The 56,301-nt window shown below is 68.4% G+C and carries 55 protein-coding genes (1 of these 55 cut by a window edge); 28 read left to right on the top strand and 27 right to left on the bottom strand.

The window, feature by feature from the left end:
* Positions 1–597, bottom strand: partial view of an RNA-guided endonuclease InsQ/TnpB family protein gene (locus tag NLF94_RS19565; protein ID WP_254839320.1) — the 5' end (the start) only. The gene continues 654 nt to the left of window position 1, outside the view; 597 of the gene's 1,251 nt are visible here — the first part of the coding sequence; it begins with the start codon at positions 595–597; the stop codon falls past the left edge of the window.
* Between the two features lie 309 nt (positions 598–906).
* Between NLF94_RS19565 and NLF94_RS19560 the strand changes: the two genes are divergently transcribed.
* On the top strand, positions 907–2,469 hold the full coding sequence (locus NLF94_RS19560; protein WP_254839319.1) for a COG1361 S-layer family protein: 1,563 nt from the start codon (positions 907–909) through the stop codon (positions 2,467–2,469).
* Positions 2,466–4,946 carry an efflux RND transporter permease subunit gene (locus NLF94_RS19555; RefSeq protein WP_254839318.1) on the top strand — a complete coding sequence of 827 codons (2,481 nt, stop codon included), beginning with the start codon at positions 2,466–2,468 and terminating at the stop codon, positions 4,944–4,946. Before NLF94_RS19560 ends, NLF94_RS19555 begins: the two co-directional genes overlap by 4 nt.
* 27 nt (positions 4,947–4,973) lie before the next feature.
* Here the strand turns inward: NLF94_RS19555 and NLF94_RS19550 are convergent, their stop codons facing one another.
* Together NLF94_RS19550 and NLF94_RS19545 are read right to left on the bottom strand one after the other, a co-directional pair.
* The gene (locus NLF94_RS19550) at positions 4,974–5,873 is read right to left on the bottom strand and encodes an alpha/beta hydrolase (protein WP_254839317.1); all 900 of its coding nucleotides are present in this window, start codon (positions 5,871–5,873) and stop codon (positions 4,974–4,976) included.
* 39 nt (positions 5,874–5,912) lie between these two features.
* Positions 5,913–6,965 (bottom strand): S1C family serine protease, encoded by a 1,053-nt coding sequence (locus tag NLF94_RS19545; protein ID WP_254839316.1) that lies wholly within the window; start codon positions 6,963–6,965, stop codon positions 5,913–5,915.
* Positions 6,966–7,087: 122 nt separating this feature from the next.
* On the opposite strand from NLF94_RS19545, the gene NLF94_RS19540 reads away from it, so the two are divergent.
* The 3 genes from NLF94_RS19540 to NLF94_RS19530 all read left to right on the top strand — a co-directional run bounded on the left by NLF94_RS19540 (position 7,088) and on the right by NLF94_RS19530 (position 9,669).
* Positions 7,088–7,471 (top strand): hypothetical protein, encoded by a 384-nt coding sequence (locus tag NLF94_RS19540; protein WP_254839315.1) that lies wholly within the window; start codon positions 7,088–7,090, stop codon positions 7,469–7,471.
* Between the two features lie 70 nt (positions 7,472–7,541).
* Positions 7,542–8,492: an AAA family ATPase gene (locus NLF94_RS19535; protein WP_254841458.1), complete on the top strand. Its 951-nt coding sequence runs from the start codon at positions 7,542–7,544 to the stop codon at positions 8,490–8,492.
* A gap of 289 nt (positions 8,493–8,781) precedes the next feature.
* Positions 8,782–9,669, top strand: a complete 888-nt coding sequence (locus NLF94_RS19530) for a DUF4097 family beta strand repeat-containing protein (RefSeq protein WP_254839314.1) — start codon at positions 8,782–8,784, stop codon at positions 9,667–9,669.
* A 539-nt stretch (positions 9,670–10,208) separates the two neighbouring features.
* Here the strand turns inward: NLF94_RS19530 and NLF94_RS19525 are convergent.
* The 4 genes from NLF94_RS19525 to NLF94_RS19510 all read right to left on the bottom strand — a co-directional run bounded on the left by NLF94_RS19525 (position 10,209) and on the right by NLF94_RS19510 (position 11,952).
* The gene (locus tag NLF94_RS19525; RefSeq protein WP_254839313.1) at positions 10,209–10,838 is read right to left on the bottom strand and encodes a sensor domain-containing protein; all 630 of its coding nucleotides are present in this window, start codon (positions 10,836–10,838) and stop codon (positions 10,209–10,211) included.
* Between the two features lie 103 nt (positions 10,839–10,941).
* Positions 10,942–11,226, bottom strand: coding sequence for a DUF7521 family protein (locus NLF94_RS19520; RefSeq protein ID WP_254839312.1), 285 nt, complete (start codon positions 11,224–11,226; stop codon positions 10,942–10,944).
* Complete coding sequence (locus NLF94_RS19515; RefSeq protein WP_254839311.1) at positions 11,213–11,605, bottom strand: hypothetical protein; 393 nt, start codon at positions 11,603–11,605, stop codon at positions 11,213–11,215. The genes NLF94_RS19520 and NLF94_RS19515 overlap by 14 nt, the downstream gene beginning before the upstream one ends.
* A complete protein-coding gene (locus tag NLF94_RS19510) occupies positions 11,602–11,952 on the bottom strand; it encodes an ArsR/SmtB family transcription factor (RefSeq protein WP_254839310.1) in 351 nt (116 codons plus the stop codon). Before NLF94_RS19510 ends, NLF94_RS19515 begins: the two co-directional genes overlap by 4 nt.
* Positions 11,953–12,120: 168 nt before the next feature.
* On the opposite strand from NLF94_RS19510, the gene NLF94_RS19505 reads away from it, so the two are divergent.
* Positions 12,121–12,939: a sensor domain-containing protein gene (locus NLF94_RS19505; protein WP_254839309.1), complete on the top strand. Its 819-nt coding sequence runs from the start codon at positions 12,121–12,123 to the stop codon at positions 12,937–12,939.
* A 114-nt stretch (positions 12,940–13,053) separates the two neighbouring features.
* Here NLF94_RS19505 and NLF94_RS19500 read toward each other — a convergent pair whose 3' ends face one another.
* From NLF94_RS19500 to NLF94_RS19485, 4 genes are read right to left on the bottom strand one after another with little or no spacing between them, the layout of a single operon-like run.
* Positions 13,054–13,650 carry a DUF7519 family protein gene (locus NLF94_RS19500; protein ID WP_254839308.1) on the bottom strand — a complete coding sequence of 199 codons (597 nt, stop codon included), beginning with the start codon at positions 13,648–13,650 and terminating at the stop codon, positions 13,054–13,056.
* Entirely contained in the window at positions 13,647–14,912 is a 1,266-nt protein-coding gene (locus NLF94_RS19495) for a DUF58 domain-containing protein (RefSeq protein WP_254839307.1), read from the bottom strand. Before NLF94_RS19495 ends, NLF94_RS19500 begins: the two co-directional genes overlap by 4 nt.
* The gene (locus tag NLF94_RS19490; RefSeq protein WP_254839306.1) at positions 14,909–15,445 is read right to left on the bottom strand and encodes a DUF7269 family protein; all 537 of its coding nucleotides are present in this window, start codon (positions 15,443–15,445) and stop codon (positions 14,909–14,911) included. Before NLF94_RS19490 ends, NLF94_RS19495 begins: the two co-directional genes overlap by 4 nt.
* Complete coding sequence (locus NLF94_RS19485; protein WP_254839305.1) at positions 15,445–16,401, bottom strand: DUF4129 domain-containing protein; 957 nt, start codon at positions 16,399–16,401, stop codon at positions 15,445–15,447. The genes NLF94_RS19490 and NLF94_RS19485 overlap by 1 nt, the downstream gene beginning before the upstream one ends.
* Before the next feature lie 107 nt (positions 16,402–16,508).
* Between NLF94_RS19485 and NLF94_RS19480 the strand changes: the two genes are divergently transcribed.
* Positions 16,509–17,954 carry an MATE family efflux transporter gene (locus NLF94_RS19480; RefSeq protein ID WP_350355834.1) on the top strand — a complete coding sequence of 482 codons (1,446 nt, stop codon included), beginning with the start codon at positions 16,509–16,511 and terminating at the stop codon, positions 17,952–17,954.
* 96 nt (positions 17,955–18,050) lie between these two features.
* Positions 18,051–18,941 carry a hypothetical protein gene (locus NLF94_RS19475; protein ID WP_254839304.1) on the top strand — a complete coding sequence of 297 codons (891 nt, stop codon included), beginning with the start codon at positions 18,051–18,053 and terminating at the stop codon, positions 18,939–18,941.
* A gap of 21 nt (positions 18,942–18,962) precedes the next feature.
* On the opposite strand, the gene NLF94_RS19470 is transcribed toward NLF94_RS19475, so the two are convergent.
* From NLF94_RS19470 to NLF94_RS19455, 4 genes are all read right to left on the bottom strand, one after another.
* Positions 18,963–19,475, bottom strand: coding sequence for a response regulator (locus tag NLF94_RS19470; protein WP_254839303.1), 513 nt, complete (start codon positions 19,473–19,475; stop codon positions 18,963–18,965).
* Positions 19,476–19,547: 72 nt separating this feature from the next.
* On the bottom strand, positions 19,548–19,685 hold the full coding sequence (locus NLF94_RS19465) for a hypothetical protein (RefSeq protein ID WP_254839302.1): 138 nt from the start codon (positions 19,683–19,685) through the stop codon (positions 19,548–19,550).
* Positions 19,686–19,821: 136 nt separating this feature from the next.
* Positions 19,822–20,316, bottom strand: a complete 495-nt coding sequence (locus tag NLF94_RS19460) for a metal-dependent hydrolase (protein ID WP_254839301.1) — start codon at positions 20,314–20,316, stop codon at positions 19,822–19,824.
* 64 nt (positions 20,317–20,380) lie between these two features.
* Positions 20,381–20,875: a CinA family protein gene (locus tag NLF94_RS19455; RefSeq protein WP_254839300.1), complete on the bottom strand. Its 495-nt coding sequence runs from the start codon at positions 20,873–20,875 to the stop codon at positions 20,381–20,383.
* A gap of 126 nt (positions 20,876–21,001) precedes the next feature.
* Here NLF94_RS19455 and NLF94_RS19450 point away from each other — a divergent pair, with 126 nt between their 5' ends.
* The 4 genes from NLF94_RS19450 (at position 21,002) to phaC (ending at position 25,668) form a co-directional block, all read left to right on the top strand.
* Positions 21,002–22,108 (top strand): pyridoxal phosphate-dependent aminotransferase, encoded by a 1,107-nt coding sequence (locus NLF94_RS19450; RefSeq protein WP_254839299.1) that lies wholly within the window; start codon positions 21,002–21,004, stop codon positions 22,106–22,108.
* Between the two features lie 73 nt (positions 22,109–22,181).
* Positions 22,182–23,609, top strand: coding sequence for a cytochrome P450 (locus NLF94_RS19445; protein WP_254839298.1), 1,428 nt, complete (start codon positions 22,182–22,184; stop codon positions 23,607–23,609).
* Between the two features lie 68 nt (positions 23,610–23,677).
* Positions 23,678–24,220 carry a poly(R)-hydroxyalkanoic acid synthase subunit PhaE gene (locus tag NLF94_RS19440; protein WP_254839297.1) on the top strand — a complete coding sequence of 181 codons (543 nt, stop codon included), beginning with the start codon at positions 23,678–23,680 and terminating at the stop codon, positions 24,218–24,220.
* On the top strand, positions 24,217–25,668 hold the full coding sequence (phaC, locus tag NLF94_RS19435; protein ID WP_254839296.1) for a class III poly(R)-hydroxyalkanoic acid synthase subunit PhaC: 1,452 nt from the start codon (positions 24,217–24,219) through the stop codon (positions 25,666–25,668). Before NLF94_RS19440 ends, phaC begins: the two co-directional genes overlap by 4 nt.
* A 50-nt stretch (positions 25,669–25,718) precedes the next feature.
* Here the strand turns inward: phaC and NLF94_RS19430 are convergent, their stop codons facing one another.
* The gene (locus tag NLF94_RS19430; RefSeq protein WP_254839295.1) at positions 25,719–26,585 is read right to left on the bottom strand and encodes a S26 family signal peptidase; all 867 of its coding nucleotides are present in this window, start codon (positions 26,583–26,585) and stop codon (positions 25,719–25,721) included.
* 77 nt (positions 26,586–26,662) lie between these two features.
* Here NLF94_RS19430 and NLF94_RS19425 point away from each other — a divergent pair, with 77 nt between their 5' ends.
* Positions 26,663–28,399, top strand: a complete 1,737-nt coding sequence (locus tag NLF94_RS19425) for a DNA-directed DNA polymerase II small subunit (protein WP_254839294.1) — start codon at positions 26,663–26,665, stop codon at positions 28,397–28,399.
* Between the two features lie 41 nt (positions 28,400–28,440).
* Here NLF94_RS19425 and NLF94_RS19420 read toward each other — a convergent pair whose 3' ends face one another.
* Together NLF94_RS19420 and NLF94_RS19415 are read right to left on the bottom strand one after the other, a co-directional pair.
* Positions 28,441–29,331 (bottom strand): ATP-grasp domain-containing protein, encoded by an 891-nt coding sequence (locus NLF94_RS19420; protein WP_254839293.1) that lies wholly within the window; start codon positions 29,329–29,331, stop codon positions 28,441–28,443.
* Between the two features lie 44 nt (positions 29,332–29,375).
* Positions 29,376–29,588: a DUF8107 family protein gene (locus NLF94_RS19415; RefSeq protein WP_254839292.1), complete on the bottom strand. Its 213-nt coding sequence runs from the start codon at positions 29,586–29,588 to the stop codon at positions 29,376–29,378.
* Positions 29,589–29,646: 58 nt separating this feature from the next.
* Between NLF94_RS19415 and NLF94_RS19410 the strand changes: the two genes are divergently transcribed.
* The 3 genes from NLF94_RS19410 (at position 29,647) to NLF94_RS19400 (ending at position 30,704) form a co-directional block, all read left to right on the top strand.
* Complete coding sequence (locus NLF94_RS19410; RefSeq protein WP_254839291.1) at positions 29,647–29,958, top strand: hypothetical protein; 312 nt, start codon at positions 29,647–29,649, stop codon at positions 29,956–29,958.
* Between the two features lie 23 nt (positions 29,959–29,981).
* Positions 29,982–30,389 (top strand): SRPBCC family protein, encoded by a 408-nt coding sequence (locus tag NLF94_RS19405; protein ID WP_254839290.1) that lies wholly within the window; start codon positions 29,982–29,984, stop codon positions 30,387–30,389.
* A gap of 108 nt (positions 30,390–30,497) precedes the next feature.
* Positions 30,498–30,704: a hypothetical protein gene (locus tag NLF94_RS19400; RefSeq protein ID WP_254839289.1), complete on the top strand. Its 207-nt coding sequence runs from the start codon at positions 30,498–30,500 to the stop codon at positions 30,702–30,704.
* Here the strand turns inward: NLF94_RS19400 and NLF94_RS19395 are convergent.
* Positions 30,701–31,939: a CobW family GTP-binding protein gene (locus NLF94_RS19395; protein WP_254839288.1), complete on the bottom strand. Its 1,239-nt coding sequence runs from the start codon at positions 31,937–31,939 to the stop codon at positions 30,701–30,703. The genes NLF94_RS19400 and NLF94_RS19395 overlap by 4 nt on opposite strands.
* A gap of 123 nt (positions 31,940–32,062) precedes the next feature.
* Here NLF94_RS19395 and NLF94_RS19390 point away from each other — a divergent pair, with 123 nt between their 5' ends.
* The 3 genes from NLF94_RS19390 (at position 32,063) to NLF94_RS19380 (ending at position 35,378) form a co-directional block, all read left to right on the top strand.
* Positions 32,063–32,359 carry a DUF7990 family protein gene (locus NLF94_RS19390; RefSeq protein ID WP_254839287.1) on the top strand — a complete coding sequence of 99 codons (297 nt, stop codon included), beginning with the start codon at positions 32,063–32,065 and terminating at the stop codon, positions 32,357–32,359.
* A complete protein-coding gene (locus NLF94_RS19385) occupies positions 32,359–33,333 on the top strand; it encodes an ArsA family ATPase (protein ID WP_254839286.1) in 975 nt (324 codons plus the stop codon). Before NLF94_RS19390 ends, NLF94_RS19385 begins: the two co-directional genes overlap by 1 nt.
* A 164-nt stretch (positions 33,334–33,497) precedes the next feature.
* Positions 33,498–35,378, top strand: coding sequence for a carbon starvation CstA family protein (locus NLF94_RS19380; protein ID WP_254839285.1), 1,881 nt, complete (start codon positions 33,498–33,500; stop codon positions 35,376–35,378).
* 44 nt (positions 35,379–35,422) lie between these two features.
* Here the strand turns inward: NLF94_RS19380 and NLF94_RS19375 are convergent, their stop codons facing one another.
* From NLF94_RS19375 to NLF94_RS19365, 3 genes are all read right to left on the bottom strand, one after another.
* Entirely contained in the window at positions 35,423–35,698 is a 276-nt protein-coding gene (locus NLF94_RS19375; RefSeq protein WP_254839284.1) for a hypothetical protein, read from the bottom strand.
* 69 nt (positions 35,699–35,767) lie between these two features.
* Positions 35,768–36,025, bottom strand: a complete 258-nt coding sequence (locus NLF94_RS19370) for a hypothetical protein (RefSeq protein WP_254839283.1) — start codon at positions 36,023–36,025, stop codon at positions 35,768–35,770.
* Entirely contained in the window at positions 36,022–36,702 is a 681-nt protein-coding gene (locus tag NLF94_RS19365) for a DUF8052 family protein (protein WP_254839282.1), read from the bottom strand. The genes NLF94_RS19370 and NLF94_RS19365 overlap by 4 nt, the downstream gene beginning before the upstream one ends.
* Before the next feature lie 171 nt (positions 36,703–36,873).
* Between NLF94_RS19365 and NLF94_RS19360 the strand changes: the two genes are divergently transcribed.
* From NLF94_RS19360 to NLF94_RS19335, 6 genes are all read left to right on the top strand, one after another.
* Complete coding sequence (locus tag NLF94_RS19360; RefSeq protein ID WP_254839281.1) at positions 36,874–37,086, top strand: DUF8007 family protein; 213 nt, start codon at positions 36,874–36,876, stop codon at positions 37,084–37,086.
* Positions 37,087–37,254: 168 nt separating this feature from the next.
* A complete protein-coding gene (locus tag NLF94_RS19355) occupies positions 37,255–37,419 on the top strand; it encodes a DUF7556 family protein (protein WP_254839280.1) in 165 nt (54 codons plus the stop codon).
* Positions 37,420–37,561: 142 nt separating this feature from the next.
* Positions 37,562–37,984 carry a PPC domain-containing DNA-binding protein gene (locus NLF94_RS19350; protein WP_254839279.1) on the top strand — a complete coding sequence of 141 codons (423 nt, stop codon included), beginning with the start codon at positions 37,562–37,564 and terminating at the stop codon, positions 37,982–37,984.
* Positions 37,985–43,132, top strand: coding sequence for a DNA polymerase II large subunit (polC, locus tag NLF94_RS19345; RefSeq protein WP_254839278.1), 5,148 nt, complete (start codon positions 37,985–37,987; stop codon positions 43,130–43,132).
* A gap of 215 nt (positions 43,133–43,347) precedes the next feature.
* A complete protein-coding gene (locus NLF94_RS19340; RefSeq protein ID WP_254839277.1) occupies positions 43,348–44,040 on the top strand; it encodes a hypothetical protein in 693 nt (230 codons plus the stop codon).
* A 256-nt stretch (positions 44,041–44,296) separates the two neighbouring features.
* Complete coding sequence (locus NLF94_RS19335) at positions 44,297–46,285, top strand: helix-hairpin-helix domain-containing protein (RefSeq protein ID WP_254839276.1); 1,989 nt, start codon at positions 44,297–44,299, stop codon at positions 46,283–46,285.
* 163 nt (positions 46,286–46,448) lie between these two features.
* On the opposite strand, the gene NLF94_RS19330 is transcribed toward NLF94_RS19335, so the two are convergent.
* On the bottom strand, positions 46,449–47,696 hold the full coding sequence (locus tag NLF94_RS19330; protein WP_254839275.1) for an RNA-guided endonuclease InsQ/TnpB family protein: 1,248 nt from the start codon (positions 47,694–47,696) through the stop codon (positions 46,449–46,451).
* Positions 47,697–48,026: 330 nt separating this feature from the next.
* Between NLF94_RS19330 and NLF94_RS19325 the strand changes: the two genes are divergently transcribed.
* Positions 48,027–48,446, top strand: coding sequence for a DUF8059 family membrane protein (locus tag NLF94_RS19325; RefSeq protein WP_254839274.1), 420 nt, complete (start codon positions 48,027–48,029; stop codon positions 48,444–48,446).
* A 67-nt stretch (positions 48,447–48,513) separates the two neighbouring features.
* Entirely contained in the window at positions 48,514–49,638 is a 1,125-nt protein-coding gene (locus NLF94_RS19320; protein WP_254839273.1) for an ORC1-type DNA replication protein, read from the top strand.
* A gap of 335 nt (positions 49,639–49,973) precedes the next feature.
* Here NLF94_RS19320 and NLF94_RS19315 read toward each other — a convergent pair whose 3' ends face one another.
* The 3 genes from NLF94_RS19315 to NLF94_RS19305 are packed head-to-tail and all read right to left on the bottom strand — an operon-like array spanning position 49,974 to position 51,819.
* Positions 49,974–50,762 (bottom strand): OapC/ArvC family zinc-ribbon domain-containing protein, encoded by a 789-nt coding sequence (locus NLF94_RS19315; RefSeq protein WP_254839272.1) that lies wholly within the window; start codon positions 50,760–50,762, stop codon positions 49,974–49,976.
* 9 nt (positions 50,763–50,771) lie between these two features.
* Complete coding sequence (locus NLF94_RS19310) at positions 50,772–51,173, bottom strand: DUF2073 domain-containing protein (protein WP_254839271.1); 402 nt, start codon at positions 51,171–51,173, stop codon at positions 50,772–50,774.
* Between the two features lie 4 nt (positions 51,174–51,177).
* Complete coding sequence (locus NLF94_RS19305; RefSeq protein WP_254839270.1) at positions 51,178–51,819, bottom strand: Era-like GTP-binding protein; 642 nt, start codon at positions 51,817–51,819, stop codon at positions 51,178–51,180.
* A gap of 1,190 nt (positions 51,820–53,009) precedes the next feature.
* Here NLF94_RS19305 and NLF94_RS19300 point away from each other — a divergent pair.
* The gene (locus NLF94_RS19300; protein ID WP_254839269.1) at positions 53,010–54,761 is read left to right on the top strand and encodes a Cdc6/Cdc18 family protein; all 1,752 of its coding nucleotides are present in this window, start codon (positions 53,010–53,012) and stop codon (positions 54,759–54,761) included.
* A 150-nt stretch (positions 54,762–54,911) separates the two neighbouring features.
* Here the strand turns inward: NLF94_RS19300 and gdhB are convergent, their stop codons facing one another.
* A complete protein-coding gene (gene gdhB / locus NLF94_RS19295) occupies positions 54,912–56,207 on the bottom strand; it encodes a glutamate dehydrogenase GdhB (RefSeq protein WP_254839268.1) in 1,296 nt (431 codons plus the stop codon).
* Positions 56,208–56,301: the final 94 nt, after the last annotated feature.

The following is a 56,301-nucleotide window of genomic DNA, read 5'->3' as shown; positions in this document are numbered from 1 at the left end:
TGCCACTCCATCGCCTGCCGAGTCGTTCGTTTTGAGACTGACTTTGCAGACGAAGTGCAGTTCCCACTCATCACCGTTCCAGACGGCGCGAACGTTCTGCACTCGGGTGACGTCTGCAAGGTCAACGTCGGGGCGCGTCTGGTACTCGCAGAGCAGGAAGTCCGACCAATACTCTTTGAGGTTCGAGCCTTTCGAGAGGCGGACGCGGTTGTTCTCGGGGTCGTGTTTGAACCCGTCTGCTTTGAACGTGACCGTACTCTTGGGGCGTGTGTCGCCGTGTTTGCGGTAGCCGGGTGGATTCGCTTCTGGGTGTTTCTGTCGCAGGTCGAACCACGACTGGAAAGCGTCAGAAAGTTCTTCGATGACTTTCTGACTGGATTGTGCGTTCAAGTCTTTCCAGCACGACTGGTTCTTCATGTACGATTTCAGCACGGCTTCGTCCGGGATTTCGCCGGTTGCGTCCCAGATGCGGTCGGCTGTCCAGCGTGCGACGTTCCAGATTTTTGAAGCGGAGTCTCCGAGCGAGTCGAGGCCATCGCAGACCTGTCGGTGGTTCTGGATGGAACCAACGTAGGTGCGCGTGACCTCAATCGCCATACATAGCCTATATAGAGTAACCAACTTAATCGTGTGGATGAACGTGGAATATCCGGCCTCTCATCGGCGGTGGTCGGCGTCCGCGTTGTCGGATTCACTCCCACCGTAAACGGCGGGATTCCCTCCTCGTTAAAAGATAGCCGAACGCGATACGTAGTTTTTTAACCGTCCCGGAACACTCCATCCACATCCGATGAGTTGTGAGACTTCCCTCCAGGGGTGGGCGACGAGCGCCGCTCTTCCGGTTCCCGCCCCCTTCGCTTGCGATTCCCGTACCACCCCCGAACGCGCCCCGCCGACGGAGGCGCCGTGAGACCGCTCGCGGTCCTCGTCGGCTGTCTGCTCGTCGCGGCGGCGATCCCCGGCGCCGTCGTCGGCCAGGACGTGGTGAGCGGGTCGCCCGACATCTCCGTCCACGTCGCCGACGACGAACTCGCCGTGGGGCAGTCGACGGTCGAACTCCAGCTCGTCAACCGCGGCGAACTGCAGGCCGGCAGCAGTGACGACCGGCCGACCGTCGCCACCGGCGTCACCGTCTCCGCCAGCGGCGAGGGACCGATAACCGTCGAGACCGACACGGTGGCGACCGGCGCCGTCACCACCCGAGCGCCCGCGACGGCGCCGATCCGGGTCACCGTCCCCGAGGACGTCGAACCCGGCACCTACGACCTCGACGTCGAAGTGAGCTACGCCTACACCGGGACGATCATCCGGCCGAACGGCGGCACCGTCGAGAAGCGGGCAACCGAACGGTTCGACGTGACGCTCCGGGTTCCCGACGAACCGCGCTTTGCGGTCACCGACGTCGAGACCGACGCACAGGTCGGCGGCGACGGCTCGCTGTTCGTCACCCTCCGCAACGAGGGGACCGAGTCGGCGACCGACGCCCGCGTCGGCGTCCGGTCGACCTCCAGCGGGGCCGCCGTCGGCAGCGGCCAGGGCGAGGCCCCGACGCGGGCCTTCGCCGGCACGCTCGACCCCGGCGAATCGACGACGCTGGAGTACGACGCCAGCGTCTCGGCTCCCGAGCGGTTCAGCGCCGAGGCCACCGTCACCTACGAGAACGCCGACGGCCTGACCCGACAGTCCGACACTATCGCCTTCGGCGTCGAGCCGCGGGCCGAACAGACGTTCAGCGTCGACGACGTCGAGACGACGCTGTCGGTCGGGAGCCGCGGGAACCTGACCGGCGTCGTCACGAACGAGGGACCGACTACCGTCGACGACGCGGTGCTGGTCGCGACGACCGGCAGCAACCGGATCGACCTCGGGGAGGGCCAGTACGCGCTGCCCGACCTGGAGCCCGGCGAGTCCGCGACCTTCAGCTACGACGCCGAGGTGAGCGGGCAGGCCGACCCCGGTCCCCGCCAGTTCGGTTTCGTCGTCGAGTACACCAGCGGCGGGGCCGACGCCCGCAGCGACCGCCAGACCGCCCGCGTCGACGTCGCGCCCCCGCAGCCGGACTTCGAGATCGACGCCGCCGAGACCCTCGAGGCCGGCAGTTCGACGACGCTGACCGTCGAGGTGACGAACAACCGCGAGGAGACGCTGTCGGACATCACGGCGAACCTCTACGCCGACAGCCCGCTGCGGACGGGCACCGACGAGTCGTTCGTCGACGAACTCGGGCCGGGCGAGAGCACGACCGTCGAGTTCGAACTCTCGGTGGCCGGCAGCGCCATGCCGAACACCTACGCCGTCGAGATGGACTTCCAGTACACCGATTCGCGGGGCGACGACCAGATCTCGGAGGTGTACCAGGAACCCATCGAGGTGACCGAATCCAGCAGTGACGGCGACGGCTCGCTGTCGCCGCTGCTCGTCGTGGTGGCCGTCGGGCTGGTACTGCTCGTCGGGCGTCGGCGGCGATGAGCGACGACACGGACCAGCCAATCGTCGAGCGGGTCGACCGCTTCGTCGTCGACCGGCCGCTGCTCGTCGTCGCCGCGTTCCTCGTCGTGAGCGCGGCCCTGGCACCCGGTCTCACGATGATATCGACGCAGGCCGAGACCGACCAGTTCACCGAGGACGTCGAGGCCCAGCAGGCCCAGGAGAACATCGAAGAGGAGTTCGGGACCTCGATAGGGAACGCCCCCACATCGGGCACGCTGATACTCCAGGACAGCAACGTCCTGTCGCGGCCGACGCTGGTTCGCATCCTAGAGACCCAGCACCGCCTCGAGACCAACAGCCGGCTGCGGATCGCGTCGACGACCAGCCACGCGAGCGGCATCGCCAGACAGCTCGACCCGAGCGCGGAGACGCCGCTGGAGCAGCGCCGCGCCGTCGAGGCGGCGACCGACGGCGAACTCCGGGCGGCCATCGACGCGGCCGACGAGCGCGGACTCGGCGCCCAGCTGTCGACCGACTACAACCCGAACGCCCAGCGCGCGACCGGCAGCATCGTCGGCATCACCTACGACCTGCCGGCCTCGGCCTCGACCGCGGAGGTGGCGACGCTGCAGGAGCGGACCATCGACGTGATCGACTCCGTCGAGGGCAACGAGGCCGGTGACAACGCTATCCTCTTCGGACAGGGCGTCATCCAAAACGAGTTCAACGCGCTGTTGACCGACACCGCGATCATCGTCTTCCCCGCGACGGTGATATTCCTCTTCGGGTTCCTGCTCCTTGCCTACCGGGACCCCGTCGACATGTTCCTCGGGCTCGGCTCGCTGGCCGTCGTCTTGGTCTGGACCTTCGGCGTCATGGGCTGGGCCGGCATCCCCTTCTCGAACACGATGGTGCCGCTGTTCCCGCTGTTGCTCGCGGTCGGCATCGACTTCGGCATCCACACCATCAACCGCTACCGCGAGGCGACGCTGGCCGGCGACGACATCGCGCCGGCGATGCGGAAGACGACCGACCAGTTGCTCGTCGCCTTCGCCATCGTGACGATCACCACCGCCATCAGCTTCGCCGCGAACCTCACCAGCCCGCTCGGCTCGCTGCAGGACTTCGGCATCGTCTCCGCCATCGGCATCGTCATCACGTTCGTCGTCTTCGGGCTGTTCCTGCCCGCGACGAAGGTGCTCGCCGACCGCGCTCGCGCCCGGATTCCGTACTTCCCGGAGTTCGGATCGACGCCGCTGGGAAGCGAGGGGTCGCTGATGGGGCGGGTCCTCGAGAGCAGCGTCTCGCTGGCGCGGATCGCCCCCGCGGTCGTCGTCGTGGTCGCCGTCGTCGGTGGCGGCGGTGCCGCGGTCTACGGTACCGGCGTCGACGCGGAGTTCTCACAGGAGATCTTCTTCCCCGACGAGGACCGCGTCGAGGCATACCAAGCGCTGCCGGAACCGCTCGCGCCGACGGAGTACACATTCACGAAGACCATCCGTCTCTTCGAGGAGGAGTTCGGTGCCCGGCAGTTCAGCACCGTCACGATATACGTCGACGAGTCCGTCCGGGACGACGACTCCCTGGAGATACTCCACCGGGCGACGAGACAGCCGCCGGACTCCTTCCAGCGGGCGGCCGACGGGGACGCCCAGGCCAGCAGCATCGTGACGGTCATCCAGTCGCGGGCCGACCGGGACCCCGAGTTCGCCGCGCTGGTCGCGCGCAACGACCGCACCGGCAACGGCGTCCCCGACCAGAACGTCGACCAGGTCTACGACGCGCTCTTGGACTCGCCGGCCCGCTCGCAGGCCCGCAACTACATCGCCGCCGACCGCGGCAGCGCACGCATCGACTTCACGCTGAAGTCCGACGCCACCGACGACGAGATCGTCGCCGACGCCAGGCGCATCGCCGACCGGATGCCGGTCGACGCCGTCGCCACCGGGACGCTCATCGTCAACGCCGCCGTCATCGACGTCATTCTCGAGTCGGCCATCCAGAGCCTCGCCGTCGCGTTCGTGCTGACGGCGGTCTTCCTGGCGCTGTCGTATCGCTTCCTCGAGGGGCGGGCCGTCTACGGGTTCCTCAATCTCCTGCCGGTGCTCGTGACGGTCGCGCTCCTGGCGGCGTCGATGCGCTTCTTCGGCATCGCGCTGTCGCCCATCAACGCGCCGATACTCGGCGTTTCCATCGGGCTGGGCGTCGACTACGCCGTCCACTTCATGCACCGCTTCGTCGACGAGTACACCCCCGGAACGGACGTCTTCGACGCTCTCCGGACGACCATCCAGGGGACCGGCGGCGCGCTGACGGGCAGCATGCTGACGACCGTCTTCGGTCTCGGCGCGCTGTTCTTCGCCATCATCCCGCTCATCCAGGAGTTCGGCCTGCTGCTCGGCCTGGGCGTCTTCTACGCCTACGCCTGCTCCGTGCTGCTGCTGCCGTCGATAATCGTCGTCTGGGAGCGGGCCGCGACCCGGAGCGAGCGGGTCCCGACGCTCGCCTCACCGTGAGGGCCGCTGTCGGGCCGGTCCCGGCGCTCACTGTAGGTGCCGTTCGAGGAAGGCGGCCTGCTCTTGGACGGCACGCTCGAAGGGAGCGCCGTCGTAGACGCCGAAGTGCCCGCAGTCAACTCGGAGAACCTCGGCGTGGTCGAGCCGTCGAGCGAGCCGTTCGGCCGCCGATGGCGGGACGATTCGGTCCTCCCTGGCGACGGTCACGAACAGCGGCGCGTCCACCTCGCTCGCCCTCGAGACCGGCCGGTAGCGCGGCACCTGCAGGGCGACCCGGGCCGGGCAGGCGTTCTCCCAGTCGCTATCTGCGGGCACGATGTCCCGGTAGCCGGCCTCGGCACCGGGCGTGTTCAGCATCGCGAACTCCTCGGGCGGCCCGACGATGGGGACGGTGTGCGGCCCCCGGCGGAACAGCCCCCGGACGGCGTCGACCAGGCCATGTTTCGTCGCCTCCAGCGGGTACTCGACGCCCGAGTTGCGCGCGAGGTGGACGAGTGTCGCCACGCCGTCGACGAACGGTACCTGCGAGCAGACGGCCTCGACGTCGCGTCTGGCGGCCGTCTCGACGACGTGGCCGCCGCTGAAGGAACTGCCCCACAGCGCGACCCGGTCGCCGTCGACCGCCTCGAGGTCGCGGGCGAAGTCGACGGCCGCGAGCCAGTCGGCCCGGTGCCGGAAGGGGTCGATAAGCTGGTGGGTTCCCTCGGAATCGCCGAAGCCGCGGTAGTCGAAGAGCAGCGCGGCGACCCCGGATTCGCGGAACCGGTCGGCGTAGGCCGGCAACCGAAAGTCGCGTTCGGCGCCGAAGCCGTGTGCCATCACGACGACCGGCGGATCCTCGTCGCCGTCGGCGGCGTCCCCGGGGAGCCGGAGTTCGCCGTCCAGCGTCTGCCCCTCGCTGTCGAACTCGACGGAACGGACTGACATACGTTCCAGTCGGGGGCGCGGGACAAAAGGGTTCGCGGCCTACTCGCCCGGTTCCGGTCGGGCGCCGATGGGCACCTCTATCTCCCGGCGCTCGCCGTCCCTGATGACGGTCGCTGGAACGCGGTCGCCCGGGGAGAGTTCCAGCGCCAGCGTCGTCCCGAGGTCGGTGTCGGACTCGATTCGGTTGCCCGCGAGTTCGACGATGACGTCGCCGCCGACGGGGACCGACCGGCCGTCGACGGTCGTCTCGCCGTCGGACCCCTGCAGCGTCTGGCCCTCGGGTCCCGAATCGAGCACCTCGACGACGATGACCCCCCGGACCGCGTCGAGGTCGTTGGCCTCGGCGACGGCGGGCGTGACGGGCCGCAGCGCGATGCCGAGGAACGGGTGTTCGTACTCGCCGGTCTCGACGAGTTCCGGCAGGACCCGGCGGGCCAGGAGTGGCGAGACGGCGAAGCCGACGCTGGTGCCGGCACCGGCGACGGCGATGCCGGTCACCGCGCCGTCGAGCGTGAGCAGCGGGCCGCCGCTGTTGCCGGGGTCGAGACCAGCGTCGGTCTGGACCGTGTTCGGTATCGAGAACCCGCTCGGACTCGGGAGCGCGCGGTCCTTGCCGCTGATGATGCCCGTCGAGACCGACGACTCCAGCCCGAAGGGGCTGCCCAGCGCGACCACCTCGGTCCCGACCGGCGGGATGGTCTCGACGAACCGCAGCGGCGCCGCGTAGTCGGGGACGTCCGTCGACAGCACCGCGAGGTCGGCGTAGACGTCGGTGGCGACGACGCCGGCCTCCCGCCAGTCGCCGTCCTCGAAGCGGACATCCATGGCGTCGGCCTCGCCGGCGACGTGCTGGTTCGTGACGACGTAGCCGTCGTAGACGAAACCGGAGCCGCTGCCCTGCTCGCCCCTGACGAACGTGACCGAGTCGATCCGGTTTCGGTACACCTCGGTGTAGACGGAGCCGCGGTCGCCGCCCGGCGTTTCCCGCTGGATCGGGTCCGGCGACTCGCGCCGGCCGGCCGAACAGCCGGCGAGTCCGGCCGCGACGCCGGCGGCCGCCGCCAGAAATCGGCGGCGCGTTGGCTGAACCATACCACCGCTTGGTGTCCGCGCCGAAAGTGCCTTCGGCTCCCGACCCCGGTGACCCCCGAGGCGATTCGGGGACGGTCCCCGGCGACCGCAAGGCACTTCGAGCCGAGCGGCCGAGGTGGGGTATGGCGCTGTCGCGTCGTCGCCTCCTCGCGCTCGCGGCCGCGGCCGGGTCCGGCTGTATCGAGGACGCCGGCCGGGACTGCCCGGGGTCGACCTACCGACTCCGCCTGCGACCGGCAGCGACGGTCACCGACCCCCTCCCGCTCGACGCCGGGGACCTGTCGACGGCCGCGAACGCCGTCGTCGAGACAGCCATCGACGGCGAGCACGTCGAGACCTGCGTCGCCTGGGACGGCTCTCCCGGGCCGTCGGCGGGGCTGCGCGAGGTCGGCGAGCGGGTCGAGGCCCACGCCGACGTCTCGCTGGCCGGCCGGCGCGAGGACGTCCGCCTCGACGCGGTTCGCGGGGAGTCGGGCTACCGGCTCGAACTCGAAATCGAGACCTGACGGCGGGAGCGGCGGGAGGTTTTTGTCTCGCGGCCCCCGTCCGGAATGTATGGACACCGACGACGACCGGATGGATGTCGAGACCGCGGGCGCCGCGTGTGCGGACATCGTCGACGCCGTCGGCGAGGCGGTCGTCGGCGACGAGCGGTTCTTCGAGCGGCTGCTCGTCGCGCTGCTCTCCCGCGGACACGTCCTCGTCGAGGACGTCCCCGGCACCGGAAAGACGCTGACGGCCCGGACGCTTGCGACCGCACTCGGGCTGGAGTTCTCGCGGGTGCAGTTCACGCCGGACCTGCTGCCGAGCGACGTCACCGGAACCAACGTCTTCGACGAGCGGGACCGGAGCTTCGAGTTCTCCCCCGGCCCGATCTTCGCCAACGTCGTGCTGGCCGACGAGATCAACCGGGCGCCGCCGAAGACCCAGGCCGCGCTGCTGGAGGCCATGGAGGAGCGGCAGGTGACCGTCGACGGCGAGACCCACGAGTTGCCGGAGCCGTTCTTCGTCATCGCGACCCAGAACCCCGTCGAACAGGAAGGGACCTTCCCGCTGCCGGAGGCACAACTGGACCGCTTCGTCGTCGAGACCGCGATGGGCTACCCGGACCTCGACGGCGAGACCGAACTGCTGCGCCGTCGGGCGGGCCGCGCCGAACGGAGCCCGACCGTCGAGGCGGTCGTCGACGAGGCGACGGTCTCGGCGCTCCGGGCGGCCCCCGAGGACGTCCGGGTCGACGAGGACCTCCTGAGCTACGTGGCCGAACTCGGTCGGGCGACCCGCGAGGACAACCGCGTCGAGGTGGGCGTCTCCCCCCGCGGCGTCCAGCGGCTCTTCGAAGCCGCCCGCGCGAAGGCCGTCCTCGAGGGTCGGGCGTTCGTCACGCCGGACGACGTCGCCGACGTCGTCACGCCCGTGTTCGCCCACCGCCTCGTTTTGACCGCCGACGCGACCGTCTCCGGCATCGAGAAGCGGGCCGTCGTCGAGGACGTCCTCGACGCCGCACCCGTGCCGACGGTCGACTGATACTGCCGACTGCACCTACGTGATGCGACCCGGCCAGAAGATAGGTTCTCGTAGAGACTGCTGTATCTGTTTACCGTTTCGACCGAACGCCCTCGTGCGGTCGACCCCGATGACGTACAGCAGTCGCTATCAGCGCATCTCCCGTCGACCATCGCGAAACGATAGTCACGGACCGACAGCCGGCAGTATGTCCCCGGACGACGAATGAGGGTATATAAACGTTCCGGCGGCCTGTCGCGACGACAGGCGTCCACCTGTTTATACGGAGCTGTCGTCCGACCGAACGAGTATGAGTCGAGAAACGACTCGGCGGCGCTTCCTGGCAGGGGGCGCCGCTGCCGCCCTGACCTCCACGGCCGGCTGTACGGGGCTGACGCCCTTCGTCGGCCAGCGTATCGAATCGACCGAAAGCGTCCCCGTCGACGACGTCGACGTCGTTGCCGTCGAGACGTCCCGCGGGAGTGTGACCGTCCGGACCGCCGACCGCGAGGATGTCCACATCGACATCGTCAAACAGTCCAGTTCGGTCACCGCCGACGTGACCGACCTCCAGTTCCGGACCGAACGGCAGGACGGTCGGCTACGGCTGTTCTCGGAATACACCGGCCGGGAGCCGCTGTTCGGCGGCCGACCGTCGATGGACCTGGACGTCGTCCTGCCGGAGTCGGTCGCCCTCGAGGCGGTCGACACCGCGACCGGGTCGATCGACATCGCCGACACGACGGGCGACCTCTCGGTGACCGCCAGCACCGGCTCCGTCGGCGTTCGCGCGGTCGACGGCGATGTCGAGGCCGAGACCAGTACGGGCTCGATCGATCTCCAAGACGTCGACGGGACGGCCGCCGCATCCGCGACCACCGGTTCGGTTGACGTCCGGAACCCCGCCCGTCTCGGCGACGTCACGACGACGACCGGCAGCATCGACGTCGAGGTGCCGGCGATGGACGGCGACGTCTCCGTCGAGGCGACCACCGGCAGCGTCACGGCGGCGCTGGCGTCCGACCTCGACGCCGAACTCGAGGTCACGACGACCACCGGAAGCATCTCGGTCGGCAACGTCGGCCTCGAGGGCGGCCGCCGCGGGGACGACCGCGTCACCGGGACGCTCGGCGACGGCGGCCCGCGGCTGACCGTCGAGACGAGCAACGGCAGCGTGACGCTGGAACGACTGAACTGAACCGACAGCGTGACGCCGGCGCCACTGGACCAGGTCCCCCCGCTCGTCGGAGCCCGACCAGGTATCCAGCCGCAGCCGATCGAGAGGGTGCCGTAGAACTCCTCCCGGGAACTGTTTTCAGGGAGGGATGAATCGAATCCCCACTCCATAGAGCCCACTTTTTACACGACCCGGCGGCGGAGCCGCCGGCCGCGCGGCGGCGTTACCGCCGCGCCTTCCGGTTGCGGGCTTCGCCCGCAATCCGCGGCAAAAACGTGGGGAAAATATGCGCGCGTACTCCTTCCGCGACGCCGTCGGCGTCGCGTCAGTCCGTGCGCGCTACGGCGGCGCAAAGCGCCGCTGCGAACCGCCTCGGGGGCCGTCTCCGAAGGCCCTGCTCGGCGGATGCTGGGCTCCGTGTACGTGGCGGGCTCGTTTCAGTTTCAAGGAGTGAATCGTTCTTCGGGAACGCACGCGCTCGAAAAACGAGACGGGAATACCGGTGAAGACGGGACGGGACAGCGTGGAGGGCCGAACGACGTCGCGGGACGGCGGGGTCGTCACCGCCCGTCGGGGTCGAGGAGGGCGTCGGCGACGGCGGCGTTGGCCTCTCCGAGGAGGTTCGAGAGGTGCAGCGTCACGAGACCGATCAGGGCGCCGACCAGCGAAGCGGCGAGCGCGCGGCCGAGCGTGTCGATGGCGACCGATCCGGCACCGACGCGGACCGCCAGGTGCTCGCCGTAGCCGAACGGGGCGGCGAGGAGACTTCCGGCCAGCGAGAAGCCGGCGACCAGGACGACGAAGACGACGACTCCGACGGCAAAGCGCCACAGCAGGTAGACGGCGCCCGTCCAGGTGAGGCGGCCGAACACCAGTGTCTTCAGGAACTCGACCGGGTCGTCGTCGTCGGGAAACTGCGGGGCGATGTCGGCGCCGAGCAGGCCGCCGGTGAGTCGGCCGTCGGCCCACGCGAGCGTCACGACCGAAAGCAGCGTCACGACCAGCGCGACCGGGCCGGCCAGCGTGAGACTCAGGCCGACGGTCGCCGCCAACCCGACCGTGAGCACGACGAAGTACGCGATTCCGAGCGGGAACGCGAGCAGGTTGTACACGAGGGCACGATACGTCCGCGGTTCGAGGGGGACGCCGAGGAACGACCGAACGGCGTCGCGTGGACTCGTTGCAGTCACGGGGATCACCCACTCGACCGGAGGGCCGGTATCCCCCTAAAACGGGGGCGACGGCTGTCGAGCGACCAGTCCTAAGAAAGATTTATATACAGGTTCGAGGGACTCACGTCCCCTCCAGCGAGTAGAGGATGGCGAGCAGGCCAGCGATGGTGGCGAACAGGACGCCGAGCAGCGCGGCAGCATCCGACAGCGCCGCGACCGGCGCTACCCCGTAGGTGACGAGAAACGGGCCGACGGTGATGCAGGCGATGCCGACCGCGAGGTACAGCATCGGCTCGCTGTCGTTGCGCCGGTAGCCGCGGTAGGCGGTGACGGCGACGACGCTGCCGACCACGGCGGTGAGCAGCGCCGTCGCGAACAGCACGACGGCGGCGTCAACGGCGGCCATGGATCACCCCGAGAATGACGAGCAACCCGAGCAGTTGGCAGGCGGTCGCCAGCAGTTCCTGGGTCGTCGGCGCGACGCCCGGGACGTTAGAGAGGACGAACCGCAGCACCATCGGCACCGTCGTCAGGAGCACCAGCCCGGCCCCGAGGACGAGCATCCCGGTGTCGCCGCCCTCGGTGTAGCCGCGGTAGAGGCGGACCGCGAGGTACAGCGACAGCACCGTTGCGACGACCAGCGCCGCGAACACGAGCAGGACGAGCGTGGGGGCGCCACCGGACGCCTGTGCGACCGGCGCCGTGGCGAGGTCGACGAGGCCGGTCGCTCGCGGCCCGTCGGGGACCGCGAGGGCGACTGCCGCGAACGCGCTCTGTCCCGTCATTTGAATCCCTCGTAGAGTCTGGTGAAGCGGTCGGCTGCCGTCTCCTCCTCGCGGCGCACCTCGACCTCGAGGCCCTCCTCCTCGAACCGGAGGGTGACCTCCCGCAGGGTCGCGGCGTAGACCTTGTAGTGGTGGCCGCCGGGGTCCAGTTCCTGGCGGTCCTCGAGCAGGCCGGCCTCCTGGAGGCGCTCGATCCGCCGGTAGATGGTGGAGGGGTCCGCGCCGCAGGCCTCGCTGAGCACCTCGACTGAGCGGGGCTCCTCGCGGGTCAGCGTCAGGATTCGACGGGAGTAGTCGTCGCCGATGACCTCGACGACGACCTCCTCGTCGGGCGGCTCCTCCCCCATACTCACTCCGGTTCAGAGGGTAGTACATAAATCCCCGGCGTCGCGGGCGTCTCGTCGGTCACGATCGTCACTGAATCGTCGCTCGAGGGGCTCTACCCTTTCGACGAGTTGTCCGCTCGACACCCGTCCCGAACGTTTATGTCCGCAAGCCCGGCAGACACGACCTGGATGCTCGACGCCGTCAGCCGCCCCTCCGGTGCCCACCTGCGGTCGTTCCTCGCGGCCCCCCTCCGGCCGCAGACGTACCTGAACCTGCTGTACCTCGCGCTGGCCTTCCCGCTCGGGGTGTTGTACCTCGTATTCGTCACCATCGGCCTCTCGCTGGGGATAGGACTCGCCATCGTGCTGGTCGGAATCCCCATCCTGGTCGTGGTCGTGGGAGTGACGCTCGGCATCGCCGGCTTCGAGCGCTGGCTGGCAGCACTGCTGCTCGGCGTGGACTTCGGGTCGTCAGACGCCGAAACCGACGGCGAAGCCGGCGACGTCGAGGCTTCCACAGGGTCGACCGCCGACGCCGGGGATGACGAGGAGCCATCGGCGCCACGGCGCGTGCTGTCGGTGCTCGTCGACTCCGGGACCTGGCTGGCGGTGGCGTACCTCCCCGTGAAGTTCGTCCTCGGTGTCGCGGGATTTCTCGTGATGACCGTCCTGCTTTCGACGGCCGTGGCGCTCCTGCTCGCGCCGCTGTACTACCGGCAGCCGGGCGTCTACGTTGGGGTCGTCACCGACCGGCCCGTCGAGTTGCACCCGACGCTGCACCTCGGGTGGAACCGGCTGCTGGTCACGCTGGAGCCGGCCGTCACCGTCGGATCCTGGCGGATTACCCGGCTCTCGGAGGCGGTAGTCGTCGCCGTCGTCGGGGTCGTCCTGTTGCTGGTCGCCCTCCATCTCCTGAACGGGCTGGCGTGGCTGTCGGGTCGGCTGACTCGCTGGATGCTCGGCGACAGTTACGACCTCGCGGGCACCGCCCGTCGCGTGGTGGGCTGACGCCCATACTGACGGACGAACGAGCGGACACGCGGCTCGCGAGAATCGAGCCGTTCGACGGAGCGAACGGTTGGGCGTCCACGCACCGGCTTCAGTTGATCTCGTCTGTCAGTATCAGTCCCGGAGCGCGACGAGCAAAAGGACGCCCCCGAACAGCAGGAAAACGAGCGCGGTCGAGGGCTGGCCGGCGCCGGCCGCCAGGTAGACGCCGAAGGCGACCGCGCCGGCCGCGCTCCCGACCGCCAGGCTGGCGGCCGCGTGGACGAGTTCGTTCCGCCGGGTGGGCGCCTCCCGGCCGACGTGGCCGGCCAGGCCGATGCCGTGGTCGGCGACGTCCCAGGCCGCCACCGCGAGGATGGCACCGCCGACCAGCGGTGCCGCGACCGCGCCGGTCGCCGCCGCCGCGACGAACGCGAGGACGAACGTCACGCCGGCGGCCGAACAGAGGCGCACGGAGACGACCGACAGCGACGCCCCGAGCAGGGCGACGCCGAGCAGGGCGACCGCACCGGACAGGAGCGACCCCGCCGCGAGGAGGGCCGCCGCGAAGCCGCCGAGGCCGACGGCCAGCCCGACCGAAAGGCGGGGCGGTGCCGGTGTCGGCTCGGCGTCGGTCGGCTCCGTCGCCGTGACCTCGTCGGTCTCGTGATCGCCGTCGCCGCCTCCGTCGTCGTCCGCGCGGCTCCCCGCGTCCGTCGTCGTGACGCTCACCCGGACCACCTCCGGCCGGCCCGGTCGCCGGCGACGGCGAACGGCTCCGTCGGCGACCACTCGAGGACGCGGACGCCGCTGGCCCGCAACTCCGCCAGCCGAAGGTCCCGCTCGATGCCGACGACGCGGCCGCCGAGACCCTCGGTAGGGGTCGGGTCGGGCGAGACGACCGTCACGAGGTGGCCCAGCGCGTTCAGCCGCTCGGCGAGGACGAGCGGCGCCCGGTCGACGCAGGGCGAGAACAGCATCACCTGTGCGTCGGCGGGCAGCCGGCGGCGGAACCGCCGCCGCCACAGCCGGGAGACGAACCGGGCGTCGGGATCCGGCGGCGTCGGCGCGAAGCCGGGGTCGGTCACGAGCGCGTCGTGAAGTCGCGCCCGATGCGCCGTGCCGGTGCCGGGCGCGAGCCAGCAGGCCCGCGGCGAGAACGCCGTCGCGCCGACGCGGTCGCCCTTCGACAGCAGGACGTCGGCCAGGTGGCCGGCGGCGTCGACGCTGCGCTCGACGGCGCTTTCGGCCTCCGGCGACGGCGCGACGTAGGCCGCCGTTCGGGCGTCGACCACCAGAACGACCGTCGCCGCCCGTTCCTCGCGGAGTTCCAGCGTCGCCAGTTCGCCCGTCCGGGCCGCCCGGTTCCAGTCCACGCGGGCCTGCGGGTCGCCGCGGCGGTACTCCCGGACGGCGTAGAACTCGATGCCGGACCCGCCCACGTCGGTCGGGACGCGGCCGGCGTACGGCGTGGTCAGTCCCCGCAGCGGCAGGTCCGCCGTCCCCTCGAAGGTTGGGACACACCGGAGCGTGCTCGGGGCGTCGACAGTCGTCTCCCGCTCGTGGACGCCGAGCGGGTCCCGCGCAACGACCCGCAGGTCCTCCCACTCGTGGCTGCCGCGGGAGGCCCGCACGGTGTAGGAAAACGTCGCCGCGTCGCCGCCGCGGAGTGCCGTGGCGTGTCTGGCCGGGCCGTCGACGACCGCCAGCCCGTCGGGTACCTCGTCGACGAGTCGGAGGTCGTACAGCGTCGCTCCCTCGTTCTCGACGGTCACCTCGATCCGGACCTCCTCGTCGGGGTCCGGCGTCTCCGTCTCGACGGTTCGCTCGACCCGAAGCGAGGGCGTCGGCGGGGCGGTCGCCGACCGCACCGCGAGGTAGCCGGCCGCGACACCGGCAGCCAGGACCGGCCCCGGCTCCCGAAAGAGGACGGCGACGCCGACGACGACCAGCGCGGCTCCGCCGAGACCGACCCAGCGGTTCGTCCGGGTCACGGCTCGCGCACCTCCTCGATTGCGGTCAGCGACCGCTCGACGCAGGTCCGGACCATCGACCGTCGACGAAGCAGGTTGCGGACCTGCAGCCGGCGCGGGAGGTCGATCGGCTCGGCGAGATAGCCCGCAGCGACGGGGTCGTCCGTCCAGGTCCCCTCCTCGACCGCGGTCTCGGCGCCTTCGCGGTCGTAGCCGGCGTAGGTGACGAGGACGTCCGCCGCGACGTCCCGGAGCCGCCGCCGGAGTTCGGCCCGGCGCCCGATGCCGAGCTGCCCGCCGGAGCCGAGCGCCGTCTCGACCTCCTCGCCGAGAACCGTCGAGCGGTAGCGCGGCTCCGGGGACTCGATTTCGGCCGTCCACCGGGTCGCCCACCGGCCGGCCAGCGCGTAACGGAGCCCGAACACGACCGCCAGAACGCCGACCGCCGAGACGAACAGGTAGTCGAGCTGGAAAAAGCCCGCGAGCCCGCGCTCGACGAGCGTCAGGGCGCCCACAGCGACGGCGGCGATGCCGAGGAGTGCGAGCCGCCGCATCAGTCCTCCCCGTAGCCGGACTCGATGCGGCGGAGCGTCTCGACGGCCCGCCGTTCCTGCTCGTCGGTCGGTTCGAGACCACCGTACCTGACCGACTCGAAGAGGTCGGTCAGCGCCGCGACGTCCTCGCGGTCCATGCCGGCGTCGACGGCCGCCCGCTCGAACTCCCGGGGCGTGGTCGTCTCCGGCGAGGCGACCGCGAGGGATTCGGTCATCTCTCGCCAGGCGCGGTACACCTCGTTTTCGGCGTCGACGTCGCCGTCGGCGTCGATCCGGTCGGCGGCCGTCCCGGCGACGCGACCGATGGTCTCGGGGGCGTCCTCCGGCAGGTCCTCCGTCGGCTCCTCGGCCGTGCCGGCCCTGTCGCTACCGGTGGCGAGTACCGCGACGACCACGACGGCCAGCGCGACCACCACGAGCAGTGCGAGGAGTAGCGACGGCGACGAGAGGGCCTCGGTGCCGGTCTCGCCGAGACCGCCACCGCCACCCTCCGGGAGATTGCTGCCGTTGGGCGTCGGTCCGCCCTCGGTCGATGTCTGCTGGGGGGCGGCGGAAGACTCCCCGCAGAACGCCAGCCCGCCGTAGACCAGGGCGCCGGGAAGCGCGAGCGCGGCACAGACGGCCAGTCCCGCGAACTTCGACTTCGTCAAGCGGTACGTCGCGGCGAACACCCCGCCGAACACCACGAAGAGCGCCAACAGTGCCGGTGGCTTCTGGAGGAACGGGAAGCAGGTCGAGAAGATGAGCATTTCGCTCGTCGGGTCGGCCGCCTCTCCCACCGCTGGCTTCGGCGTCGGGGTCTCGCCGGGGTCGTCGTCGCCGACACCGGTGTCGCTGCCGCCGCCGAAGCCGGAGCCACCGGGGTCGACCGCCGAATCGAGGGTCGCCGCCGCGAGCGAGAGCGCCACGATGGCCAGGAGGGCTACGAGGAGCGGGAGGGCACGGTCGCGGTCCACGGCCGCCGTTGTGGGCCGATATAAAAAAGAGTTCGTACGGCGCGTCCCCCCGCCGACCCCGAAAGGGAAGACATTTGGCTGACTGACCGGTCAGTTAAACGCACGACGTGTCCGCCGTCCCGAACCCGGTTCGACTGGCGATTCTCGCCGTCGGTCTCGCCCTGTCACGGCTCGGTCTCGTCACCGAGGCGCGGGCCCGCCGGACGACCGAACTCGCGTGGCCGCGGATAGTCACGGGCATCGCCCGGATGTCGAAGAACGCCGTCGACGTGGCGATGGTCGGCGTCGCCGTCGGGTCGGCGGCCATCTCCGGAGTCGGTATCGCCGGGCCGTTCTGGGGGCTGGCCTTCTCCATCGGCGGCGGCGTCGCCGGCGGCACCATCGCGCTGGTGAGCCAGCGGTACGGCGCCGACGCCGAGGCGGGCCTGGGGCTCGCGGTCCGCTCGAGCGTCCTGCTCGTCGTCGCGGCGACGCTGCCGGTCGTCGCCGTCTTTCGGGCGTTCCCGACAGAACTTATCGGCCTGCTGAGCAGCGACGCCGCCACCGTCCGGCTCGGCGGCGCCTACCTGCGCGTCGTCGCCCTCGGGATTCCCTTCGCCGGCCTGAACCTCGTCGGCAGTCGCGTTTTGGTCGGCGCCGACGACTCCTACACGGCGATGGTGCTCCGGGGCAGCGGCGCCGTCGCCAACGTCGTCATCAACGCGGTCCTCATCTTCGGTCTCGGGATGGGCGTCGAGGGCGCCGCCATCGGGACGGTCGTCTCGAACGTCGTCGTCGCCGCGGCCTTCGGGATCGGCCTCACCGCCGGCCGACTCCCCGGCGCCGGCGAGTTCCCCGTCACCGTCGACCCGCGGGGACGCTACCTCGACCGCGGGACGGTCTCGGACCTCGTCGCCATCGGCCTGCCGGTGATGGGCCGGAACCTCGTGTGGACCGTCGCCGAGTTCCCCATGTTCGCCATCCTCGACGTCTTCGGCCGGGACGTCGTCTCGGCGTTCGTCATCGCCCGCCGGATCCTCGGGCTGATGAACACGCCGGGGTGGGGCTTCGGGCTGGCGTCGGCCAGCCTCGTCGGCCAGGAACTCGGCACCGGCGAGGAGGGGCTCGCCGACGCCTACGGCCGCGAAATCGTTCGCTTCGCGGTCGCGGTCTACGCCGTCGTCGCCGCCGTCGTCTTCGTCCTCGCCGAGCCGGTGGTGGTGCTCTTCGTCGGCGACCCGACCGCGCCGGCGGTCCCCATCGCGGTCCCGCTGGTCCGGGTCGCCTGCGTCGCCGTCGTTCTCCAGGGCGTCTCCGGCGCCGCCGCCGGACCGCTGGACGCCGCCGGCGACACCCGGTGGCCGTTCCTCAGCCAGGCGCTCGGCATGTTCGGCGTCTCCATCCCGCTTGTCTACCTCGGGACGGTGACGCCGCTGGGACTCTACGGACTGTACCTGGCCTTCCTGGCGGAGACATCCGTGCCGGCGGCGCTGAACTACTACCGGTTCCGCTCGGGCGTCTGGAAACGGGTCAGCCGGGAGTACCGGCCCGACGCCGGGGGCGCCGACGACTGACCGTCGCGCCGTCGCTGGGGGCCGACGGCGCTCGAAACCAGCATTGTTCCAGCCGGAGGGCTTTTGAATCCGGTCCCCGTTAGTCGTATCAGTCACATGTCCGATGGCCGACGAGACGAGCCGGTGTCCACGACCCGCGAGGAGGCCGCGGGCGTCGAGCCGTTCGGCCGGCGCTTCGAGTGGACGCCGGACGACCGCCCGGCGAGCCCGCTGGCGTACGTCGCGGCGGTCCTCCCGTACGCCGTCGGCGTCGTCCTCGCCCTCGGCGTCGTCGCTCTTCTCGTCAGCAGCGTCGCCGCGGTCGGCGGTCTCGGCGACATCTCCGCACCCGACCCCGGCGACCTGAACCCCATCGGCGGCGACGGCGGTCCCGACGCGGCCACGCCGACCCCGACGCCGGCCGGGACCGTCACCGACACCGCGACCGACACCGACTCCTCGTCCCCGACGGCGACGGACTCGCCGACGCCACCCGACACGCCGACGGTGACGCCCGGTACCGCGACGGCCACGCCGACACGCGCTCCGGGGACGCCGACCGAGGTCCCGGACACGCCGACGGCGACCGCCACGCCGACGCCGACGCCGACGGAGGAAGACGATGACGACGACGACTTCCTGACGCCAACGCCGACGCCGACACCCACGCCGACGGCCACGCTGACGCCAACGCCGACGCCGACACCCACGCCGACACCCGCTCCGCCGAAAGTCGACGATTTCTCGGCGTCCAGTACCTCGTCGTGTGGCCTGATCCCAGGTCCAGACGACGATGTCAAGTTCGAGGTCAGCTGGACCACGACGAACGCCGAACAGGTGACGGTCTCGTGGGGCGCGACCGACCAGACGGAAAGCGGGAAATCCGGTGATGGCGTGGTTTTCGAAGCCCCGGACGACGCTACGTGTGATGACGGCCCGTACGAGTTCACCATCGTCGCCGAGAACGGACCCCGTTCCACCAGCGACACTGCGAGTGCGGAACCGTAAGGAACGAACTGCCGACGCCGTTTAACTCTTGAACCCGTTCGTGGGCTCGGCGTCGGCGTCCGAGGGCGCCTCGCTGCGGTCGGGGGTGGCCGCGCCGGGGGGCCACTCCGAGGGGAGGGCGTCGTTGTCGCGGAGCCGCTGGATGGCGCGGTGACGCGTGACCGCGAGCGTGATGCGGTTGGCCAGAAGGGAGTAGTGGTGGGTGCCGGTCTCCTTCTGGATGAAGTCGGTCGCGCCGGTGTCCAGCGCCCGCTCGGCGATCTCCTCGCCGCGCTCGCTGGTGAAGAGGACGAAGGGGAGCCAGGGGCGCTCCTTCCGCACCGACCAGCAGAGCTCCAGGCCGTTGCACTCGGGCATGTTGTAGTCGCTGACGATGCAGTCTATCTGCTCGGCGTCGATGCGGGCGGGGACGGCCGTCGGGTCGGATTCGCTCCGAACGGAGATGGAGTCGTCGACCTGTTCGAGAAATTCCGCGGTGAGGTCCCGGATGGCGGGGTCGTCGTCGACGTGCAGCACCTGAATATCCTGAAACATTATGCTGAGAACTGGCGGCCGGACATCGCGGCTCGACACCCAGTGGCCCCCGACGGAGCCACTACCGGACGCTCAATCGTCGGACAGCTCCTCGCTGATGGCCGCGTGACACTCCTCGCAGAGCGGAACCTTGTCGTGGTTGGTGTTGCGGACCATGAGCTCGTACCGCTCGGTGTCCGGGTCCCCGCAGTTGACGCAGTCGCTTCCCATGAAGGCAGGGAGGACACCGCTCGTAATAAATGGTCGGTTCGTTTCGGCGCCGCCGAACGCGGGACCGCACCGCGGTCGACGCCGTGCTTTCCCCGATATTTCGTCGAACGTCTCCTCGTCGTCGGTCGTCCGGGCATCACGGGAGGACGGCGACGATTTCGGTAACCGCCGAGACGTCGACGTACTGCGGGAGGACGTGGACGACGGCCGCCGCGACCCCGAGTTCGACGGCCGTGATGACGAGCGTGACGGCGTTTGCGAACCTGCTCGAGGTAGTGACGCCGGCCGGGAACCCGAACTCGCTGCTCGAGAGGGGGTAGAACAGCGCGATACCCCGGGTGCTCCCGAGGACGTCCAGCACGTAGTGGGTGAGGACGCCGACCCAGACGAACGCGAGGTTCTCGAAGACGAGCGGGAAGGCGACGAACAGCGCCAGGACGGGGAGGTTGTGCAGCGTCTTCCGGTGCTTGCCGAAGGCGGTGTCGACGTCGGGAAACAGCGCGCCGAGCGTCACCGGGATGGTGACGGCGACGACGGTCCGCAGCGTCGCGAGGGTCCCGGCGGGTTCGAGGATGAACCCGAGACCGACCCCGAGCAGTACAGCGTTGAGGACGTGCCCTTCCTTGTCCATCGGGCGGGGTGACGACCCGCCGCGGTAAAAGAGTACTCGCCGCCGGGCCGGTATTCGAGGAACCTCAGGCGGATTCGACCGCCGCGAGCAGGTCCTCGAGGGCCTGCTCGGCTATCTTCCGCTTGATTTCGGTCCGGGAGCCGTCGAAGACGTAGCGCTCGACGCCACAGGAGGAGTCGCCAGTGCCCCACTCGGCGGCGCGGGCGACGCCGACGTGGACGGTGCCGACCGGTTTCTCGTCGGTGCCGCCGGTGGGGCCGGCGATGCCCGTCGTCGCCACGCCCCAGGTGACGCCCGCGCGGTCCCGGGCCGCCCGCGCCATCGCCCGGGCGACCGGTTCGCTGACGGCGCCCGCCCCGTCGAGGGTCTCACGGGGGACGCCCAACTCCTCCAGTTTGGCGTCGTAGGTGTAGGTAACGTACGAGCGGTCGAAGTAGTCGCTGGCGCCCGGAACGTCCGTGACGAGCGAGCCGACGAGCCCGCCGGTGCACGATTCGGCGGTGGCGACGGACTCCCCGCGCTCGCGGAGGGCGTCGCCGACGCGTTCCTCGATTGCCATACCGACCGGACGGCCGCCGGCGCCTTGAAACCGCTCCCGGCGTCGGCGCGAGACAGCGGTCGGTTCCGTGTCGGTTCCGCCCGCCGAAAGCGTTAGACCGACGTGGCTTCCGCCGTCACGGGTGGTATGGACGATTACGACCGGCCGCTGTTCTTCCACCTGATGGAGTACGCGGCCGCCGCCGACCGGGACGTGGTCGACATGGTCTCGGGCAACCCCGACTGGGAGGCCCCCGAGGCGCTCCGGGCAGGGCTGTCGGCGTACGCCGACGCCCCGGTCGCGGAGTTCCAGTACCCGCCGAGCGAGGGTCTCCGGGAGTTGCGCGAGGAAATCGCAACGAGGCGCGGCGTCGACGTCGAGCGGGTCGTCGTCACCAACGGCGCGGGCGAGGCGAACTACCTGGCGATGGCCTGTGCACTGGCGGCGCTGGACGGCGAGGAGGTGCTGCTCACCGACCCGGTCTACCCCTACTACCAGGGCCGGACGAAGATGCTCGGGGGGACGCCCCGGTTCGTCGCCGCCGAACCGGACGGGACGCTCGACCCCGGGGCGGTCCGGGCGGCCGCGAGCGAGGAGACGGCCGCCATCGTCGTCAACTCGCCGAACAACCCCACCGGCGCCGTCTACGGCCGAGAGACGAAGCGGGAACTCGTCGACGTCGCGGAGGAACACGACGCACTCCTCGTCTCCGACGAGGTGTACGACCACTTCGTCTTCGAGGAGGGGGCCTTCGCCACCGCCCTGGAGTTCGACTCCGAACGGGTCGCCGTCACGAACTCCTTCTCGAAGTCGATGGCGATTACGGGCTTTCGGGTCGGCTACGCCGTCCTTCCGGAGTGGCTGGTGGACGCCGCCCGGACCCGGCACATGCTGGTCAACGTCGCCGGCTCCCGGCCCGCTCAGACGGCGGTCCTCGAGGCGCTCCGGGAGACGCCCGCGGAGTACTACGAGGCCAACCGTCGGCTGCTCTCCGAGCGCGTCGACGCCTTCTGTGCGGCGCTGGACGAGGCCGGCGCCGAGTACACCCGGCCGAAGGGCGCCTTCTACGTGATGGCGCGCTTCGACGGCTACCCCGGGACGCTGGAGAACGCCGAACGGCTCGTCGACGAGGCCGGCGTCGCGGGGATGCCAGGCGAGGCCTTCGGCGAGTCCCGCAGCGAGTGGCTCCGCTTCGCGCTGGTGACGCCGCGGGCCGACGAGGCCGCAACGCGGCTGGCGCGGTTCTTCGCCTGAGCCAGGACGCCCAGCCGCCGCCGTCGCGCGACCCATCCCGGCGTTTATTGGGCCGGCGGCCGAGGACAAATTCATGAGCAGCGATACCACGGGGCGACGGACGGAGCCGGCGCCGTCCGAGGAGGGAAAGCGGGACGACGACGCCGACCCTTCGGAGTTGCCGCTGCCGCCCTACCCGCCCAACCTCGGACACCCGCGCTTGCACTTCCTCCACCAGATGCGCGACGTCTTCGAGTTCGGCGAGCAGGCGCTTGCGACCCGCGACGTCGTCCGGAGCCACCTGCCCGGCGAGGGCGACGTCTTCTCGCTGGCCCACCCCGAGCACGTAAAGCGCGTCCTGTTGACCGAGCGGGAGACGTTCCGGAAGAGCGACGACTTCCGCATCGCCTTCGGCGAGGGCCTGCTCACCGTCGAGGGCGAGGAGTGGGCCGCCCAGCGGGACGTGCTGCAACCGCTCTTCACCCGCGACAGCGTGATGGACTACGCCGACGGCATGGTCGAGCAGGTGCGACGGCGGAGCGACCGGTGGGCCGACGGCGACCGACTGGAGTTGCAGTCGGAGCTCACCGACATGACGCTGGACGTCCTCTTCGCCACCGTCCTCGGACGCGAACTGGCGCTGGACGGCGACGAGCGGATCCGGCGGGCCGCCGAAGCGCTCCACGACTGGTTCGTTCCCACGTCGTACCTGCTGCCGGACTGGGTGCCGACGCCGGCCCGCCGGCGGTTCCGAAAGGGGAAGGCGACGCTGCAGGCGGAGGCCGACCGGCTACTCGAAGAGAAGGCCGGTGGCGCGCCGACGGACCCCGCCGAGGCCGAGGACCTGCTGTCGCTTTTGGTCGGTCTCCGGGAGAGCGGCGTCGCCGACTCGGGCATGCTGACCGACGAGCGGCTGCGCGACCAGATGGTGACCATCATCTTCGCGGGCCACGACACGACGACCACGTCGCTGACGTTCGCCTTCTGGGCGCTGGCGAACAATCCCGGGGTCCGCGAGCGGTTCCACGCCGAGGTCGACGCCCTGGACGGCCCGCCGACGATGGACGACCTCGACGAGTTGCCGGTGACCGACCGGGTCGTCACCGAGACGTTGCGGCTCTACCCGCCGGTGTACTCGCTACCGCGCCGGAGTACCGAGCCGACGGCCTTCGACGGCTATCGAATCCCGGCGGACAGTCGCATCATCCTGGCCCTCCGGCACGTCCACCGGGACCCCCGGTTCTTCGAGGCCCCCGACAGCTTCCGGCCATCGCGGTGGGACGGCGACCTCCGGGGGGAGCTACACGACTTCGCGTACGCGCCGTTCGGCGGCGGGCCCCGCATCTGTATCGGCCGGGAGTTCGCACTGCTGGAGGCGAAACTCGCGCTTGCGACCATCGGTCGGGAGTACGACCTCTACTGGCTGGGCGACAACGACGCCGACGGCGAGCCGCCCATCTCCCCGGAGATGACGCTGCGGATGACGCCGGGACAGGAGTTCCTCGTGACGGAACGGGAGTAACTCCAGGATCCCTCAACCGAGGCCCGCGTTCGCGTTGGCCTTTTAGTGACGCTCCGCGTAGGGTACGTATGAGCGAGGGTGACGATCCGGCGGCCCAGTGGCAACGAATGGTTCAGAACGTAAACGAAGCGATGGCCGAGTCCGTCGAGCAGAACATGGAGATGAGCGCCGCGTTCATGGAATCGTGGGCGGACGCGATGGAGGACAGCGTCCCCGACCAGGAGACTCTGGCCTCCGGCGTCGAGGGGTACAACAACGCCTACGAGGTGTGGATGGACGCCGCCGAGCAGACCTTCGAGCGGACGACCGACGCCGCCGAAGGTGACGAGGTCGCTCCCGCGGAGTTCCGCGACATCTGGCTGCAGAGCGCCAACGAGGCGTTCAAGGAGGTGATGAGCACGTCGGCGTTCGCGGCGGCCAACGGCCAGCTCGTCCGTGCGATGATGGACCTCCGCGAGCAGACCGACGAGGTAGGCGAGGAGACGCTGGCCGAACTCGGGATGCCGACCCAGTCAGACGTCGAGGAGGTGGGCGAGCGGCTCGTCGAACTGGAGCGCCGCCAGCACCGCGTCGAGGAGAAGCTCGACCGCGTCATCGAGGCGCTGGAATGAGCTCCGAGAACCCCTTCTTCGCGCCGCTGAACTTCCAGCGGGAGCTGATGGAGGCCACCACGGACGCCTTCGAGAAGACGCAGGCCGCACCCGAGCAACTGGAGAAACTGGAGGACGTCGAGGTCGGACACACTCCCAGCGAGGTCGTCTACACCGAGAACAAACTGGAACTGCTCCACTACGAGTCGCTGACCGACGAGCAGCACGAGACGCCCATCCTCGTCGTCTACGCGCTCATCAACAAGCCGTTCATCCTCGACCTGCAGCCGGACCGCAGCGTCGTCCGGCGGCTGCTCGAGGCCGGCCACGACGTCTACCTCGTCGACTGGAACGAGCCGTCCCGGCTCGACCAGCACCTCACGCTCGAGGACTACGTCAACCGCTACATCGACAACTGCGTCGATGTCGTCCGGGAACGGTCCGGACAGGACCGCATCAACATTCTCGGCTACTGCATGGGCGGAACGATGACCGCGATGTACACCGCCCTCCACCAGGAGAAAGTGCGGACGCTCGGGCTGATGGCCGCCGGGCTCTGCTTCGAGGACACCGGCGGCGTCCTCGAACTGTGGGGCGACCAGGAGTACTACGACCCCGAGGACGTCGTCGACGTCTACGGGAACGTCCCCGCCGAGATGCTCGACGTCGGCTTCGCCCTGATGGACCCCGTCGCCAACTACGTCTCGAAGTACGTCCGCCTGTACGACAACCTCGACAACGACGACTTCGTCGAGAACTTCGGCCGGATGGAGCAGTGGCTCGACGAGGGCATCGACGTCGCCGGCGAGGCCTACGTCCAGTTCCTCCGGGACATCTACCAGGAGAACAAGCTCCACCGCAACGAGCTGTACCTCGGCGGCGAACACGTCGATATCACGTCCATCGAGGTCCCCGTCCTCCAGATTACGGGCGAGTACGACCACCTCATCCCCTCGGGGGCCAGCAAGCCGTTCAACGAGGTGGTCGGCAGCGACGACACCGAGATCATCGAGTACCCGACGGGTCACATCGGGCTGGCGGTGTCGGGGTCGAGCCACCGCGACGTCTGGCCCCGCGTCGCCGAGTGGTACATCGAGAAGTCCACCGACGACCCCGAACGCCTCGCCGAGGTCGAGGCGGCCGTCGAGGCGGCGACCGACCAGATCGGCATCGAGGAGATAGACGTCGACGTCGAGGCGGCCGTCGAGGAGGAGGCCCACGCCATCGAGGAGGCCGTCGCCGGTGAGGCCGAGGACGAAATCGCCGAGGAGGCGGTCGACCCGGCCGGTACCGAGGGGTCGGACCTCGAGGAGATAGACGGCATCGGGCCGGCCTACGCCGAGCGACTCCGCGAGGGCGGCATCCTGACGGTCGCACAGTTGGCCGAATCCGACCCCGAGACCGTCGCGGAGGCCGCCGGCGTCGGCACCGCTCGCGTCGAGGGCTGGATCGACGCGGCAGGGGAGTAGTCGTCGGTCGAAAGGGGAGTAGTCGTCGGTCGAAAGGAGCCGCGGGCGCGTCAGGCGGCCGGAACCGAGCCGGCCTGGGGAGTCGCGGCGGGCGCGGACGGCGATGGAGGTGTCGCCGTGGCCGGAGCGGACGACGATGGGGCGGCCGCGGCGGTCCCGACGGCCAGCGGTCGCTCGACGCCGGAGCGGGCGTCGGTCGTCGGGACATCGGCCGACTCGACGGCCGGTGCCGGCGACAGTTGCGAGAACAGCAGTCGAATCTGTCCGAGGTAAGGTACCCGCAGCTCCGCGGTCCCGACGACCCACTCGGGTCGGACCGGCGCCGACAGCGTCGACACCTGATCGTAGTTGGGGTTCGTCACCCCGTTGTCGCCCTTCGTGATGAAGCCGGCGTGGGGCGCGGGACAGTGCCGCAGTTCCTGGCAGTTGTCGGCGTTGGCGATGTCGTCTGGGTCCGCGCGGTCGTACCAGTTCTCGCCGTCCTCGACCCACAGCATCGCCCGGTGGATGACGGGGGTCCGCCTGTTGTTGCCGTCCGGGCGATAGACGATGACATCGCCGTGCTTGCCGAACTCCTTGTGGCCGACCTCCTCGGCGCGGTCGGCGGGGATGACGCCCGTCGACGCCCCGTCGTGGGTCGGCGCCGCCTCGGGGACGAACCGCTCATCGCTCACGACGAACACGAGGTCCCCGCGCTCCATGTTCGGGTTCATGCTGCCCGACTCGATGGCGACCATCGGCGGCCAGATACCGCTGACGGCGAAGAGGAGCAGGCCGACGACGAGGACCGCTCCGACGCTCGTCACCACGTCGCGGACGTAGAGGGCGACCCCCTCGTCGGTCGTCCAGAACCACTTCAGCCAGCCGACGATGCCGGACGGGCGTCCGTCGTCGGGCCCGTCCCCAGCGTCACTCATTGGGAGGACTTGCGCCCCGGTCCGTTTGAACGTTCTGGGTCCGCTACGCTTTTGCCGGCCGGCGGCAACCCTCGCGTGTGCCGCTGGAGGAGCCGGCCCGCATCGCACGCGAACTGGCGAGCCACGGCTACGCCGCAGACAGGGAGGCAATAACGCTGCTGGCCGGTGCCGAAGACCCCGAGACCGCGCTGGTGGTGGCCGTCGAGGCGACGCCCGACGACGCGCTGAAACTCTCGGCGGCCGACGTCCGGGACGCCCTCGACGGGAAACCCCGCGGCCGCCGCGACCCGATTTCGGCGGCAGCGGACGGCGAGGCCGAACGGAGTGAGGCCTCGGGAACGGCGAGCGGGGTGGGTGGACCCGCGAGCGGCGAGGCCGACGAGGTGGAGACCTCGGAAACGGTCAGCGGCGAGGCGACGGCGAACGGGACGGCCCCCCCGGACGGAGCCGCCACCGCGGAGTCGGCCGCCGGCGCCGAACCGGACGCCGTGACGCCCGAAGACCCCTCCGTTTCGACTGGAACGACCGGCGACGAGCAGGGAGAGGAGGGCGGGGGAGTTCCAGTCGAAACGAAGGGGTCCGCCGAGGGACGCGACATCGACCCCTCGCTGCGCTCGCTCTCGGTCGCCAACGACATGACCGGCCGCTCGACCGGGACCGGCGAGTACGGCGACTTCGTGTCGACCTTCCGGGACCGCTACGAGCGCCTCGCCGGGAAACTGAAGGGCCGGGTCAACCACCGCAACGCCGACGCGCTGTCGGCGAGTCCCGGCGGCGGCGAGGCCGGTATGGTCGGGATGGTCGCCGACATCAGTTCGACGAAGTCCGGCCACTGGATAATCGACCTGGAGGACACCACCGGCGTCTTCCCCTGTCTCGTCATGAAGGACAGGCCAATCGCTGGACTGGTGGACGAACTGCTGTACGACGAGGTCATCGCCGTCGAGGGGTCGCTGTCGGACGACGGCAGCATCCTCTTCGTCGACGACATCCACTTCCCGAACGTCCCCCGGACGTTCGAGCCCTCGACGGCCGACCGGCCGGTCCAGGCGGCGCTCATCAGCGACGTCCACGTCGGCAGCGAGGAGTTCATGCGGGACGCCTGGCAGCGGTTCACCTCGTGGCTCCACACCGAGGCGGCCGAGCGCATCGAGTACCTGCTCATCGCGGGCGACATGGTCGAGGGCGTCGGCGTCTACCCCGACCAGGACGAGGAACTGGACATCGTCGACATCTTCGCCCAGTACGAGGCCTTCGCCGAGCACCTCAAGGAGGTCCCCGGGGACATGGAGATCGTCATGATCCCGGGCAACCACGACGCGGTACGGCTGGCGGAACCGCAACCGGGGTTCGACGAGGAGCTACGGGACATCATGTCGGTCCACGACGCCCGGATCGTCTCGAACCCCGCCGTCGTGACCGTCGAGGGGGTCTCCGTGCTGATGTACCACGGCGTCTCGCTGGACGAGGTCATCGCCGAACTGCCCGAGGAGAAGGCCAGTTACGACGACCCCGACAGGGCGATGTACCAGTTGCTGAAGAAACGGCACGTCGCCCCGCAGTTCGGCGGTCACACCCGGCTGGCGCCCGAAGAGCAGGACTACCTCGTCATCGACGAGGTGCCGGACGTCTTCCACACCGGCCACGTCCACAAACTCGGGTGGGGGAAGTACCGCAACGTGCTGGCGGTGAACTCCGGCTGCTGGCAGGCACAGACCGACTTCCAGAAGAGCGTCAACATCGACCCCGACGCCGGCTTCGCGCCGGTGCTGGACCTCGACACCCTCGAGATGACGGTCCACAAGTTCAGTTGATCCGGTCGAGCGCCCGGCGGCCCCGCTCGCGGGCGGCGGTGTCAGCAATTCGGGTAATACGCCGTGAGGGCATCGGCGAACCGGTCGGCGGCGTTCGCCCCGCGGGCGAGGCCGAGGAACGGCTCTATCAGTTCGAGTTCCATCAGCAGTAGCGCCCCGTCGCGGTGAACGTAATCCACCCGTGCGTAGGGGAGCGACGCCGGATCGGCGCCGAGGTGGTCTCGGGCCGCATCGAGTACACCGGCCGCCTGCTCGCGGATCGCCGCCGGTGGCTCGTACCCCGTATCGACTCCCTCGAACTCCGTGACGTCGTCGTCGGGCGTGAGGCTATTCCACGCGTGGCTGTACGTACCGGCAAAGAACACGACGGAGCGCTCGCCAGCCGTAATCTCCGGAACGAACCGCTGAACGACCACGTCGCTCGACGCGAGGATGTCCCGGAAACGTGTCGCTGCATCGTCGACGTCGCCTCGAGAGACACGACGAACGTCCCGTGAGAAGCTTCCGATGGCTGGTTTCACGACCGCTTCGCTCCACCCGTGCCGGTCGAGTATGTCCGTGAGCGACACGTCCGAGCCAGCCTCGATAACGGTCGTTGGCGGCAGTCGGACGCCCGCCTCCGCCAGGTCCACGAGATACGACTTGTGCATATTCCACCGGATCGCCGGGAGCGGGTTACAGACCGGGATGTCCGTGCGCTGTAGCTCGGCCAGAAGCCTCCGGAATCGCCCCAGGTCCGTCGGGTACTCCCAGCACGACCGGAAGAGCACCCCGTCGTAGTCCGTCCACGTTACGGTCGAATCGTCCCAGCGGACCGGCTCGGCCCCGACACCGCGGTCGGCGAGCGCCGCCTCGAGCAGCCCGTCGTCGTCGCTGAGAGTGGGGGCGTGCGTGCCGGTGATAACCCCGAGACTGAAGTGGTCGTCTGTCATCGTGACCCGTTATCCGAAGCGCGCTTTGCTCGTCGCGTCAGACCTCATTGCAGTGTGACGACGTAACTCAACGCGATGAGCAGGATGGCGCCGGTAGCGACGTTGACGAAGGTGAACTCGGCGGCGCCGAGGAGGCTCAGTCCCCAGACGACCATCGCCGCGAACCCCGTCGAGAGGACGACGTTCATCACGACGAGGACCCGTGGGTCCCCGCGGGTCCCGCTGGCTCCCTCCTCGAAGCCGTCCGTATCGCCCATGTCGGCGAAGGGGTATCACGCCCCTTAGCTCTTTATCAGGGAGTCCTATTGTTAGGACATGCGCGTCCGGAACCGAAACGGGGACCCCGTCGATCCGGTGCCGTTTCTCGTCTCCACCGGGCTGTCGGTCATGCTGCTGTTCTCGACGGGACCGCTGTACGGGCTCGCCTACGGCCTCTCGGTCCGGGTCTCCCTCGTCCTCTCGTCGGCCGGCGCGGTCGCCGTCGCCGCCTTCGCCTACCACCGACTGGTGTGGGTCGCCACCCCCTCGTGGGTTCAGGTGCCGGCCGAGCTCCGCTTTCAGCGCCTGCTGTACGTCGCGCTCGCCTTCGGCGTCATTCTCCTGGGGCTGTCGGTTCCCCTGCTTTAGTACCCCCGCCCCGTTGGTCCCGTATGCGCGAGGTCGAGGTCTCCCGGTTCGTGCTGGCACACCCGACGGCCGTCCGGCGCGTGCTCTCGCCGGAGGCGGTCGTCGCCGCCGAGGGCACCTTCACCGTCGGCGCCGTCGAGGAGACCGACGGGGGAACCGTCGTCACCGCCGTCGGGCCCGGGATGTCCGTCCCGCTGCGGTTCGAGTCCACCGAGGACGGTCTCCGGTACACCGCCGAGGGCGAGGTCGGCCCGTTCGAGCACCTCGAGACCCAGGTCGTCGTCGCCGACGAGTCGAACGGGTCGCGGCTCACGATGCGGTCGACGGTCGCGCTGAACCTGCCGCTGCCCTTCGCCGACCGCATCGCCGCCTGGAAGCGCCGGGGCGAACTGAAGCGCGCGATAGACGAACTGGCCGAGTCGGTCGGGTAGGGCGGCCGTCGACGCCCGGCCGGTGCCCGTGACGGCCGACGAACCCGGCTGTGTGCGAGAGGGGCACACCCACAACAGCCTTAGGGTTTCTTCCCGTTGGTTTCGAGTATGAGCCTCTTCAGCAGCGTCAAGGAGGCACTGACCGCCGAACCGTCCGCGAAGTCCCGCCCCGACGACGGCTCGGAGGGCGCCTACTGGTGTGACGACTGCGACGTCCGGGTTCGGGACGTCGACCTGGAGGGCGAGGCGACCTGCCCGGACTGCGGCGAGGAGATGCGGTTCGAGCGGTCCTCCGGGCGCTCCTGTGCCTGCTAGGGCGTCCGGATCGTCGCTTCCTCGCCCGCCTCGGCCGGGAAGTGGTCGGCCAGCGACCCCGCGTCCGCCCACTCCTCGTCGGTGACGAGGGCCTCGTCTAGGGCCGCCCGGAGCTCCGACTCCTCGTACTCCGTCCCGATGAACACCAGTTCCGTCCGCCGGTCGCCGTGTTCGTCGTGCCACTCCAGGTCCGGCCGGTTCGACCGGTAGAGATCCCGCTCGACCTCCGGGAGGCTCGCTATCCAGGGCCCCTGCGCCTCCGCCCGGACCGACGGCCCGGCGTGGCCGACGAGGACGCGGGACTCGTTGCCGGCGATCCAGGCGGTCCCCTTCGAGCGGACGACGCCCTCCGGGAGCGTCTTCAGGAAGTCGGCGAACCGGCCGGGATGGAACGGGCGGCGGCGCCGGTAGGTGAACGACGAGATGCCGTACACCTCGTCGGGGTGGCGGTGGTCGTCGTGGTGGTCGCTCCCGTCCCCGTCGTGGTGGTCGCCCTCCTCGCCGTGGGCGTGCCCGTGACCGGCACCTTCGAGGGCCCGCTTCCAGCCCGGGTACTCGCCCATCCGGTCGGCGTCGAACAGTCCGCGGTCGAACAGCCGGTCGGGGTCGACCTGCGAGAACGTCGTCCGGACCGTCTCGGCGTCGGGCCGGAGTGCCGCGACCAGCTCCTCGGCCTCGTCGAGTTCGGCGTCGGTACAGAGGTCGGCCTTGTTCAGGAGGACGACGTTCGAGAGTTCGATTTGCTCGACCATCAGGTCCGAGAGGGGGCGGTCGGCGTCGTCGGCGTCGCCGCGGCGTGTCGGCTCCCCGCCCGCGAAGGTGTCGAGGAACTGTCGGGTGTCGACGACGGTGACGAGGGCGTCGACGCGGTAGAGCGCGGCCGCCCGGGAGTCGGTGGTGAACAGCCGTGCGACGGGGCCCGGCTCCGAGATGCCCGACGACTCGACGACCAGGGCGTCGAACTCGCGGTTTCGCGCCAGGCGGACGACCGCCGTCTCGAGGTCGTCCTGCAGTTCACAGCAGATACAGCCGTTCGAGAGCTCCGTCACCCCACCCGCGACGTCGACATCCGACCCCTCGGCGACCAGTTCGGCGTCGACGTTCACCTCGCCCATGTCGTTGACCAGGACGGCGACGTCGTGGTCGCCGGCGTTCGACAGCAGGTGGTTCAGGAGCGTCGTCTTCCCGGCGCCGAGGCTCCCGGAGAGAACGGTGACGGGAATCGTCTCGCTCATGGGGTCGCTACGCCGGCGAGGGACTTGAAGCCGCTCCCGGCGACGCCGGGGGCGAGGGCACACGAGCCATCGCCGCGGCGGGCCCCCGACAGCTTTTAACAGCGGCCAGCGTTATCGAATGACATGGACCTGGCCGACCGGATAGAGCGCCTCCGTCGGGCGCTCCGGGAGTGGGCGCGCGGGCTCTACCACGGGATGATAACGCATCCGGCCTACGAGAAGATAGAGAAGGAGGCCGAGGACACCGAGGACGCGTTCATGCTGGCCTGTTTCCCGGACGCCTTCGGCATCCCGTCGCCGGTCTCGTACTACACGGCCGAACTGTTGCCGTACCTGGAGGACAGCTTCGAGGCCTGGGAGCGACGGCTCTGGGACCGGCGGTCGTACCTCGAACGCAAGGGCCAGCAGTACCACTTCTGATGGAGCCGTTCGTCTTCTTCGGCGGGAAGGGGGGCGTCGGCAAGACCACCGTCTCCTGTGCCTACGGCGTGAAGTCCGCGCGGGCGGGGCTGGAGACGCTCGTCGTCTCGACGGACCCGGCCCACTCGGTGACCGACGTCTTCGACCAGCCGTTCGGCGACGAACCCGAAGCGGTCGACGGCGTCGACGGCCTCGACGCGATGGAGATCGACCCGGACACGGAGGTCCAGCGGCACCTCGACGGCATCCGCAAGGACCTCTCCGAGCAGGTGTCGGCGGCGATGGTCAACGAGATAAACCAGCAACTCGAGATGGCCCACCGGACGCCGGGCGCCTACGAGTCGGCGCTGTTCGACCGGTTCGTCGACGTGATGCGGAACGCCGACCCCTACGACCGGGTCGTCTTCGACACCTCGCCGACGGGGAGCACCCTCCGGCTACTCGGCCTGCCGGAGTTCCTCGAGGGGTGGATCGACCGGCTGATGCACAAACGGAAGAAGAGCATCGACCTCTTCGAGAAGGCCGCCATCGGCAACGAGGAGCCGCGGCGACTCATGGACGGGGACCCGGTGCTGGCGCGACTGCAGGACAGAAAGGAGTTCTTCGAGTTCGCCGGCGGCGCTCTCCGGGAGGACGCGGCCTTCTTCCTCGTGCTCAACCCGGACCAGCTGTCGGTCAACGAGACGGCCCGGGCCATCGAGGAGATGCGCGAGCGGGACCTCGCAGTGCGAGGCCTCGTCGCCAACAAACTCACACCCGAACCGGACGACCACGAAGACGGCCGCGGCGCGCGCTACCTCCGGGACCGGGTGGCGACCGAACGACAGCGCCTCCGGGAGGTCCGGGAGACGTTCGACCCGCCGCTGGTCGCCGAAATCGCCTCCCGGACCGCGGAGGTGAAGGGCGAGTTGCTGGACGACGTCGCGGCCGAACTCGACGTCGAGACCGAGGCCGAAGCGCCGACCTTCGTGTAGGGCAGTCCGAGGAACGATTGATAATTAATCGGATACTAGCTCCGGTTAATAACTGGTTTTTCGTCCCGTAGGGCGGTTCGCTACTCTTTCTATTTGTAATATATAGAATAATAACAGAAACTATTAACACGTTGTCTTCAATGTTTGTTAATGGAGTACACACCATGGTACAGGTCATCTGGATCGTACTTGCCGTACTGGTAACGTTCAGCGCGGGGTACCTGGGGTACTCGAAGTACCTCTCACGGTTCCTCGAGCTCGACGATGAGAACGAGACGCCAGCACACAAGTACGAGGACGGGCAGGAGTACGTGCCATCGAAGAAGCCGGTGCTTCTGGGACACCACTACTCCAGTATCGCGGGCGGGGCACCGATAGTCGGACCGATCACGGCGGGCGCAGTGTGGGGGTGGGTCCCCGCACTGCTGTGGATCGCCATCGGGAACCCGCTGATGGGTAGCGTCCACGACTTCGTCTCGCTTTCGGGGTCGCTCAGACACGAGGGGAAGTCCATCGGCTACATCATCGGCGAGTACGTCGGCGAGGGCGGCAAGAACATGCTGCTTTTGTTCGCGTTCCTCACCATCATCCTGGTGGTCGCGGTGTTCGCACTGGTCGTCTCCATCGTCTTCAACGCGTTCCCACAGGTGACGACGGCCAGCCTGATATACATCGTACTGGCGCTGGCCTTCGGGGTGTACCTCTACCAGCTGAACGGGCCGTTCCTCCCGGGGACGGTGCTTTTCGTCGCCGGTGTCTTCGCCGGCGTCTGGGTCGGCATCCAGTACCCGCTCGCACTGTTCCCGGCGGTCGGCGACGCCACGTATCCGGCCGGAACCGTCGTCGTCGCCGAAGTCCTCGGGCTCGGCTCGGGAGCGTGGGTGCCGGGAGCCGCGCTCGACCCCGAGGCGCTTCTCGTTCCGAACACGGCGGCGTGGATTCCCGTCGTGATGATTTACGCGGGCGTCGCCAGCGCGCTCCCGGTGTGGGTGCTGCTGCAACCGCGCGACTACCTTTCGTCGTTCCTGCTGTACGCCGGCGTCGGCGGGGCGCTTCTGGCGGTCGTCGTCGGGACGCTGCTCGCCACGTCCGCGGAGCCGCTCGTCGTCGCCGACTCACTCGGCGCCTTCGAAGGCTTCTGGGGCGTCGAGGGCGCGGGACTGGCGCCGCTGTTCCCGCTGCTTTTCATCACTATCGCCTGCGGGACCATCAGCGGTTTCCACTCGCTGGTGTCCTCGGGGACGACGGCAAAGCAGTTGAACAAGGAGACCGACGCCCGCCTCATCGGCTACGGCGGGATGCTCGGGGAGGGCCTGCTGGCATCGGTCGCGCTGATTACGCTCGCAGTGGCCGGCTTCGCCGACCCGGCGGGCGGCATCGGCGCCGCCCTGCCGAACTTCGCTACCGGCGGCGGCATCATCCTCACCAGCCTCGGCATCCCCCAGAGCTTCGGCGCGCCGTTCATGGCGCTGGTGCTGGTGAGCTTCCTCCTCACGTCGACCGACACTGCCGTCCGGCTGGGTCGGTACATGATGGAGGAGATAATCGGCGTCCCGGCCGGTCAGACGGCCGGTAGCTCCGACGTCGTCGGCGGGCTCGGCTCCCTCTTAGGCGGCCGCTACACGAACCCCGTCGTCCAGGCCTTGCCGGCCTACCTGCTCGTCATCTCCGGGCAGTGGCTCACCCTGTGGGCGCTGTTCGGCGGCGCCAACCAGCTGCTGGCGGCACTGGCGCTGTTGACGGCCACCGTCTGGCTCGCAAACTGGGACGACAGCAAGCAGCTGTACTCGACCGGCGTTCCGATGGCCGTCATGGTCACTATCACCGTCCTGGGGCTGGCCTGGCTGGCGTTCTACAGCAACGTTTACCAGAACATCATCCAGGGCGGCGCGAGTGGCGAGGCGCTGATATCCTCCATCGTCCAGATAGTGCTGGCGCTGGTCCTCATCGGCCTCGCGCTGGCGCTGGTCAAGAAGGGCTACGACAACATCTCCACCGTCCGGGACCGGACCGGTGGCGCCGCGGCAGAACCGAGCGACGACTGACCCGACCGCGACCGTTTTTCGACGCGCTGCGACCGCCAGCGGCGCTACACCTCCCGAGTCACCGCTCCGAAGGGGTGGTCGGCCTCGTCGGGAGCGATCCCGACGGCCGTCACGGAGTCCCCGCCGGCACGGACCCGGAGCCGCACGACCCTGGCGTCGCTGCCGCCCACGGTCGCGGTCGTCACCTCGCGGGTCGTCTCGGTCGACAGAAGCGTCGCCGATCCGTCGGGCTCGAACTCCCCGACCGACGCGACCGTACGGTCCGTCGCCAGTTCCAGCACCCGGTCGGCGTCCAGCGACGCGACGGGGTCGCGTATCACCTCGGGGTCCTCGACGACCGCGACCGCCGGGGCCGTCAGGAGCCCGAACCGGTGGCCGTCGGGGGCCTCCTAGACCCGCCGGAACACCGTCGCGGTGACGTCCCGGCGCGAGGTCAACTGGACGTCCCCGGAGAGGTCGACCCGTATCGTCGTCTCGACGGTCGGTTCCTCGGAGACGACCGTGGCGTAGCCGGCCGATTCGGGGAGGACGGCGGGCGCCGTCGCCTCGGCCTCGATGGGGTCGGGCTCCTCCGGCAGGAGCGAACAGCCGGCCACGGCGACCGCACAGCCGGCGAGGACGGTGCGGCGGTCGACCGGGACCGTCATTTCCAGAACCGCTTTGCGAGCCGCGAGAGGAACCCCTCATTCGGCTCCGTGACGTCCTCCCAGAGGCGGAACGCCTCGACGACGTCGGCGGCGTCGCCGGCGACGGCCTCCCGTGCGTCCGGGACGACGACGGCGAGGTTCACCTCGTAGTGGCCGTAGTAGCCGAGTTTCAGCAGGGTCCGCTCGCGCTGGCCGTCGACGAACGCCCGGACGTCGTCGGGCAACTCGTCGGCGACGAGGACGAACGTGACGTCCGTCCGGTAGTGCTCCTCGTGGGCCTCGATTCGCTCGTCGGCCAGTTCGTGGCCCAACTCGACCAGCCGCCGCAGTTCCTCGACGGTCGGACGGGCGAGGCGGCGGGCGTAGAGGTACTCCTCGGAGCGGTGGTCGGCGTACGACAGCGCCGGGTGGAAGAACTGCTTCTGGTTCAGGACCCGCATCTCGCCGTAGAGGTCCCAAGTCTCCCCGCGGAGCCGGTGGTACTTCTCCAGCGTGTAGTTGTACATCAGGCGGTCGCTGACCCGGTCGAGGTAGGGGTCGTCGTCCCAGTACGGAACGTCCTCGACGAGTTCGTCGGGCAACTCCGACTTCGGCACTGCGCCCTCGGCCGGGTCCTCCCAGTCGTCGCCGTAGTCCGGTCCCTCCTCGACCGGCCCGGGGTCGGTCCGCTCGCTCATCGCCCGTCGCCGGCGACGCTCACGTCCGCCGGCTGGAGTGCGGGATCCGTGCCTCGGTACGACATATCGTGGAGGTGCCGTCTGTGCCGTATAAACGCGTCGGTCACCCCCACCGCGTGGAACGCTCGGCAGGTTTTTCAGGCTTCGACCCCAACCGTGGGAGTGACACACATGGCGAAGGACACGGAGGCCTGCGGTCGCTGTTCGATGACCGTCGTGGTCGACGCCGTCGACGACGAGGAGGACGCCTCACGGGACCCCTTCGACGGCGAGCGTATCGAGGTCGAAGAACGGGACCTCGAGCGCGTCTCGCCGGCGGCCTGGATGGGGCGGGTCTCCTCGCGCGTGAACGAGGCGGTCGGTCGCCTCGTCTGGGGCCGATAGGTGCCATCCGTCCCTGACGGAGCCGCCCTCGCCGGTCGAAGAGTTGGACGACCGTCGCGTCTCTCGGTCGGGAACCACGGTTTCTGCTTATAAATTGGGCGGCAAATCACGGTATGACACGGTGTCACATCGTCAGGGTTAAATACTCACTGTCAGCTATGCACACGTATGGCACAGGACACGGCCGCTCCGGTCCGGGAATCCGACTGCGAGGTCATGGCGTCCGTCGACAGCGATACCGACGGTGAACGGCTCATCATAGCCGAACTCTGTCGCGACGACGCCTGGCTCTCGATGTCGACGGACGCGACCGTCGCCGCCGAGTGGCGGTAGCGAGCGGCCGACCGCCGGACTACTTTTAGCCGCCTTCCCCGCCGACCAGCCCCGCGTCGACCGGCCGTTCCGGCGGGCAGGGCCCCCGAGTCCGAGGGCGCCGGGCGAACCGTTTTTGGTGTCGCCCGGCGTGCGTTCTGGCATGGATTACCGACGCGTCGAGGGCGACCGCGAGTACGTCGCCAGACTGGAGCACGGCCGCGACTGGCGCGAGCAGATCGAGACCTTCGCCGACGCGGAGGGTATCGACGCCGCCTTCTTCTTCGGTCTCGGTGCCGTCCAGGACGCGACGCTTTTCTTCTACGAACAGCGCGAGCAGGAGTACTACCCCGTCGAGTTCGACGAACCGTTCGAGGTGACGGCGGCGGTCGGCAACGTCTCCCACCTTGAGGGCGAGCGGTTCGCTCACACCCACGTCACGCTCTCGCGGGAGGACGGCTCGACGGTCGGCGGCCACCTCGATAGCGCGACCACCTTCGCCGGTGAGTTGTACCTCCGGGAGTTCGACACCCACCTGGAGCGCGAACACGACGAGACCACCGACCTCGACCTCTGGCCCCTGTAGATGCGCCCGGACGACGAACGGTACTTCGAGCGACTCGAATCCGGCCTCGACGAGGCGCTGTCGGTGGCGCGGGACGCCCGCGAGCGCGGCGGCGACCCCACCGACGACGTCGAAATCCCCATCGCCAAGGACATGGCCGACCGCGTCGAGAACATCCTCGGCATCGACGGGGTCGCAGAGCGGGTCCGCGAGATGGAGGACGACCCCGACCTCTCCCGCGAGGAGGCGGCCCTCGAGTTGGCGGCCGACTTCGCGGAGGGGTCGGTCGGCGACTACGACACCCGCGCCGGCAAGGTCGAGGGCGCGGTCCGGACCGCCGTCGCCCTGCTGACGGAGGGCGTCGTCGCCGCCCCCATTGAGGGCATCGACCGGGTCGAACTGCTGGAGAACGACGACGGCACCGAGTTCGTCAACATCTACTACGCCGGACCCATCCGCTCGGCGGGCGGGACCGCGCAGGCGCTGTCGGTGCTGGTCGCCGACTACACCCGGACGCTCGTCGGCATCGAGGAGTACCGGCCCCGGGATTCGGAGGTCGAACGCTACGCTGAGGAGCTGTCGTTGTACGACGACGAGACCGGCCTCCAGTACGCCCCCAAGGACGCCGAGGCGAAGTTCATCGCCCGGAACACCCCCATCATGCTGGACGGGGAGGCCACCGGCGACGAGGAGGTGTCCGGCTTCCGGGACCTCGAACGAGTCGACACCAACAACGCCCGCGGCGGGATGTGTCTCGTTCTCGGCGAGGGCATCGCACAGAAGGCGCCGAAGATTCAGCGCTACACCTCGCAACTCGAGGAGGTCGACTGGCCCTGGCTCCAGGACCTCATCGACGGCAACTACGGGAAGAGCGAGACGAGCGGCGAGGACGACGCGGCGGGCGGCGACGACGGCAGCGAGGCGGACGACGCCGACGACGACACCGACCCCGGATCCGACGACGGTCCAGAACGCGGAGGCCCGCCGCGTCCCGACCCCTCCAAGAAGTTCCTCCGGGACCTCATCGCCGGCCGGCCGGTGTTCGGCCACCCCTCCGAGACCGGGGGCTTCCGCCTCCGGTACGGCCGCGCCCGCAACCACGGCTTCGCCACTGCTGGCGTCCACCCCGCGACGATGCACCTCGTCGACGACTTCCTGGCGACCGGCACGCAGATCAAGACCGAGCGCCCGGGGAAGGCCGCCGGCGTCGTCCCCGTCGACTCCATCGAGGGACCGACCGTCAGACTCGCCAACGGCGACGTCCGGCGCGTCGACGACCCCGCGGAGGCCCTCGAGATACGCAACGGCGTCGAGGCCATCCTCGATCTGGGCGAGTACCTCGTCAACTACGGCGAGTTCGTCGAGAACAACCACCCGCTCTCGCCCGCCGCCTACGCCCCGGAGTGGTGGAAACAGGACCTCGCGGCCGCCGGCGCCGACGTCCAGGCGCTGGTCGACTCCCCGCAGGTCGACCTCGAACACCCGAGCGCCGAGCAAGCCATCGAGTGGGCCCAAGAGTACGACGTCCCGTTGCACCCCGAGTACACCTACCTCTGGCACGACCTCGACGTCGAGCGGTTCGACGCGCTGGCGACGGCCGCCAGCGAGGGCCACTGGGCGGAAGCGGACGGTGCCGCCGTCGAACGAGACGCCGCCGCCCCGAGCGCCGACAGGACGCTCGTCGTGCCCAGAAGCGAACCCGTCCGGGAGGCCCTGGAGGTCCTGCTCGTCGAGCACACCCAGGGCGAGGAGACGCTCACCGTGCCCGACGCCCTCCCGCTGGTGCGGTCGATCGGCCTCACCGCGGACCTCGAACGCACCTGGACCCTCGCGGACCTCCCGGAGTCGGCCCGGACCTGGGACGACGGCGAGAACTCGATCCGGGTCGTCGAGGAGGTGGCCCCCTTCGAGGTCCGCGAGCGCGCCCCGACACGCGTCGGTTGCCGGATGGGTCGCCCCGAGAAGTCGGAGAAACGGGACCTCTCGCCGGCCGTCCACACGCTGTTTCCCATCGGCGAGGCCGGCGGTTCCCAGCGGGACATCGCCGCCGCCGGCAAACACGCTGAGACCATGCAGGACACCCCCGGACTGGTCGACGTGCAGGTCGGCCGCCGCCGCTGTGGCGAGTGCGGGACCGAGACCCACCGCGCGCGCTGCCCGGAGTGCAACGGCGTCACCGACCCCCACTACGTCTGCCGGGACTGCGACGTCGACGTCGAACCCGACGAGTCGGGCCGGGCGGTTTGTCCCCGCTGCGAACGGGAGGCCGACGCCGTCCGGACGAAGACCCTCGACGTCAACGACGAGTACCGCTCGGCGCTGGAGAACGTCGGCGAGCGGGAGAACGCCTTCGACGTCCTGAAGGGCGTCAAGGGGCTGTCCTCGGCCGAGAAGGTCCCCGAACCCATCGAGAAGGGGGTGCTTCGGGCCAAGCACGGCGTCTCCTCGTTCAAGGACGGCACCGTCCGCTACGACATGACGGACCTGCCCGTGACCGCGGTGCGGCCGCGCGAGTTGGACGTCGACGCCGACCGGCTCCGCTCGCTCGGCTACGAGACCGACATCCACGGCGACCCCCTGACCCACGAGGACCAGCTCGTCGAGTTGCGCGTCCAGGACGTCGTGCTCTCGAACGGCGCCGCCGAACACATGCTGCGGACCGCCGACTTCGTCGACGACCTCCTCGAACAGTACTACGGCGTCGAGCCGTTCTACGAGGTCGACGACCGTGACGACCTCGTCGGCGAGTTGGTCTTCGGGATGGCACCGCACACCTCCGCCGCTGTTGTCGGGAGAGTTATAGGTTTCACGTCGGCCGCGGTCGGGTACGCGCATCCGTACTTTCACGCCGCGAAACGTCGGAACTGCTTCCACCCGGAGACGAAGGTGTGGTACGAGGACGAGGGCGGAGCCACCCGTCACAAAGAGATTGAGTCGCTCGTCGAGGAACGACTCGACGACGGGACGGTAGAACGAGACGACTTCGGAACCCTCGTCGCACACCTCGGTGAATCCGATTCCGTGCCTCACGTCCCGTCGGTGCGTGACGACGGCTCCCAGTCACTCCAGCCAGTCGAGGCGGTGAGCAAACACCCCGCACCGGACCACATGGTCCGAGTGGCGACCGAATCGGGCCGGGAACTCACCGTCACGCCCGACCATCGGGTCCACGTCTACGACTCGGAACTCGGTCGAATCGTCTCGGCCGAGGCTCGAGAACTGGACGAAACTGATCGACTCATCACTCCGCGGGGCATCGAGAGCGTATCTCCCTCGGAATCCGAACGGCGGTTCGACCTCCTCGCAGCGTTCCTTGAGGAACCGAGTATCGATAATGAACGCCTGATGGTGAAGGGACTCGACAAGGACGGACTCTACGATCTGTTCGTCGACCGTCTCGAGGACGATTGGGGCGGCCAGTTCTATCCACTCCAGAGCACCGCCGAGCACCTCGGTCTCACGAAGAAACAACTGAGCAACTATCTCTATCGCGAGAGTATCCCGGTCACGCTCCTGTCGGAGTTCTTCGACACGCCGACGGGACTCCTCGAGTTCGTTCCCGACGACGTCCGGTTGGGGATGAAGCGCGACCGGACCGAAATCAGTCGAACGATCGAACTCGACGAGCGGGTCGCGACGCTTCTGGGCTACTACGCGGCCGAAGGGTTCACCCGAGCACAGGAGACCCCGAAGGGGACGATTCACCAGACGACTATTTGCGGGACCGAGGCCGAAGCACGCGAGTTCGCTCTGGAAGTGTTCCGCAGCGAGTTCGGGGTCGAACCGTACGAGGAGAACGACGCAAAGGTGACGGTGTCGGGCCGACTCCTCCGGACCTTCGTCGACTCGATTCTCGATGCCGGAACCCGCGCGCACACGAAGCGAGTTCCACAGCCGATCTTCGACGCGCCGGACCGCATCGTCGGTGCGTACCTCGGCGGGTACTTCAGCGGCGACGGCTCGGCCGACGACAGCGCACCTCGTGTCACTGCCAGTACGGTAAGCCGCGAACTCAAGTCCGACCTGCTCGGACTCCTTACCCGACTCGGTATCAGTGCCCAGGTGAACCATCGTCCGCGGGTTCCACTCCGCGAGCAGTTCCCGGAGTTCTACGACGAGGACGACGACTCCCTGTCGCGGCGGGGATACGAGATAACCGTCTCGCGCGATGGTGCCGTCCGCTTCGCGGAAGTAGCCGGGTTCCACCTCTCGCGAAAGGACCGAACGCTGAACGAACAGGTCGGCGAAATTCGTCCCGCCGATCGAACGGCGTATTGCTACGATGGAGGGACCAACGACTACCTCCTTGACCCCGTCTCGGAGGTCGAATACGTCGAATCGGAGACCGACCACGTGTACTGCCTCACGGTCGAAGAGACGAACTCGCTCATCGCGGAAGACCTGTCCGCTCGCCAGTGTGACGGCGACGAGGACTGCGTGATGCTCCTCATGGACGGTCTTATCAACTTCTCTAAAACGTTCCTGCCAGATCAGCGAGGTGGGAGGATGGACGCACCCCTGGTCATGTCCTCGCGCATCGACCCGGCCGAAATCGACGACGAGGCGCACAACATGGACATCGTCTCGTCGTACCCCCGGGAGTTCTACGAGGCGACCCGCGAGATGGCCGACCCCGGCGCCGTCGAAGAACGCATCCAACTGGGCGAGGACACGCTCGGCACCGACGACCAGTACCGGGGGTTCGAGCACACCCACGACACCGCCGACGTCGCGCTGGGACCGGACCTGTCGGCGTACAAGACGCTGGGCGACATGATGGAGAAGATGGACGCCCAGCTCGAGCTGTCCCGGAAGCTGCGGTCGGTCGACGAGACGGACGTCGCAGAGCGCGTCATCGAGTACCACTTCCTGCCGGACATCATCGGCAACCTGCGGGCGTTCTCTCGGCAGGAGACCCGCTGCAAGGACTGCGGCGAGAAGTTCCGCCGGATGCCCCTGACCGGCGACTGCCGGGAGTGCGGCGGCGACGTGAACCTCACCGTCTACGAGGGGTCGGTGAACAAGTACATCGACACCGCCCTCCGGGTCGCCGAGGAGTACGACTGCCGGGAGTACACCGTCCAGCGACTGGAGATTCTCGACCGGTCGGTCGAGTCCATCTTCGAGGACGACACCAACAAGCAGAGCGGCATCGCGGACTTCATGTAACCCGAACTTTTTGCACGGCGCGGCTTCGCCGCGCCGGCAAAAACTTCGATGAAAAATAGCTCCTCGCTCCAGCCGCCTCGCGCCTGCGGCGCTCGGCGTTAGTCGCTCGTCGCTACCGAGCGCTCCCTGCGGTCGCGCTCGGGGGAAACGCCTCGCTGCGCTCGGCGTATGCTACCGCCGTCAGTTAGATACGCCTCGGCGACCAATCGTCGGCCGTGACACGGCAGGCAGCCCGGTCGGGATTCGTGCGGTTCGTCGAGGACGCTCTCGACTACACCGAGCGGGAGTTCAGCGTCGCGCGGGCGCTGCAGTCGGACGCGACCGGCGCCGGCGGAAAGGTCGTCGACAGGCTCCTGAGCGACTCGGAAACCGTCCGCGAGCAGGTCGTCGAACCGGAACTGACCGCCTACCGCGAGCAGGTGGTCTCGCAGTTCGACATCCTCCTGGACGCAATCGAGAGCGGCGAGGACATCGAGACCTATCGTGCGGCGGTCCTGGATGCGGACGCCTACGACGCGAACCTGCGGTCGGACCTCTCGCCGGAGCGCCGTTCCGAACTCCGGGACCGGCTCTTCGAGCGCCAGCGGGGGTTGGCGACGGCCGTCGCACCGCTCGTCGAGGCTCCCGAGGACGACTTCTGGGCGGCCGCCGAGACGGCCTTCGACCGCGAGGCGATGACCCGCCTCGTCGCCGACCACTTCGCATTCACCGGCCCGATGCAGGAACACCGCGGGGCGTTCCGAATGGCGACCCAGATCGACCCCGGGGAGGTGCTGGGCGGCGGCTTCCTCGTCAGCCGGCTCCCGACAATCGACGTCGAGTACACCGACGAGGCGCTGCGGTCGATGCGGCGGGCCGAGCGGCGAGTCATCCGGGAGACGAAAGCGGAGATAGAAGAGCGGTACTGACGAGAATCCAGGGGAAAAGATACGGTCGGCGGCTGCGGAGCATACGCCGAGCGAAGCGAGGCGTTTCCCCCGAGCGCGACCGCAGGGAGCGCTCGGTAGCGACGAGCGACTAACGCCGAGCGCCGCAGGCGCGAGGCGGCTGGAGCGAGGAGCTATTTTTCATCGAAGTTTTTGCCGGTCGCTCGCCGGCGGCGAGCGACCGTGCAAAAAGTTCGTGCGGAGAAGTTTTCCCGAATGCCGACTCAACGAGGGGTAGATGGAGTTCGAGGAGCTGGAGAGCATCCCCGGCGTCGGCGCGAAGACGGCCGAGCGGCTGGCCGAACTCGACGACCCCGAGGGGGCGCTGGCGGCGGGCGACGTCGCCACCCTCGCGCGAGCGCCGGGCGTCAGCGAGGGGCGGGCCGCCCGCATCGCTCGCGCCGCAATCCGCCACGAGCACGACGACGACGGCGAGTTCCTCGCGACGCCGCGGGCCCGCGAGATCTACGAGGCCGCGCTGGAGCTTCTGACCGAGCGGGCCGTCACCGACTACGCGCGAAAGCGGCTGGAGACGTTCTATCCCAGCGCGGCCGCCTCCCGCATCGAGGAGGTCAGGGCGTTCGCCCGCGAGGCCGTCGAGCGGGAGCCGACGCCGACGGTCCTGGAGGCGCTGGACGGCGTCGAGCCGCTGGAGCCGGCGCGGGACGTCCGGGTCCGGGACCGCTGTCTGGCGACCAACGACGCCGAGACCTACTCGGCAGCCAGGGAGGCGGTCCCCGAGATGAGCGTCGAACTGGTCGAGGACGCCCGCGGCATCGCCGACCTCGCGCGAGGATACTCGACGGTGGTCGTCCTCGACGAGGCCTTCGCCGGCGTCGACGTCGAGGGCGACGTCCGGGTCGAACCGGGCGCACTGGAGGACCCCGCGTCGGTCGTCCCCGAGCGGACGCTGTCCTTTTTCGCCCGGAACCGCGACCGGCTTCGCGCGGCGGCGGCGGTCCACCGGGCGGCCGACCTGCCGGCACCCGGCGACGTCGAGGCGATGGACGCGGCTCTCGGCCGACTCAACGAGGACGGCACCGTCGCCGACGACGAGAGCCTCGACGCCCTCGAAGAGGCAGTCGCCGACCTCGATGCGGCCGTCTCCGTGGCCGAGAGCGTCGCCAACGACCGTCTCCGGGCGGCCATCGAGGAGCGGGACGTGACCATCGAGGGCGCGGACCTGCTGTCGCTCGTCGAGCGGGGCGCCGGCGCCGACTCGCTGCTCCAGCGCGAACTGTCCGAGGAGTACGCCGCGGCCGTCGAGGCCGCCCGCGAGCACCTCGTCGACGCCCTGGGAGTCGACGACTACGAGTCGATGGCGCGGCAGGCCTTCGGCGAGGAGCCGACCTTCCCCGTCGAACACGACGAGCGGGCGGTCGAACGGCTCCGCGAGGAGTTGACCGCCGCGCGGGACCGCCGGGCCGCCCGACTGAAACGCGAACTCGCCGACGAACTCCGCGAGATGCGCGAACCCGCCGAACGCCTCGTCGAGAACGCCCTCGAACTCGACGTCGAACTCGCGGTCGCCCGCTTCGCCGAGGACTTCGACTGCACGTTCCCGACCTTCGAGGGGCGCGGCTTCGCCGTCGATGGCGGCCGGTCGCCGCTGCTCGACGTGGGCTTCGAGGACGTCGAACCGGTCGACTACGGCGTCGAGGGCGCCGCGCTGCTGTCCGGCGTCAACAGCGGCGGCAAGACGTCGACGCTCGACCTGGTGGCGCTCGTGGTCGTGCTGGGACAGATGGGGCTGCCGGTGCCGGCCGAACGGGCCCGCCTGGAGCGCTTCGAGGCGCTACACTACCAGGCGAAGACCCAGGGGACGCTCGACGCCGGTGCCTTCGAGTCGACGCTCCGGGAGTTCGGCTCGCTCGTGGCGGGCGACCGCCGCCGACTCGTGCTGGTGGACGAACTGGAGTCCATCACCGAACCCGGAGCCAGCGCCGTCATCATCGCCGGCATCCTCGAGGCGCTCGAGGAGAGCGACTCGACGGCCGTGTTCGTCTCGCACCTAGCCGGCGAGATACGCGAGGCGGCCGACGCCGACGTGACCGTCGACGGCATCGAGGCCACCGGCCTCGAGGACGGCCAACTGCAGGTGAACCGCTCGCCGGTGAAGAACCACCTGGCACGGTCGACCCCGGAACTCATCGTCGAGAAACTGGCCGACGACGAGGGGGACGACCTCTACGCGGAACTGCTGGAGAAGTTCGACGAGGACGGATAGTTCACCCGGTCGGTGCCGCGGATACTGACGAACGGGTCGGTCCCTCGAACGGGTGCGACCGGGACGTTCAGGGCGACACCGCAGGAAGCGGCGATTCGGCGTCTCGCTCGTCCCATCGGGGTTTACGCCAGTATTACCCCGGATTCCGGGACGAATTAGTGAACTACCCCCGCCTACTCGCCGCCGTTGGCGGCTCCGTGAGGCAGGGGCTTCCTGCTTCCACGACACGCTTTGCAGACACAACCGCAGTGTCCACAGGGAGCGCAGTCTCCACAGGCGTTGATTCGGAGTGTCCCACTCCTACGTCTTTTAGACCGCGACAAAGAACGTTCCACGCCGCGTTCGCGTCCCTGTCCGCCTCAAACCCGCAGGCGGGGCAGGAGTGTTCACGCACCCACAACGGCTTGTCGGTCGAAACGCCGCACGACGCGCACTCCTTGGTCGTCCCTCTCGGGTTGACCGCGACGAAGTGCGTTCCTTCACGCTCGCACTTGTATTCGAGCAACGAGAGGAACGTTCGCCACGCAGCAGACGCAGTGTTGCGGCTGTTCGACGGACTTTCCATCATCTTCTTCACGTTCAGGTCTTCGACCGCTACGAGGTCGTATTCCCGAGCGTAGTAGTTCGAGAGTTTATGTAGGAAATCCCGGCGCTTGCGTCGGAGGTCAGCGTGATACTCCGCGACCCGTCGCCGTTGCTTCTCGTAGTTGTTCGACCCGTGTTGCTTCCGCGAGAGTTTCCGTTGCTCGCGCTCCAAGCGGTCGCGCTCATCGGTGAGGTCGAGCGACTCGACGGCGGTCCCGTCGGTGTCGTGGGCGTACTTGAGTATCCCTACGTCGATACCGACGCACTGCTCGGGGTTCTCAGGTGGTTCGGGCGGTTCGCGGTCCAGTTCGACGCCGAAGGTGGCGAACCACTCGCCTGTCGGTTCCTTCTTAACCGTCACCTGTTTGAGCGTCGCGTCGTCGGGGATGGCGCGGTGGAGCCGAATCGGTATATCTCCGAGTTTCGAGAGTGACAGGACAGTCTGACCGCCCTTCTTGTCGAGCTTGAAGCCAGACTGGTTGTACGTGAAACTGCGGAACTCCCGTGGCGGCTTCCATTTGAGTTGGCCGACGGTGTAGCCGTTCTCCTTGAGTTTGGAGAGTCCGTTGAGGTTGTCGAACAGCCGTTCTACGACGGTTTGGAGCACCTTCGAGTGCACGTCGGAGAGGTCGTCCCACCACTCCTTGAGATCGGGAAGTTCCGACCGAAGCGTGGTCATGGACGGCAGTTCGCCGTGTTTATCTTGGTACTCGTTGAGGCGGTAGAGCGTGTGGTTATACAGTTGCCGACAAATATCGCGGTGGTGATCCAACTCCTCACGGTGGGCGTCGGACGGCTTAAGACGATACTTGTAGGCGTAGTACATTGCGCTATTCTCGTTCCTCAATAAGTTCGTCCAATTGCTCTCGGACGAACGACGAGAGGTTGAGGTGTTGGTCCTCAATCCACTCGTCTTGGTCCTCTCGAATGGTGATTGTCTTTCGTTTCACCGCAATGCACGTTATGCACACTACACGTATAACAGCTTTGGTAAACGTGGGCCTGTGGGCCCGCAACAGAACAGTGTACGAACAGGAGATGACGGCGCTGTATCCCCTCCCTGCTCGCTCCCGTTGGTCGCTCGCTGAGGAAGGGGGCTTAGCGCCTGCATTCAGCTAAATCGGATGTCGTCTGTACGTCCATGTGAGGTGCCAACATGACGAGAGTGCTCAAGACGTCCGGATTCCTCGGCCTGGCGGTCATGATGTCCGTCGGACTGTACCAGAACTACCTGCTCGCGGGCGGCGGGAGCGTTCCGGGGTGGATGATCGGCGGCCACGCGCACCTCGGGGTCCTGTCGATACTGGCGGTCGTCGTCGGGTTCGCCGTCCCGGCGCTCGGCGTCGTGGGACGCCTCCGACAGGCGGTCACTGGACTGTTCGTGGTCGGGCAGTGGGGGCTGCCGGTGACCATCTGGGCCGGCGAGGGCGGCGGTCTCTCGTTTCTGATGCCCACGACGTTCCTGTGGGGGCTCTGTCTCGTCGTCGCGATGTTGCTCATGGCGTGGCAGGCGGCGACGACGGCCGAGGAGGAGCGACGCGAGACCGCACCGAGCGCGACGCCGGCCGACGACTGACCGTCCCGCGGCGGCCGAATCGCCGCCCCCGAAGGCTTAACACCCGCCGAAGCGTGGTGAAAGTGAAATGGCCGACGACGACATGCTCTCGTGGGACGAGTCGGTGTTCCGCGACGAGCACGTCCTCGAACTGGACTACCTGCCGGAGGCGTTCCTGCACCGCGACGAGCAGATGGAGACGCTGAAGTACGCCCTCCGGCCCGCCGTCCGGGGCTCGCGGCCGCTGAACGTGATGGCCCGGGGACCGCCGGGGACCGGCAAGACGACCGCCGTCCAGAAGCTCTTCGACGAGTTGACCGGCGCGAGCGACGTCGAGGTCGTCCGGGTGAACTGCCAGGTCGACTCGACGAGATACGCCGTCTTCTCGCGGCTCTTCGAGGGCCTCTTCGAGTACGAACCGCCGACCTCCGGCATCTCCTTCAAGAAACTGTTCGGCCAGATTACGGACCACCTCGTCGAGAACGACGAGGTACTGGTCGTCGCCCTGGACGACGTGAACTACCTCTTCTACGAGGACGAGGCCTCGGATACCCTGTACTCGCTTTTGCGGGCCCACGAGGCCCACAGCGGCGCGAAGATAGGCGTCATCGTCGTCTCCTCGGACCTGGACCTGGACGTCATCGAGGAACTCGACAGTCGCGTCCAGTCGGTCTTCCGGCCCGAGGAGGTGTACTTCTCGGCGTACGGCCAGCGCGAAATCGTCGACATCCTCGACGAGCGGGTCAAACGTGGCTTCCGCGACGACGCCGTCGGGACCCGGGTACTGGACCGCGTCGCCGAACACACCGCCGACAGCGGCGGGGACCTCCGGGTCGGCATCGACCTGCTCCGCCGGGCCGGGCTGAACGCCGAGATGCGCGGCTCCGCCGAGGTGAGCCCCGACGACGTCGACGAGGCCTACGAGAAGGCCAAGTACGTCCACCTCTCGCGGCACCTGCGTGGCCTGTCGGACTCCGAGACCGCCCTCGTCCGCGTACTGGCCGAACACGACGGCGAGCGCGCTGGCGACGTCTACGACGCCTTCCACGAACGGACCGACCTCGGCTACACCCGCTACTCCGAGATAATCAACAAGCTCGACCAGCTGGGCCTCATCGACGCCGAGTACACCGACGTCGAGGGACGGGGGCGCTCGCGGGCGCTCTCGCTGTCATACGACGCCGAGGCGATACTCGAACGGCTCGAATCGTAGCCGCGATTTCGACCCGAAACGGAGGGGTATCGCCGGGGGTCGGCCGTCCGTCGCGGGAACCCGAGGCCGTCCCGCAGTGCTCGAAATAGCGACGTCGAAGGGTACTCGAAATAGCGACGTCGAAGGGTACTCGAAATAGCGACGTCGAAGGGTACTCGAAATAGCGACGTCGAAGGGTACTCGAAATAGCGACATCGAAGGTGAGATGGGAAATCGCGTCGGCCCTCGGTCACCACGCTCGGCTCCAACCGTCACCGCCCGGCACACGTCGCCGCATTCGGTCGGCGCTCGTCTCAGTTCTCGCGGTCGGTGCCCGTCTCCGTCGGTCCCCGCCGTCAGCGCTCGTCGATGTCGTTGCCGATCCACTGGTCCGGTACCTGGATGACGTAGCGGCCGTTTTCCTGGAGCGCGATGATGTACTCCTCGCGGTCGTACAGCTCCATCAGGTTGAGTTCGTACTGGCCGGGCTCGACGATCTTGATGGACTCGAACTGGTCGTTGAGCTGCTCTCTGAGCTCCGAGAGCTCCGGCTCCTCGTCGCTGGGCTCGCTGACGATGCGGTCGTCGTCTTCGGTCGGTGGCCCGCCGGTCCCGCCGGCGAGTCCCTCGCTACGACCGGCGGCTCCGTCAGTTCCGGCCGTCGAGTCCGGGTCGGGGTCGTCCGCCTCGGTCGGGGACCCGACGTCGCGGACCTCCTCGGCGGAGGCGAGGCCGCTCCGTGCGCTCGACTGGGCGGTGTCCTCCTCGGGAGTCTCCCGGCGTGCGTCGGCATCGATGATCTCCCCGTCGTCGGTGCCGTCGTCACCGCCCGATGCGCCGGGGGCGTCCTCGCCGGTCTCGCTGGGCCAGGTCGCGTTCGGGTCCGGTTCCTCGTCGGGCGTCGAGGAGACGAAGTCCCGGACGCGGGTCGTGGCGCGGCCGACGGTCTCCGCAACCGAGGCGTCGCCCTCCTCCGGGACCGCGTCGTCGTCGCCGGCCGCCTCCGGTGGGTCCGGATCGTCCGGGAAGTCGGTGCCCTCCGGCCGGAACTGGAACTTGTTGCCGCCGCAGTCGGGACATCCCGACAGCATCTCCTTGGACCCGTCCTCGAACGTCCGACCGCAGCCGGTACACTGGTGTGGCATCCTGTTGGCCTACTGGCGGGTGATGAGCGTGCTGATGAGGGTCTCGTCCTTGTGGAGCGTCTCGATACGGTTCGCCGGGCCGATGACGGTCAGCTTGTTCGGCTCGTCGTTGCCCATGAGTCGGCCCAGGAAGCCGGTGTCGCTGCTCTTGCTTCCGGGATAGGTCTCGATCTCGATGCCGGTGAACCCGTCGGGGTTGATCTCCGACATCGTCCGCTCGATGAGCTTCGACTCCTCTTCGGGTTCGAGGCCCTCCTCGAGGATGACGATGTTGTCGTCGTGGACGCCGTCGAGGATGAGACGGATCTTCTCCATCGTCCGCATCCCCTCCATCCGCTCGGCGCTTATCATGTCGATCTGGATGCCGTCGCCCAGTTTCTCGCCGTCGTCGTCGGTGGTTACCTCGGGCATGGTATCACCCGAAGTACTCCGCTATCTTGTCGTAGACTTCGTCCATGTTGTCCCCCTCCAGCGCCGACAGCGGCACCGTCTCGTGTTGTGGGAAGGCGTTGCTGATGCGCTGGACGCTGGCCTCGTCGAGGTCGATCTTGTTGGCGAAGATGAGCACCGGCAGATCCTGGCTCTCGATGATACCGATGAGCATCGTGTTCACCTGCGTGAACGGGTCTTCGGCGGCATCCAGCACGTAGATGACGCCGTCGACGTCCTCCCGCAGCCAGTGCATCGCCTCGGCAACCCCCTCGGTCGCCTCCCGTGACCGACGGACGGCGTCGTCCTTCTCGATGTCGTGTTCGAGGAACTCCTTGTAGTCGACCTTCGTCGTCACGCCCGGCGTGTCGACGACATCGATGGTGACGGACTTGCCGTTCCGCTTTATTTCGACGTTCTCCTTTCGGCGCGCACGGCGCGTCTCGTGGGGGACGTGACTCTCCGGCCCCACGGCGTCACCGGTCCAGTCGCGAGCGATACGGTTGGCGAGCGTCGTCTTGCCCGCGTTTGGAGGGCCGTAGATGCCGATGCGTTTCGGCTCGCTCCCCGCAAACAGGCTCGACGTCGCCCGGGATATACTCGATTTGAGGTCGGTTAGCAGTCCCATCTCATCCTCCCACGGCCCCGATTTCAGGTCGAAATCGAGGTCGCTCTGGGCGTACTACCATACCGCACTCACTTAACTGTGTGTCAGACATACCTCACGAAGCGGACAGGAGGACGGAGGGTCGGCGTGGAACCGCGATTCCGTCGTCCACGTCCCGAACGCCGGGGATTCCTCCGATTTCCACTCGAAGTCCCGGGGTCAAAGAGAGGGACGGCTCCACGAACGAGGCGCCGACCGACGGGAGCCGTGAGGAGTCGAGTGGGTTGACGAAACGGTGAGCGGAACGGTGAGCGAAACGAGACGGCCAGCGGGACGAAACGGGTGGCACCTACGGACCGGGAAGAAACGCCGAACGGACCGGCCGGTCCAGTGACGGGAAAGAGCCCCCCACCCCCTCGTTTCGGGTGGAGCGGGACGGACGGCTGTCGGGGGGAGGTAGAGAGCCGGCAGAAACTTGGGATATTTGTACTAGTGTGGTTGATCGTGAGCTCGTCATCAATAAATTACTAGCAACACAGCAGAGAAACTAAATAAAATAGATCCTTTCTTTCCTGATACGGGTATGGTTTTACACAGAGTATATTAAATCTTTTTCTAGATATCTAGAACTTCTCCGGCACCCCCCTCCCGTTCTCCTGGTTCCACTCGAAACGGAGGGGTGTGGGGGATGTCCCCTCCACTTCGACTGCATCAACTGCAGGTCGGATTCACTCCTTCGATTCCCCCACGGTTCGGCCCCTTTCCCTCGACCCATCGTGGCTGTCCCTGGCTGCCACTGGCACTATCTCCCGGCTGGGCCGTCCGGGTCCCGGCCGGCTTCACCGTTCGGTCCCGCCGAAGCACCCGTCGTACCACCCCTTCCCATGGTACTATCCTTCTTGCCATCACTCCTCGTACCATCACCCCTCGTACCCACCAACCGACTGTCGACGAGCGAACCGCGACGGGACTCGGACCGACGCTGCGGTTCCCCGGGACCGCTCTACCGACAGGAGGGACGACCCGGTTCTAGTTACTGTTGCGGAAGGTCACCGCAACGTTTAATAACGTATTCTACCATCGGTTCCTCTGCATCAAGTGGACCACCGCCAGTAACCCGACCCGATGTACCGGGTCTCTATCGTCTACATTCGACGGGTTCACTCGTCGCGCGGTGGTGTTCCACCTGAAATGGAGGGGTTCGAAAGAGCATGACCGACGGTGATTCAAACGATACGACGGCTGACGGCGATGATTCTGGTCCGAAGGTAGCGGATTCCGAGAGGGGGACACCCCCGGACCCGTCCGACTCGGATGGGGCCACGACCGATCCGGACCTGGACACCGACGACCACTCTCAGTCTGGCGATTCTCCAGTGGAAACGAAGGGGTCTACCGCGGCCGACGGGGTAGAAACCGGGCACTCGACCGATGGCTCACCGGCCGGCGTCTCCAAGGGGTCGTCCGCGGTCGACCCGGATCTCGTCGAGGGAAACAGTGCGGCCGACGGCTTCTCCGGGGACGTCGACCTCGACGATCTGGACCTCGACGCCGACTCCGAGGGTGAAACCGACGAGGCCTCCCGTGGTCTCTTCGACGACCTGCTGGAGGGCGAGCCGATCTTCGAGAACAAGGAGGTCCTCCGACCCTCCTACACCCCGCACAAGCTCCCCCACCGCGAGGAGCAGATCAACAACATGGCGACCATCCTCGTCAGCGCGCTCCGCGGGGAGACCCCTTCGAACATCCTCATCTACGGGAAGACGGGGACCGGCAAGACCGCCAGCGCGAAGTTCGTCAGCGAGGAACTGGAGACCACCTCCCAGAAGTACGAGGTCCCCTGCGAGGTCGAGTACATCAACTGCGAGGTAACCGACACCCAGTATCGCGTCCTCGCACAGCTCGCAAACAAGTTCATCGAGAAGAACGAGACCTACATCGAGGAGCGCCTCGACGAACTCGGCGACCTCCGGGACCGGGCCGCCGAGGACCCCGATGCCCTCGACGACTCCTCGTTCGACAGCGTCGCCGCCGTCGAGACCGAGATCCGGGACCTCGAGGACGATCTCGAGGAGTTCGACCCCGTCCCGATGACCGGGTGGCCCACCGACCGGGTCTACCAGACCTTCTTCGAGGCCGTCGACTACCACGAGCGCGTGGTCGTCATCATGCTCGACGAAATCGACAAACTCGTCGAGAAGTCCGGCGACGACACGCTGTACAACCTCTCCCGGATGAACTCCGAACTCGACAACTCGCGGGTCTCCATCATGGGCATCTCCAACGACCTGAAGTTCACCGACTTCCTGGACCCCCGGGTCAAGTCCAGCCTCGGCGAGGAGGAAATCGTCTTCCCGCCCTACGACGCCACCCAGTTGCGGGACATCCTCAACCACCGCTCGGACGTCGCGTTCAAGTCGGGCGTCCTCTCGGACGACGTCATCCCGCTGTGTGCGGCCTTCGCTGCCCAGGAACACGGCGACGCCCGCCGGGCGCTGGACCTCCTGCGGACCGCCGGCGAACTGGCCGAGCGGGACCGAACGGAGACCGTCGACGAGAAGCACGTCCGCCACGCCCAGGAGAAGATCGAACTCGACCGGGTCGTCGAGGTGGTCCGGACGCTTCCCACCCAGTCGAAACTCGTCCTCTACGCAACCATCCTGCTGGAGCAGAACGGCGTCCACAACATCAACACCGGCGAGGTGTTCAACATCTACAAGCGCCTCTGCCAGGAGATAGATGCCGACGTCCTCACCCAGCGCCGCGTCACCGACCTCATCAGCGAACTCGACATGCTCGGCATCGTCAACGCCGTCGTCGTCTCCAAGGGCCGGTACGGCCGCACCAAGGAGATCAGCCTCTCGGTCCCGCTCGACGAGACCGAGGCCGTCCTCCTCTCCGATTCCCGCGTCGGCGAGGTCGAGGACGCCCAGCCGTTCGTCCAGGCTCGGTTCGACAACTGACACCCACTTTTTGCCGGCCGCTCGCCGGTGGCGACCGCGTGGCGGCTCCCCCGACGTGACCATTCGGCGGCGGCCGTCGGCCGCCCGGCAAGTGGGGCGTGGACTCCGGGCGCTCGCGGATGCTTGCCGGAACGGCGGCCGCTCAGTTCGTCAGGGCCACAGCCCGCGTGCCTCGTGGGCTTCCGAGAGGCGCTCCAGGGCGACGATGTAGGCGGCGTCCCGCCACGTCGCCTCGGGGGTCCGTTCGTAGGCGTCCCGGACCGCAGCCCAGGCCTTCTCCATCTCGGCGTCCAGTTCCTCGTTGACCCGCTCCAGCGACCACGCCCGGCGGTTGATGTCCTGGAGCCACTCGAAGTACGACACGGTGACACCGCCAGCGTTGGCCAGCACGTCGGGCAGCACCGGCACGTCGCGGGCGGCGAGGGCGGCGTCGGCCTCGAAGGTCGTCGGGCCGTTGGCACCCTCGACGACGATGTCGGCGCGGACCTCGTCGACGTTGTCGGCGGTGATGACGTTGCCGACCGCACACGGTGCCAGCAGGTCGACGTCGAGACCGAGCAGCGCCTCGTTGTCGATGACCTCGCCGTCCTGTCTGGTGACGGCCTCTGGTTCCTCTTCGTGGGTCGGGATGGTCTCGATATCCAGCCCGTCGGGGTCGTAGACGGCGCCGTTGACGTCGCTGACGGCGACCACGTCGGCGCCCCACGAGTCCAGCAGGCGGGCGGCGTTGGCGCCGACGCTGCCGAACCCCTGGACGGCGACGGTCGTCTCCCCGAGCGGCCGGTCGTAGTACTCCAGGGCCTTCCGGGCGACGATGGCGACGCTTCGACCGGGGGCCTCGTCGCGGCCGTAACTGCCGCCGACGACCGGCGGCTTGCCCGTGACGACGCCGGGGCGGGTCTCGCCCTCCTGCATGCTGTAGGCGTCCATAATCCAAGCCATCGTCTGGGCGTCGGTGCCCATGTCCGGCGCCGGGATGTCGGTGTTGGGGCCGATGACGGGCCGCAACTCCTCGGTGAACCGGCGGGTGAGCCGTTCCTTCTCGTCGGGCGACAGCTCCTTGGGGTCGACGACGACGCCGCCCTTGGCGCCGCCGAACGGCAGGTCCATCACGGCACACTTCCAGGTCATCCACATCGCCAGCCCGATGCACTCCTCGCGGCTCACGCCGGGGTGAAACCGGAGGCCGCCCTTGTGGGGACCGCGGACGCTGTTGTGCTGGGCGCGGTAGCCGGTGTAGGTCTCGACGGTGCCGTCGTCGCGCTCGATGGGGACGGTCACCTCGTGGACGGCCTTGGGGTCGGCAAGCCGCTCGACGACGTTGGGGTCGATGTCGACGAAGGCGGCGGCCCGGTTTAGCTGGCGTCGGGCCACGGCGCGGGCCGACTCCGGTTCGGTCGGTACGTCTTTCTCCGGCGGCGCGGTCGAGGCGATCTCCGATGACATGGCTGATCCGTATACTTCGACTCCCAGACGCCCGACACAGTTAGTATTAATTGTAATAGGTGATTAATTCACAATCTAAGTGTTATTATAACTT

Origin of the sequence: Natronomonas marina (assembly GCF_024298905.1) — an archaeon.
GTDB lineage: Archaea > Halobacteriota > Halobacteria > Halobacteriales > Haloarculaceae > Natronomonas > Natronomonas marina.
This window is presented reverse-complemented; position numbering and strand designations above follow the sequence as displayed.

Coding starts and splice junctions, on each gene's coding strand:
- NLF94_RS19550 (WP_254839317.1), bottom strand. CDS start 5,873: ATGTCAGTCCGTTCCGTCGAGTTCGACAGCGAGGGGCAGACGCTGGAC.
- NLF94_RS19300 (WP_254839269.1), top strand. CDS start 53,010: ATGACCGACGGTGATTCAAACGATACGACGGCTGACGGCGATGATTCT.
- NLF94_RS19350 (WP_254839279.1), top strand. CDS start 37,562: ATGGATTACCGACGCGTCGAGGGCGACCGCGAGTACGTCGCCAGACTG.
- NLF94_RS19325 (WP_254839274.1), top strand. CDS start 48,027: ATGACGAGAGTGCTCAAGACGTCCGGATTCCTCGGCCTGGCGGTCATG.
- NLF94_RS19395 (WP_254839288.1), bottom strand. CDS start 31,939: ATGAGCGAGACGATTCCCGTCACCGTTCTCTCCGGGAGCCTCGGCGCC.
- NLF94_RS19365 (WP_254839282.1), bottom strand. CDS start 36,702: ATGAGCGAGCGGACCGACCCCGGGCCGGTCGAGGAGGGACCGGACTAC.
- NLF94_RS19445 (WP_254839298.1), top strand. CDS start 22,182: ATGAGCAGCGATACCACGGGGCGACGGACGGAGCCGGCGCCGTCCGAG.
- NLF94_RS19465 (WP_254839302.1), bottom strand. CDS start 19,685: ATGGGAAGCGACTGCGTCAACTGCGGGGACCCGGACACCGAGCGGTAC.
- NLF94_RS19470 (WP_254839303.1), bottom strand. CDS start 19,475: ATGTTTCAGGATATTCAGGTGCTGCACGTCGACGACGACCCCGCCATC.
- NLF94_RS19405 (WP_254839290.1), top strand. CDS start 29,982: ATGCGCGAGGTCGAGGTCTCCCGGTTCGTGCTGGCACACCCGACGGCC.
- NLF94_RS19555 (WP_254839318.1), top strand. CDS start 2,466: ATGAGCGACGACACGGACCAGCCAATCGTCGAGCGGGTCGACCGCTTC.
- NLF94_RS19505 (WP_254839309.1), top strand. CDS start 12,121: ATGCTCGACGCCGTCAGCCGCCCCTCCGGTGCCCACCTGCGGTCGTTC.
- phaC (WP_254839296.1), top strand. CDS start 24,217: ATGAGCTCCGAGAACCCCTTCTTCGCGCCGCTGAACTTCCAGCGGGAG.
- NLF94_RS19520 (WP_254839312.1), bottom strand. CDS start 11,226: ATGGCCGCCGTTGACGCCGCCGTCGTGCTGTTCGCGACGGCGCTGCTC.
- polC (WP_254839278.1), top strand. CDS start 37,985: ATGCGCCCGGACGACGAACGGTACTTCGAGCGACTCGAATCCGGCCTC.
- NLF94_RS19540 (WP_254839315.1), top strand. CDS start 7,088: ATGGCGCTGTCGCGTCGTCGCCTCCTCGCGCTCGCGGCCGCGGCCGGG.
- NLF94_RS19415 (WP_254839292.1), bottom strand. CDS start 29,588: ATGGGCGATACGGACGGCTTCGAGGAGGGAGCCAGCGGGACCCGCGGG.
- NLF94_RS19490 (WP_254839306.1), bottom strand. CDS start 15,445: ATGCGGCGGCTCGCACTCCTCGGCATCGCCGCCGTCGCTGTGGGCGCC.
- NLF94_RS19305 (WP_254839270.1), bottom strand. CDS start 51,819: ATGGGACTGCTAACCGACCTCAAATCGAGTATATCCCGGGCGACGTCG.
- NLF94_RS19335 (WP_254839276.1), top strand. CDS start 44,297: ATGGAGTTCGAGGAGCTGGAGAGCATCCCCGGCGTCGGCGCGAAGACG.
- NLF94_RS19430 (WP_254839295.1), bottom strand. CDS start 26,585: ATGAGTGACGCTGGGGACGGGCCCGACGACGGACGCCCGTCCGGCATC.
- NLF94_RS19440 (WP_254839297.1), top strand. CDS start 23,678: ATGAGCGAGGGTGACGATCCGGCGGCCCAGTGGCAACGAATGGTTCAG.
- NLF94_RS19360 (WP_254839281.1), top strand. CDS start 36,874: ATGGCGAAGGACACGGAGGCCTGCGGTCGCTGTTCGATGACCGTCGTG.
- NLF94_RS19450 (WP_254839299.1), top strand. CDS start 21,002: ATGGACGATTACGACCGGCCGCTGTTCTTCCACCTGATGGAGTACGCG.
- NLF94_RS19400 (WP_254839289.1), top strand. CDS start 30,498: ATGAGCCTCTTCAGCAGCGTCAAGGAGGCACTGACCGCCGAACCGTCC.
- NLF94_RS19455 (WP_254839300.1), bottom strand. CDS start 20,875: ATGGCAATCGAGGAACGCGTCGGCGACGCCCTCCGCGAGCGCGGGGAG.
- NLF94_RS19315 (WP_254839272.1), bottom strand. CDS start 50,762: ATGCCACACCAGTGTACCGGCTGCGGTCGGACGTTCGAGGACGGGTCC.
- NLF94_RS19310 (WP_254839271.1), bottom strand. CDS start 51,173: ATGCCCGAGGTAACCACCGACGACGACGGCGAGAAACTGGGCGACGGC.
- NLF94_RS19515 (WP_254839311.1), bottom strand. CDS start 11,605: ATGACGGGACAGAGCGCGTTCGCGGCAGTCGCCCTCGCGGTCCCCGAC.
- NLF94_RS19390 (WP_254839287.1), top strand. CDS start 32,063: ATGGACCTGGCCGACCGGATAGAGCGCCTCCGTCGGGCGCTCCGGGAG.
- NLF94_RS19535 (WP_254841458.1), top strand. CDS start 7,542: ATGGATGTCGAGACCGCGGGCGCCGCGTGTGCGGACATCGTCGACGCC.
- NLF94_RS19510 (WP_254839310.1), bottom strand. CDS start 11,952: ATGGGGGAGGAGCCGCCCGACGAGGAGGTCGTCGTCGAGGTCATCGGC.
- NLF94_RS19380 (WP_254839285.1), top strand. CDS start 33,498: ATGGTACAGGTCATCTGGATCGTACTTGCCGTACTGGTAACGTTCAGC.
- NLF94_RS19410 (WP_254839291.1), top strand. CDS start 29,647: ATGCGCGTCCGGAACCGAAACGGGGACCCCGTCGATCCGGTGCCGTTT.
- NLF94_RS19320 (WP_254839273.1), top strand. CDS start 48,514: ATGGCCGACGACGACATGCTCTCGTGGGACGAGTCGGTGTTCCGCGAC.
- gdhB (WP_254839268.1), bottom strand. CDS start 56,207: ATGTCATCGGAGATCGCCTCGACCGCGCCGCCGGAGAAAGACGTACCG.
- NLF94_RS19420 (WP_254839293.1), bottom strand. CDS start 29,331: ATGACAGACGACCACTTCAGTCTCGGGGTTATCACCGGCACGCACGCC.
- NLF94_RS19330 (WP_254839275.1), bottom strand. CDS start 47,696: ATGTACTACGCCTACAAGTATCGTCTTAAGCCGTCCGACGCCCACCGT.
- NLF94_RS19545 (WP_254839316.1), bottom strand. CDS start 6,965: ATGGTTCAGCCAACGCGCCGCCGATTTCTGGCGGCGGCCGCCGGCGTC.
- NLF94_RS19460 (WP_254839301.1), bottom strand. CDS start 20,316: ATGGACAAGGAAGGGCACGTCCTCAACGCTGTACTGCTCGGGGTCGGT.
- NLF94_RS19475 (WP_254839304.1), top strand. CDS start 18,051: ATGTCCGATGGCCGACGAGACGAGCCGGTGTCCACGACCCGCGAGGAG.
- NLF94_RS19370 (WP_254839283.1), bottom strand. CDS start 36,025: ATGACGGTCCCGGTCGACCGCCGCACCGTCCTCGCCGGCTGTGCGGTC.
- NLF94_RS19355 (WP_254839280.1), top strand. CDS start 37,255: ATGGCACAGGACACGGCCGCTCCGGTCCGGGAATCCGACTGCGAGGTC.
- NLF94_RS19530 (WP_254839314.1), top strand. CDS start 8,782: ATGAGTCGAGAAACGACTCGGCGGCGCTTCCTGGCAGGGGGCGCCGCT.
- NLF94_RS19385 (WP_254839286.1), top strand. CDS start 32,359: ATGGAGCCGTTCGTCTTCTTCGGCGGGAAGGGGGGCGTCGGCAAGACC.